At 40.7% G+C, this 57671-nt stretch carries 40 protein-coding genes (2 of these 40 running past the window's edge); 18 read left to right on the forward strand and 22 right to left on the reverse strand.

Annotated features, from left to right (window positions below):
• The 4 genes in view from HMPREF9009_RS04275 to HMPREF9009_RS04290 are tightly spaced (at most 25 nt apart) and all read left to right on the forward strand, a layout consistent with a single transcriptional unit that may run on beyond the window.
• Positions 1 to 1144, forward strand: partial view of a SusC/RagA family TonB-linked outer membrane protein gene (locus HMPREF9009_RS04275; RefSeq protein ID WP_049701541.1) — the 3' portion only. It extends 1928 nt beyond the left edge of the window; 1144 of the gene's 3072 nt are visible here — the last part of the coding sequence; its start codon lies beyond the left edge, outside the window; it ends in the stop codon at positions 1142 to 1144.
• A 14-nt stretch (positions 1145 to 1158) separates the two neighbouring features.
• Complete coding sequence (locus HMPREF9009_RS04280; protein WP_049701542.1) at positions 1159 to 3192, forward strand: RagB/SusD family nutrient uptake outer membrane protein; 2034 nt, start codon at positions 1159 to 1161, stop codon at positions 3190 to 3192.
• Between the two features lie 17 nt (positions 3193 to 3209).
• Entirely contained in the window at positions 3210 to 4214 is a 1005-nt protein-coding gene (locus tag HMPREF9009_RS04285) for a DUF4973 domain-containing protein (RefSeq protein ID WP_049701543.1), read from the forward strand.
• A 25-nt stretch (positions 4215 to 4239) separates the two neighbouring features.
• Complete coding sequence (locus tag HMPREF9009_RS04290; protein ID WP_049701544.1) at positions 4240 to 6732, forward strand: beta-glucosidase; 2493 nt, start codon at positions 4240 to 4242, stop codon at positions 6730 to 6732.
• Positions 6733 to 6863: 131 nt separating this feature from the next.
• On the opposite strand, the gene HMPREF9009_RS04295 is transcribed toward HMPREF9009_RS04290, so the two are convergent.
• The 7 genes from HMPREF9009_RS04295 to HMPREF9009_RS04325 all read right to left on the reverse strand — a co-directional run bounded on the left by HMPREF9009_RS04295 (position 6864) and on the right by HMPREF9009_RS04325 (position 17778).
• Positions 6864 to 10568 (reverse strand): hybrid sensor histidine kinase/response regulator transcription factor, encoded by a 3705-nt coding sequence (locus HMPREF9009_RS04295; protein ID WP_162487378.1) that lies wholly within the window; start codon positions 10566 to 10568, stop codon positions 6864 to 6866.
• 461 nt (positions 10569 to 11029) lie between these two features.
• Positions 11030 to 12499: a glycoside hydrolase family 125 protein gene (locus tag HMPREF9009_RS04300; RefSeq protein WP_049701546.1), complete on the reverse strand. Its 1470-nt coding sequence runs from the start codon at positions 12497 to 12499 to the stop codon at positions 11030 to 11032.
• A 35-nt stretch (positions 12500 to 12534) separates the two neighbouring features.
• Complete coding sequence (locus HMPREF9009_RS04305; RefSeq protein ID WP_049701547.1) at positions 12535 to 13698, reverse strand: glycoside hydrolase family 76 protein; 1164 nt, start codon at positions 13696 to 13698, stop codon at positions 12535 to 12537.
• A gap of 268 nt (positions 13699 to 13966) precedes the next feature.
• Positions 13967 to 15574, reverse strand: coding sequence for a DUF6377 domain-containing protein (locus HMPREF9009_RS04310; protein WP_049701548.1), 1608 nt, complete (start codon positions 15572 to 15574; stop codon positions 13967 to 13969).
• 152 nt (positions 15575 to 15726) lie between these two features.
• Entirely contained in the window at positions 15727 to 16647 is a 921-nt protein-coding gene (locus tag HMPREF9009_RS04315) for a carbohydrate kinase family protein (protein ID WP_004313811.1), read from the reverse strand.
• Entirely contained in the window at positions 16635 to 17240 is a 606-nt protein-coding gene (locus HMPREF9009_RS04320; protein WP_004313812.1) for an SIS domain-containing protein, read from the reverse strand. The genes HMPREF9009_RS04315 and HMPREF9009_RS04320 overlap by 13 nt, the downstream gene beginning before the upstream one ends.
• 4 nt (positions 17241 to 17244) lie before the next feature.
• Positions 17245 to 17778 (reverse strand): LOG family protein, encoded by a 534-nt coding sequence (locus HMPREF9009_RS04325; protein ID WP_004313813.1) that lies wholly within the window; start codon positions 17776 to 17778, stop codon positions 17245 to 17247.
• A 105-nt stretch (positions 17779 to 17883) separates the two neighbouring features.
• On the opposite strand from HMPREF9009_RS04325, the gene HMPREF9009_RS04330 reads away from it, so the two are divergent.
• On the forward strand, positions 17884 to 19104 hold the full coding sequence (locus tag HMPREF9009_RS04330) for a M16 family metallopeptidase (RefSeq protein ID WP_004313814.1): 1221 nt from the start codon (positions 17884 to 17886) through the stop codon (positions 19102 to 19104).
• Positions 19105 to 19162: 58 nt separating this feature from the next.
• Positions 19163 to 20257, forward strand: coding sequence for an SGNH/GDSL hydrolase family protein (locus HMPREF9009_RS04335; RefSeq protein WP_049701549.1), 1095 nt, complete (start codon positions 19163 to 19165; stop codon positions 20255 to 20257).
• Between the two features lie 133 nt (positions 20258 to 20390).
• Here HMPREF9009_RS04335 and HMPREF9009_RS04340 read toward each other — a convergent pair whose 3' ends face one another.
• The 8 genes from HMPREF9009_RS04340 to HMPREF9009_RS04375 all read right to left on the reverse strand — a co-directional run bounded on the left by HMPREF9009_RS04340 (position 20391) and on the right by HMPREF9009_RS04375 (position 31812).
• Positions 20391 to 21305, reverse strand: a complete 915-nt coding sequence (locus HMPREF9009_RS04340) for a glycerophosphodiester phosphodiesterase family protein (RefSeq protein ID WP_008023849.1) — start codon at positions 21303 to 21305, stop codon at positions 20391 to 20393.
• 63 nt (positions 21306 to 21368) lie between these two features.
• Entirely contained in the window at positions 21369 to 22628 is a 1260-nt protein-coding gene (locus HMPREF9009_RS04345) for an IPT/TIG domain-containing protein (protein WP_008023851.1), read from the reverse strand.
• A gap of 6 nt (positions 22629 to 22634) precedes the next feature.
• Positions 22635 to 24416, reverse strand: coding sequence for an IPT/TIG domain-containing protein (locus HMPREF9009_RS04350; protein ID WP_049701550.1), 1782 nt, complete (start codon positions 24414 to 24416; stop codon positions 22635 to 22637).
• Between the two features lie 12 nt (positions 24417 to 24428).
• Complete coding sequence (locus HMPREF9009_RS04355; RefSeq protein ID WP_225450118.1) at positions 24429 to 25370, reverse strand: phosphodiester glycosidase family protein; 942 nt, start codon at positions 25368 to 25370, stop codon at positions 24429 to 24431.
• A 10-nt stretch (positions 25371 to 25380) separates the two neighbouring features.
• Entirely contained in the window at positions 25381 to 26667 is a 1287-nt protein-coding gene (locus tag HMPREF9009_RS04360; RefSeq protein ID WP_004313820.1) for a RagB/SusD family nutrient uptake outer membrane protein, read from the reverse strand.
• A gap of 5 nt (positions 26668 to 26672) precedes the next feature.
• On the reverse strand, positions 26673 to 29927 hold the full coding sequence (locus HMPREF9009_RS04365; RefSeq protein ID WP_192918825.1) for a TonB-dependent receptor: 3255 nt from the start codon (positions 29925 to 29927) through the stop codon (positions 26673 to 26675).
• A gap of 222 nt (positions 29928 to 30149) precedes the next feature.
• Entirely contained in the window at positions 30150 to 31097 is a 948-nt protein-coding gene (locus tag HMPREF9009_RS04370; protein ID WP_049701552.1) for a FecR family protein, read from the reverse strand.
• 148 nt (positions 31098 to 31245) lie between these two features.
• Positions 31246 to 31812, reverse strand: coding sequence for an RNA polymerase sigma factor (locus tag HMPREF9009_RS04375; RefSeq protein WP_008023858.1), 567 nt, complete (start codon positions 31810 to 31812; stop codon positions 31246 to 31248).
• A gap of 394 nt (positions 31813 to 32206) precedes the next feature.
• Between HMPREF9009_RS04375 and HMPREF9009_RS04380 the strand changes: the two genes are divergently transcribed.
• Positions 32207 to 32830 (forward strand): HU family DNA-binding protein, encoded by a 624-nt coding sequence (locus HMPREF9009_RS04380; protein WP_049701553.1) that lies wholly within the window; start codon positions 32207 to 32209, stop codon positions 32828 to 32830.
• A gap of 171 nt (positions 32831 to 33001) precedes the next feature.
• Positions 33002 to 33886, forward strand: a complete 885-nt coding sequence (locus HMPREF9009_RS04385; protein ID WP_049701554.1) for an NAD(P)-dependent oxidoreductase — start codon at positions 33002 to 33004, stop codon at positions 33884 to 33886.
• Here the strand turns inward: HMPREF9009_RS04385 and HMPREF9009_RS04390 are convergent.
• Positions 33869 to 34657: an aspartate dehydrogenase domain-containing protein gene (locus HMPREF9009_RS04390; protein WP_049701555.1), complete on the reverse strand. Its 789-nt coding sequence runs from the start codon at positions 34655 to 34657 to the stop codon at positions 33869 to 33871. The two genes, HMPREF9009_RS04385 and HMPREF9009_RS04390, sit on opposite strands and share 18 nt — an antisense overlap.
• 263 nt (positions 34658 to 34920) lie before the next feature.
• Between HMPREF9009_RS04390 and HMPREF9009_RS04395 the strand changes: the two genes are divergently transcribed.
• From HMPREF9009_RS04395 to HMPREF9009_RS04430, 7 genes are all read left to right on the forward strand, one after another.
• Positions 34921 to 36564, forward strand: coding sequence for a DUF6377 domain-containing protein (locus HMPREF9009_RS04395; RefSeq protein ID WP_049701556.1), 1644 nt, complete (start codon positions 34921 to 34923; stop codon positions 36562 to 36564).
• A 210-nt stretch (positions 36565 to 36774) separates the two neighbouring features.
• Positions 36775 to 39780 carry a SusC/RagA family TonB-linked outer membrane protein gene (locus HMPREF9009_RS04400; RefSeq protein WP_049701557.1) on the forward strand — a complete coding sequence of 1002 codons (3006 nt, stop codon included), beginning with the start codon at positions 36775 to 36777 and terminating at the stop codon, positions 39778 to 39780.
• Positions 39780 to 41315, forward strand: a complete 1536-nt coding sequence (locus tag HMPREF9009_RS04405) for a RagB/SusD family nutrient uptake outer membrane protein (protein ID WP_008023874.1) — start codon at positions 39780 to 39782, stop codon at positions 41313 to 41315. The genes HMPREF9009_RS04400 and HMPREF9009_RS04405 overlap by 1 nt, the downstream gene beginning before the upstream one ends.
• A 30-nt stretch (positions 41316 to 41345) precedes the next feature.
• Positions 41346 to 42836: a glycoside hydrolase family 30 protein gene (locus HMPREF9009_RS04410; RefSeq protein ID WP_008023876.1), complete on the forward strand. Its 1491-nt coding sequence runs from the start codon at positions 41346 to 41348 to the stop codon at positions 42834 to 42836.
• A 22-nt stretch (positions 42837 to 42858) separates the two neighbouring features.
• On the forward strand, positions 42859 to 44856 hold the full coding sequence (locus HMPREF9009_RS04415) for a DUF5125 domain-containing protein (RefSeq protein WP_049701558.1): 1998 nt from the start codon (positions 42859 to 42861) through the stop codon (positions 44854 to 44856).
• A 191-nt stretch (positions 44857 to 45047) separates the two neighbouring features.
• The gene (locus tag HMPREF9009_RS04420; protein WP_049701559.1) at positions 45048 to 47294 is read left to right on the forward strand and encodes a glycoside hydrolase family 3 C-terminal domain-containing protein; all 2247 of its coding nucleotides are present in this window, start codon (positions 45048 to 45050) and stop codon (positions 47292 to 47294) included.
• A gap of 1272 nt (positions 47295 to 48566) precedes the next feature.
• Complete coding sequence (locus tag HMPREF9009_RS04430) at positions 48567 to 49055, forward strand: hypothetical protein (protein ID WP_008023881.1); 489 nt, start codon at positions 48567 to 48569, stop codon at positions 49053 to 49055.
• 165 nt (positions 49056 to 49220) lie between these two features.
• Here the strand turns inward: HMPREF9009_RS04430 and HMPREF9009_RS04435 are convergent, their stop codons facing one another.
• The 6 genes from HMPREF9009_RS04435 to dapB form a co-directional block, all read right to left on the reverse strand.
• On the reverse strand, positions 49221 to 49622 hold the full coding sequence (locus HMPREF9009_RS04435) for a putative toxin-antitoxin system toxin component, PIN family (RefSeq protein ID WP_008023883.1): 402 nt from the start codon (positions 49620 to 49622) through the stop codon (positions 49221 to 49223).
• Entirely contained in the window at positions 49619 to 49825 is a 207-nt protein-coding gene (locus HMPREF9009_RS04440; RefSeq protein WP_008023884.1) for a hypothetical protein, read from the reverse strand. Before HMPREF9009_RS04440 ends, HMPREF9009_RS04435 begins: the two co-directional genes overlap by 4 nt.
• 138 nt (positions 49826 to 49963) lie before the next feature.
• A complete protein-coding gene (locus HMPREF9009_RS04445) occupies positions 49964 to 50602 on the reverse strand; it encodes a WbqC family protein (protein ID WP_049701561.1) in 639 nt (212 codons plus the stop codon).
• 80 nt (positions 50603 to 50682) lie between these two features.
• Complete coding sequence (gene lepB / locus HMPREF9009_RS04450; protein ID WP_049701562.1) at positions 50683 to 51624, reverse strand: signal peptidase I; 942 nt, start codon at positions 51622 to 51624, stop codon at positions 50683 to 50685.
• A 42-nt stretch (positions 51625 to 51666) separates the two neighbouring features.
• Positions 51667 to 53151, reverse strand: a complete 1485-nt coding sequence (gene lepB, locus HMPREF9009_RS04455; protein ID WP_008023887.1) for a signal peptidase I — start codon at positions 53149 to 53151, stop codon at positions 51667 to 51669.
• 35 nt (positions 53152 to 53186) lie between these two features.
• The gene (gene dapB / locus HMPREF9009_RS04460; protein ID WP_004324268.1) at positions 53187 to 53951 is read right to left on the reverse strand and encodes a 4-hydroxy-tetrahydrodipicolinate reductase; all 765 of its coding nucleotides are present in this window, start codon (positions 53949 to 53951) and stop codon (positions 53187 to 53189) included.
• An 83-nt stretch (positions 53952 to 54034) separates the two neighbouring features.
• Here dapB and HMPREF9009_RS04465 point away from each other — a divergent pair, with 83 nt between their 5' ends.
• From HMPREF9009_RS04465 to HMPREF9009_RS04475, 3 genes are all read left to right on the forward strand, one after another.
• Positions 54035 to 55318 (forward strand): DUF2851 family protein, encoded by a 1284-nt coding sequence (locus HMPREF9009_RS04465; RefSeq protein ID WP_008023889.1) that lies wholly within the window; start codon positions 54035 to 54037, stop codon positions 55316 to 55318.
• Positions 55319 to 55783: 465 nt separating this feature from the next.
• Complete coding sequence (locus tag HMPREF9009_RS04470; protein ID WP_008023890.1) at positions 55784 to 57589, forward strand: transglutaminase domain-containing protein; 1806 nt, start codon at positions 55784 to 55786, stop codon at positions 57587 to 57589.
• Between the two features lie 34 nt (positions 57590 to 57623).
• Positions 57624 to 57671, forward strand: partial view of a hypothetical protein gene (locus HMPREF9009_RS04475; protein ID WP_008023892.1) — the 5' portion only. Its footprint extends 1005 nt past the window's final position; only the first 48 of its 1053 coding nucleotides appear in the window; it begins with the start codon at positions 57624 to 57626; its stop codon lies beyond the right edge, outside the window.

The following is a 57671-nucleotide window of genomic DNA, read 5'->3' on the forward strand; positions in this document are numbered from 1 at the left end:
TGATACAATGAACGATCGTTTTCCATATTTACCTAGTTTCGGAAATTCTTCTGGTAATGGTTTTAATTATTCCGACCTCGAAACTTCCTATTTCTATGATGGATTAACTTATACGAAATATGCAACGACAAATGTGACGTGGGAAATTGCTACCAAGCACGACATTGGTATAGACTTTTCTTTGTGGGATGATAGATTTACGGGTACGATTGATTATTTCTATGAGCGTCGTGATGGGATTTATCAATCACGCAGTTTTATACCTGTGAGTGTTGGGTTGAATTCTTCGTTATCGTATGCGACTAATGTAAGCGCTGTTTCTTCAAGAGGACTCGATGGAAATTTCGGATTTAAACAAAAGATAGGAAATGTAAACTTAACTTTGCGTGGAAATATTACATATAGTAAGAGTAAAATTCTGGAGTATGATGAGGAAGTTACCAACTATAAATATACTTTGGCCACAGGTTTTCAAGTGAGTCAGCCTCGCGGTTTGATTGCTGAAGGATTATTTAAAGATTATGATGATATCCGTAATAGTGCAAAGCAGACTTGGGGAGATGTTATGCCAGGAGATATCAAATATCGCGATGTGAATGGAGATGGCATCGTCAATGATAAAGATTATGTACCTATTGGAGCCACAAATCGTCCGAATTTGATTTATGGATTTGGCTTTTCTGCCCAATGGAAAGGATTTGATGTGAATGTTCTTTTTCAAGGTGCCGGAAAATCTACATTCTTTATTGACGGGTATACCGTATATCCATTTAAAGATGGTGACTGGGGGAATATTTTAACAGATGTAGTGAAATCCAATCGGTGGATATTAGGGGAAAATGAAGACCCTAATGCTAAATATCCTCGCTTAAGTTATGGTGGAAATAACAATAATTATCAGTCATCGACTTACTGGATGCGTAATGGATCATATTTGCGACTTAAAAATCTGGAGGTTGGATACACTATTCCTAAGAGTATAGTCAACAAAATACGTCTGAATAATATTCGTATTTACTTTATGGGGACTAATCTGGTCACTTTCTCCAGCTTTAAGTTGTGGGATCCTGAATTGGGAAGTAGCAACGGACAGGTTTATCCGTTATCTAAAGCATATACATTAGGATTAACAATAAACATCTAAATATAGAAAGACACATGAAAAAGAAATATATAATATGGGCTATGATTTGTAGCTTGGGAATAGGAGCTGTTTTTTCTTCTTGTTCTGATTACTTAAGTGTGGAGAAGTTCTTCGAAGATAGACAAAACGAAGACAAAATATTCAAAAGTAAAGATTATTCCGAGCAATGGCTTTCATATTGTTATAACCATTTGTTAGGTGCCAATATTGAGATTGGGACTATTTCTCAAATTGTAACTAACTATTCTGATGATATGATATTTAATGAAACAAACGGAAATATTAATTATCGTAAGTTTAAATTTGGAGAATATGATTATGGTTGGACATGGGCCACTTACGTGAAATGTTATGAAGGAATCCGGCAAGCATCCATATTGATTAATAATATTGATATAAACGAGGAACTTACGCAAACCGAAATTGCTGATATGAAAGCACAGGCTCGTTTCCTGCGTGGATATTTTTATTGGTTATTGTTGAGGAAATATGGACCTGTGCCTATTATGCCCGGTGAAACTGTAAGTATTGATGCTACTTATGATGAGATGTCATACCCCCGGAGTACTTATGATGAGGTAGTAGATTATATTGCTGACGAGATGGTGTTAGCGGCTAAAGATTTGCCGGAAAAACGAAATAATCGGAATATTGCTCGTGCAACAAAAGGAGCGGCATTAGCTACCCGCGCAAAGGCATTGTTGTTCACCGCAAGCCCTATTAATAATCCTCATCCGGATGATCCGGACAAGTTTTCAGATTTTGTGGATGATAAAGGGCGTATTTTAATGTCGCAGACTTATGATGAAAAGAAGTGGGCCAGAGCGGCGGCAGCGGCAAAAGACGTTGTAGATCTTGCTGATCGAGGAGTATATAAATTATATACAGCTCCCTATAAGAGCAGGGGAAGTGAGGCTTACCCTGCTACGGTAAAACCGCCCTATCATAAATTGTATTCAGAAAAGAATTTTCCGGAAGGGTGGGCGGATATTGATCCGTTTGAATCTTATCGTGCTATTTTTAATGGTGATTTGTATGCTGTAGAAAATCCGGAATTGATTTTTACTCGTGGAAATAATGGATTAGGAGATGGTGTTAACTCTATGGCCAATGATCAGATGCCTGGTTCGGCTGGGGGGAATAATTGCCATGGACTGACTGCTAAGCAATGTGATGCTTACGCTTTGGCAAATGGAGAACCATTTGATCTCAATAAATTCTTGTCGGAAACTCCGGTAGGAGAACGCTTTGTAACGGAACAGGAAGTGAATGAGGGTAAATATCCCCAAGTGCGCTCCGGAGTTTGGAAGGAGTATGCAAATCGTGAACCTCGTTTCTATGCTAGCGTTGCATTTAACGGAGCATTTTGGCCTTTTGCAAGTGCGAGGGATGGTAACTATCGGAATTTACAGATGTGGTATTATAGAGGAAATACGAATGGTAGAACGAATGCTTCTGATAAATGGCAGCCGACAGGTATCGGGATGATGAAATATATTAATCCGAAAGATTGCAACACGAATAATGGTAAAATCTATGATAAAGTGGATTGTGCGATCCGCTATGCTGACATCTTATTAATGTACGCCGAAGCTTTGAATGAATTGACTCCGGGAAGTAGTTTTGAGGTGGCCACTTGGGATGGTATACCATATACGATCTCCCGCGATAAGGAAGAAATGAGTAGAGCGATTTCGCAGATTCGTATTCGTGGAGGAGTGCCTGATTATGAAGAACAGGTATATGAAGATAGTGGTGAACTTCGTAAATATTTGAAACGTGAACGGCAGATTGAGCTGTTGGGTGAAAATCAACGTTATTATGATTTAAGGCGTTGGAAAGATGTGGAAAAGGAAGAAGCGGAACCTGTTTATGGGTGTAATGTACTGATGACCCAGGCTAAAGCTGAAGATTTCTATGACCGGGTTCGGGTAGAAAAATTACAAACCTCTTTTTCGCGTAAGATGTATTTCTGGCCTATAGATTATGGTGAACTGAAACACAATAAACGCATGACTCAGGCTCCGGGATGGAAAACTTATGATTAATCTATAAATTTACGAATATGAAAAGAATAAATACTTATATAATGATGTTATGCATGTTTTCTGTTTTTAGTGCATGTAATAATGAGTGGGTAGAGGAATTATATCCTCATATGGTCTCTTTGAAAGCACCGGTTGGTGGCGAAGGTGTGGCAGATATTTATTTGCGTTATCATCCTAGTGGAGAAGTCGTTTATGATCTTCCCGTTCTGCGAAGTGGCTTGACTTTATCTGACGAAGCTGTCGATGTGAATATTGTCGTAGATAATGACACATTAGGTATTTTGAACGAAGAGAAATTCCAGTATAGGACGGACTTATGGTATTCACAGTTACCGGAGAAGTATTATGAATTATTGTCACCTGTATGTCACATTCCCGGAGGATCAAATAAAGAATTATTCCAAATAAAATTTAAATTTGAAGATTTGGATTTGTCACAGGAATGGGTGTTGCCTTTGAAGATAGAGGATAACTCCTCTTATATAACAAATGTACGGAAAGGAATCCATAAAGCATTGCTCCATATTTTGCCATTTAATGACTATTCCGGTACTTATTCTGCCATGGCAATGAATATCTATTTTATTGATACAGAGGATGCTCCATTAGTTGTAGATAGGCGTAGGGCACATGTTGTAGATGAGAATACTGTATTTTTTTATGCGGGAACCAAAGAAGATAATGCAATAGATAGAGCTGATTATAAGATAAATGTAAAGTTTGAAGAAGGACAGGTCGATGAAAAAGGAAAGAAGAAAGGAAATTTATCTGTTAAGGCCGTGAATCCCCAAATTAATTTTGAGGTTGAAGGTCAACCGACTTATGAGATTTGGGAAGAAAAAGATGCTGTTTTGCCCTACTTGGTTCATCGTTATTATACTATTTATATGAGATATAGATATGATGATATAACCACTGTACCGGGTAAAGTAATATCTTATCGTGCAGAAGGTTCATTAAGTATGGAACGTAAGATCAATAGTTTGATACCGGATATGGACCAACAAATCCAATGGAATTAATGAAAATAAACTTAAAAGAGAAATTATGAGTACAAAAATCAGAAAAGCATTATTTATTTCTTTTCTACTTTGCAACGGTGGTTTTGCTTTTGCGCAAAAATGGTATACCTCCGATGTGGATAAAAAGGTGGACGAGATTCTTAATCAGATGACCATTCAAGAAAAACTGGATTACATAAGTGGAGACTTTCAGTTTCACACAAAACCGATCAAACGATTGGGGGTACCGGCAATTAGGATGTCTGATGGTCCTCAAGGAGTAGGACACCGTATTGAAACGAATGCCTACCCATGTGGTCTGGCACTTGCTGCCACTTGGAACGAAAAACTGGCTTATGAATACGGACAGTCATTGGGACGGGATTGCAGAGCTCGTGGAATACATATCATATTGGGACCGGCTGTAAATATTCATCGTGCTCCGATGTGTGGCCGTAACTTTGAGTATATGGGCGAAGATCCATATCTGACAGCCAGAACAACAGTAGGCTATATAAAAGGAGTTCAGAGTCAGAAGGTGATGGCTACTGTAAAGCATTTCTTGGCGAATAATTCAGATTATGATAGGGCTCGGATTAGTAATGATATAGATGAAAGGACTGCCCATGAAATTTACTTCCCAGCTTTTAAAGCTGCTGTTCAAGAAGCGGAGGTTGGAGCGGTAATGACCAGTTATAACTTGGTAAATGGCATTTATACGAATGAAAATCCTTGGCTATTGAAGGATGTGTTGAGAAAAACATGGGGGTTCAATGGTATGGTCGTTTCAGATTGGAGCGCGGCTCAATATTCGATTCCTACTTGTAATGCAGGAATGGACTTAGAAATGCCGGGAGCGGAAAAGAATAAACCACAGGAGATCGCTTATTACCTGCGTACCGGCTATGTGACAATGGACACCATTAATGAAAGAATACGCCATATTCTTCGTGTTATAATCGGATTTGGTTTTTTAGATGCACAGCAACAAGATAAAAACATACCTTTAGATAATCCGGCCTCTGTGGAGACTGCTCTTAAAGTGGCAAACGAAGCAATTGTATTATTGAAGAATGAGAAGAATATTCTTCCTGTCAATCCTAAAAAATACAAGAAAATTGCGGTTGTAGGAAAAAATGCCAATGGTTATGTCTGTGGTGGTGGCAGTGGTTCGGTAAATCCGTTTAGTTATGTCAGCGCATTTGAAGGGATTCGTAAGGCTGCCGAAAAATATGGAATAAAGGCGGAATATGTTGATGAGTATGATTGTTTTGATCCTATTATATTTACGGATGGTAGTTTGAAACAGAGAGGATTCAGAGCGTGCTATTATAATAATATGAATTTAGAAGGTAGTCCGGTTGTAGATCAATTTGAAAGTAGAATAAACTATAGTTGGAGTAGTGGTACTGGTTATAAGGGTATGCCGGCTGATCATTTTTCAGTTAGGTGGACAGGAACTATTTGTTCGGATAAGAATGCAGAGTATGAGTTTACTCTTGGCGGAGATGATGGTTATAATCTGTTTATTGATGGAAAAAAAGTAATTGATGAATTCAGACCATCTGGTTATAGGACTTCCAAGTATACTATGCAGTTGAAAGCTGGTCAGAAATATAATATTCAGATTGACTACTTCCAGGAAGGTGGAGGTGCAAGTGCTAATTTGTTGTGGCAGAATACAGCGGAAGCTGATAATAGTAAGAACATGTTCGTTGAGCGATTGAATGAATATGATATGATTATTGCATGTTTTGGATTTAACTCTGATACGGAGTCGGAAAATAGTGATAGAACTTTTGAATTACCGGAAGCGAGTAGAACGATGATTGAGACGGTCATAAAGAGTAAAAAACCGATAATTGGAGTTGTCAATGCTGGTGGCAATGTTGAAATGCAGTCATGGGAGCCTTCTCTCAAAGGTTTGCTTTGGAGTTGGTATACAGGTCAGGAGTCGGGAAATGCACTTGCCAATATCTTGTTCGGTGAAGTAAGTCCGTCGGGTAAACTACCTATTACTTTTGAAAAGAAATGGGAAGATAATCCTACATACAATAGTTATTACGATCCTGACCATGATTTCCATGTGCCTTATACGGAAGGAATCTTTGTGGGTTATCGTGGTTATGATAAATTTAACCGTGAAGTGCAATATCCGTTTGGATTCGGTTTGTCATATACTACTTTCAAACTGTCTGATATGAGAGTTTTTCAGGATCCTGTGGATGATAGAAAGGCAAAGATAACTTGCAAATTGACTAATACCGGCAAGAAGGGCGGATCAGAAGTGGTTCAGCTTTATATCGGTAAACCGAGTAATAATGGTGTTGAACAACCTCTAAAAGAGTTGAAGTCCTTTAAAAAGGTATATCTTGAACCAGGGCAGTCAGCTGAAGTTGAGATGGACCTGACAAAAGACTCATTCTCTTATTATAGTGTGGATAAACATGATTTTGTAGTTGATCCGGGTGTATTTAAGTTGATGTTGGGAGTTTCATCAAGAAACATTGTCAGCCAACAAAATATTACGTTGAAATAAAAAGAGTTATTGAAAACTCAATAACTGACGAAACCCTATAAGATCTCCCGGATGCCGGATTTAATCCTTTATAATGGGATTTGAGGCATTCGGGAGATTTTGTATATAGTAGCGATAAGATAGTGGTAATCTTATTCTTGTTGTTTGCGAAATTCTTTGGGAGTAATGTGATATTTTTCCGTAAAACTTCTGAAGAAAGTACTTCGAGCGGTGAAACCTGATTTATAGGCAATTTCGTCAATCGAAAGCTTTGTATTGATGAGAAGGTCTTTTGCTACTTGCAACTTGCAATCCTTAATCATATTGGCTATAGACCTCACTTCTCCGATTTCGCTTAATTTACGATAGAGATGTCTCATACTAATGTGGAGTTCATTGGCAATGAAAGCTGCTGACAAGTCTTTATTATCTAGATTAGCATTAATGATATCAAGTATTGTTTCAATGAACTTTTTGTCCTCTTTGTGTATTAACTTTGCATTAGATAGATCGTAAGCACTTTTGGGAGAGTTGAAATAACTCTTTAAAGTTTCCTTTCTATTTAATATCTTGTTGACCGATATTTTCAGGTAGTCACTGTAGAAGGGTTTAAAGATATACATTTCGGCTCCTGCATTGATTCCTTTTATTTGTTCTTCTATATTTCGTTCACCAGATAATAGAATAACGGGAATATGTGCGTGATTCTTGCTACTTTTCAATTGTTGAGTAAATTCAATTCCTTCCACAAAGTTACCAGTAATGTCGTAAATTATTAAGTCTGGTTGGTAAGTCTCTAGTTTTTGCGTTGCCAGTGTGTAGTCTTGGATAGGGATGATGTTAAAATCTTCATGGAAAGTGTCTATAAGGAACCATGACATCTCTTTGTTTGGCTCAATTAAAAAGAGAGTCTGTCGGAGAATGTTAAATTCGGGAACCATATCCTTGATTTCCGGATTGTTTTCCATTTTTAGATGAGCGGAATGTATCGGATCGATATCGCTTACCTTCATCTCTTGAGGATCCGATTCAAGTTGGGGAAGTTTTATTGTAAACTGTACTTTTTCTTCTGTTGTGTCTACTATTAGTTCTCCTTGTAGTAGTTTCACCATATTATGTGACATCGTGAGCCCGAGTTCATGGCGTAGAAGTTTGGTGTCATACGTATCCTTTATATTTTTCAAAAGATGATACTCGCCTGTTATTACCTGGATTTCTTTTTTCGTGATCTTTCCTAGGAACGTGATGTTGATTGATAAATTATCTTCTTGTATATTGATTTGAACAACTATCTTGCCAGACTTGCCTGTATGGTGAAAAGCGTTTGATAATAAGTTGATGATAATTGTTCTTAAAAAGAAACGATCACTATTCCATATAAGTGCAGAATCTATTTCTTTTTCGAAAAGTATTTGATTTGAATATGCTTGATCGACGAAGGTGATAAGGTCTTTTGAGATAATTTCGCCCACTGGCAGTTGCTCTATATATGGTTTTCGTTCTTTGGACTCGATGCTGCGGAATGTGACTATCTCTTGGGTCAGATCATTTAGTATTTCCGCATTACGTTGAATGACTTTGGCATATTTTACTGTATTTTTATCTGAACAATTATCAATGATACGGTTACAAGGACCGAAGATCAGTGTTAGCGGAGTCGAAAACTCATATGCTATATTGGTGAAGAACTCTAATTTGGATTCATACACTTCCTTTTGATGAACTTGTTCCAATTCTTTAAGTTCCCGTGCTTTCTTTAAACGGTTTCGGCGGAGAATTGAGTGTATGATAAAGAATATGCAGGTCAGGCCGATTAAATAGTACACGATATAAGCCCAAGCAGAGGTATACCAAGGAGGAGTAATGTGAATGTGGATAGAGAACACATTACTTTCTTTGTTAATGGCTTGATTAATATATTTGATTTCGAGTGTATATTCTCCCGGAACCATGTTGGTAAAGTTAAGTGTATTACTTGAAATCTTAGTCCAGTTTTCATCTGTTTCTTTGATTCGGTAATATAGAAGAATACTGCTACTGTAAATATAGTCGGGAACGGAAATCTTTAGTGTGAATGAGTGTTGTTGATAGTTTAATGATAGTTTGTTTTTATCTTTTTCTTGTGATAAGAAGTCTGCTAACATAACATTTTCCCCCAGGACATTTAAATTAGATATTAAAATGGGGAATATGGATTCCTCTGTCTTCAACTTTTCCTTGTGGATGGTGACAAAACCATTGATGCCTCCAAAGTACAATGTCTGGCTTTGTTGGTCCACAAAAGATGCGCCATCACAATATTCAATGACATCAATCCCTTCTTCTTGACCATACAGCTGGAAGGTCTCATCATTAGGGTTATATCTTATGATACCTTTGTTGGTGCTTAACCACAGATTACCATCGTTGTCAGACTGTATGGCGTGGACTATACTGTTTATGAATTCATTGAGTTCTTTATATGTTTTGATTTGATTATCTTTTGTGTATTCCACAAGTCCCATACTAGTTCCTAGCCAAAAATTACCTTTTGGGTCTTTTTCCATGCTAAAGATGTCATTGGCAGCTTGTTCGGCTGGATTGTTATTGAAATATATATTTGACAAAACGTCTTGTTTTTGAGGGATGGAGAAGATGCCATATCCTCTATTTCCAAATAATAAAGAATCAGAACTCTGCAAAGATGTGAAGAAATAGTTGTAAATTAGGTTTTCTTCTTTGTGTATATACGTCTTAATCTTTTTTACAGTAGGAATAACTTGTTTTGTATCAAGGATTAGCTTAAGTACTCCGGTTCCTCCTGTCGTAACCCATAAGGTAGAATCATTTATTTCATGTATGGAGTGAACGTAATTGATTGATTCGATCTTAGGAGGGAGGATTACTTTCTGAATTTTCTTCTTTGTGTACGAATAGTAATTCAAACCTCCATCGTTTCCTATCCATAGGATATTTTTTCTACTGGGTGCAAATGCGTATACGGAATTTTCATTTAATTGGCTGTTGCCGGAAGAAAAATGAATGGGGGATTCTTGGGCTGAAAGGAAAGAGGGTAACAATATGATTCCGTCTCCTCTTGTTCCTAGCCACAAATTATCCAGATCATCTTTGAAAATAGCTCTGACCGGTTTTTGGACTTTGGTAGATATTTGAGAAAATAGGTAAGAATTTAAGGTGTATTCTTCCTCTGTGTATTTATAAACTCCTTGTCCGTCTGTACCTATCCAAACGATATTTTGTGATTTGTCTTTCATCATTGAAAGCACACCACAGTGAATCTGTAAATCAATAATAGAATAGGGTTCTTTTTTTTCGGGAGTAAGAGTTAACTTTACAACACCTTCTGTCTGGAAACTAATAAAAAGATCTTCTTTATATTTAATGATAGAGCTAATATCTCCTTTCTGGTGAGTAAGCCAACTGATGTCTGCAATGTGTGTTATCTGTGGAGCTTCGGAACTGATCATATATAATATATCATCTTGGTCCACAATAAATTCATAATCTCCATCCGCAAAAGCTTTTGTTATATTTTTATTAAAATGTTTTACTTCATGTAATTCAATATAAGGTTGATTTGTGTTCTTATTGTATAAGGAGAAACAGTAATACATTTCGTTTTTTACATATACCCAAAGTCTGTTTTGGGAGTCGAACTTAATATCGAGTATGTCTGAAAGAGGAATTGGCTCGGATTTATGGATTAGGACAGATTGAAATTGCTTGGTCTTTTCATTGAATATCTGTAAATTTCCGATTCCATCATATATGAAAAGGTCATGCTGACAATCTGTGAAAATGAAGTTGTGGCCGGCAAACTCTGGGAAAAACAAGAATTCTCCTTTTTGAGAATTCATTTTGTTTAGTCCGGAATTCGTTCTAATCCAATAAGTTCCAGGTTGAGTCGTGATAATTTTCTCTATAAAGTTTCCCTTGATAGCTTGATTGGAGGGTGTAGACCTGAAAATTTGGATATCTTTTCCATCAAAGATATTCAAACCATCGCATGTGCCGAATAACATCAGATGATTCTCGTCTTGTCCAACTGACAGGATTGAACTGTTGGATAGCCCGTCTTTATTATTGATTTGGCGGAGGTTATAGGCATTGCTGTTTAAGGTATAGCAAAGCAGACTGAATAACAATATAATGAACTTATACGTAAGTGTTTTCATGGTTATAGAATGAAGCATTGCACTTTATTCTTGCAATAATACAAATAATATCTGACTTTACTTTCTTGAGGACTTTTAAAAACGATTCTTCTTATTAAAAAAGCCTCCCTTGATAGGGAAGCTTTTATAAAATAGTTGTTTTTTTACTGTATGCTATTCAGTAAGTCGGTCTTTCCTTCATTGACAAGTTTTAAAATTAACTCGCCAAATAAAGTGTTTTGCCAGGCAAACCAGGCGCGGGTAAAGTTGTTTGGATCGTCTTTATGAAAAGATTCGTGCATGAAGCCTGTTCCTGCATCTGTATTCATGAGCATTTTTACGCAAGTCTTTATCTCCTGATCGTCCTGACTGGTGAAAGCTTTCATCATGATGCTCATAGGCCATACCATGTCATAACCGATGTGAGGTCCCCCAATACCTTCTCCTGCTTTTCCTTTGAAGAAATAAGGATTATCCTTGCTCCATACAAAGCGGCGTGTGTTTTGATAGATAGGGTCGTTGATGTCCACATCACCCAAATACGGCATCGCTAACAAGCTGGGCACGTTGGCATCATCCATTAAGAAATGATTTCCGAAGCCGTCTACTTCAAAAGCGTAAATCGTGCCATATTCAGGATGGTTATAGGTCGCATATTTTTTTAATGCAGCTTCTACTTCCTTTGCCAGGTCTGTACATTGCTTTGCCAGGTCGGTATTTTTATTGACTGTATTCAAAATCTCGGCAGCTTTCTTTAGAGAGGAAACCGCGAAGAAATTTGAAGGCACAAGGAATTGCAGGGTTGTTGCATCGTCCGACGGACGGAAAGCTGAAACAATGAGTCCGACAGGATTCACGGGAGCGCCTAGTCCGTTATTGTTTAAAGTGTCGAGTGCGCGTTCCGTTTTACGTTGAAATTTATAAGGACCTACACCCTCTTTACGTTGTTGCTCTTTGAAAGTAGTCAGCACGTTGGTGATGGCCTGTATCCATTCACTATCAAAAATGCTGGCATCACCCGTTTCCTTCCAGTATTGGTAAGCCAGACGTAACGGATAGCAAAGCGAATCTATTTCCCATTTTCTTTCATGCAATTCCGGTTTCATGTCGGTGAGGTCGGACATCCATTCCCCTCCGACAGCACCGTCGTTGAAAGCATTGGCATAAGGATCGATATTGATGCATTTAAATTGCCTGCGGATCACTCCTTCAAGCATTTTTTTCAGTTCCGGATCTTTATTTGCCAACTGTATGTAAGGCCAGACTTGTGCTCCGGAATCACGCAGCCACATGGCATGAATATCGCCTGTGTAAACAAAAGTGTCGGGCTTGCCATCTGTTGTGCGGTAATGAACGGTTGTTTCCAGGGTATTGGGGAAACAATTTTCGAACATCCATGCCAGTTTCTGATTGGTAAGCAGCTTTTTTACCCTGATGATTTCTGCTTCCACAGCTTTTGATTTAAAAAGTCGCTGGTTTACAGGTGGGCGGTTGCTTTTGTAAGCTGCAATTTCAGCCGCCTGATTGACTACATTGGTATGATCTTTGGCTAAAACAAGTTCGGTTGCTTGGGCATGGCTTCCCATGAATAAAGTAGTTGCAACAACGCATAATCCGATATTCCTTTTCTTCATATTTCCAGTGTTTTTGAGTGGATGATTAAGAGTGTTTATTGTAAATTGATTCCGGCTAGTCTGCCATACATTTCGACAAAAGCAGCTTGTGTCAGCAGCCATTTTTTATCGCTTTTATCTGTTCCGCTCCAATCTGTTTGGAAGAGTCCCCGTTCGTCCCTGGCATGTTGCCATGCATAATCGAGACTTTTTTGGAAATCAGTCAGATAGGTTTTGTTGTGATCTATCTTATACAGCTCTATAAACCCTCTTAACATAACTGCCGTGAACCAGATATTGCCTTTTCTCAATAATTGGAAAGTTTGACCGTCAGGAGAATTGAAAGGAGCGAAAAAGTATTTGTGGCATGCTTCAGCTATATTTTGAGCATCTTCCAGATAATTCTTCTGTTTGGTAATCTGATAGAGTAGGGCGGCGGCCTGCATCATTTGCCCGCTATTATAAGCAAATTTGGCACGACCGATTTTCTTGTTAAGTGCGATATTGTCAAAGTATAAATGATCTTTGGGATCTTCCAGGTTCGCTTTGGTCCATTCGTATAATTCTTTTCCTTGCTTCAGATAGATACTGTCTTGAGTGGCTTGGAACAGCTTGAGTGCGAATACGGTTCCGGGAGCATTTGAACAGGTGTTTTTTGACTCTTTTTTCTGTTCACACCAGTAAATACCTCCTCCGAGTACATCGTCTTTTCCGCTAAGAATAAACTCCCATATCAGTTTGGCTTTTTTCAGATAAGCTTGTTTTTTGGTCATGTGGTAAGAATCGGTAAAATCAATGCCTAGCCAAACGTTGTCATCATAAAAACGATCAGAGAGAGGTTGATTACTGATATAGGATGAGTAAGCGAATGGTTCTCTTCGTGTGTCGAAATACTCTTCCAATCCGGGTAGTACTTTATTTTCCAGAAGTTTCTTGTATTTTTTGTTTCCAGTGCTCTCCAACAGTGCGTTTACTGCAGAGAATGTACCCGAGTACGGCCAAAGATAAGAATATTCATTATGTCTTTTTGCTTGTTCTTCTGACGCTAGATAAGTTGCTTTGTTGTTCTGGTCAGAAGGATAATTTTCGCGCAGCAAACAAGTATTGGGTGCTGCATAGTTTTTGTAAAGGGCATCCAAGCTTTGCTGGGCTCTTTCTGCGTTAGGATTTGTGTTCGCAATGGCGAAAGCACAAATAACATTGAGCAATAGGCTATTCATAGTTTCCTTTCATTAATTGATATTTATAAAATAGTCCAATTTTGTTTTTCAATTTATTGGGGAATTAATCATTGGAGATCAAGTCCCAGGTATCACTGCTACTGTGACTCTACAAAAATACCTTATTCCGACTACTTATAAAATGGGTAGTAAGCGAATTGTAAATGCTTGTAAGATGTACCTGTTTGATAATTAGGTGTATACGTGTTGATGGATATCACATAAATGTAAATGCTATTGTGTGGCTGATAGACTATTATTCTTGAATTTATTGCCCGATTCGAGCCACTTTTTCTTCAAATTCATTCCGATCTCCATTTGCTTTGATTCGCATTTTTGAACGGTAATTATAGATAGTCGACAATGAATATTGCAGGAAGTGGGCTATTTTTACGCTATCTGTAATTCCCAGGCGGATTAGTGCGAAGATACGTAATTCAGGTGTTAAAAGTTTACCCGGACCTGGAATAATTACATTTTCCGGTAAGAGCAATGCATTAAAATCCTCAACGAAATTAGGAAAAAGATTTAGAATTGCTTTATCAAAGTTATTATAAAATTCAGTCAGATCTTCTTCTGTGTTGAGTGAAGAGTGAAGGAATGACGTCACTTTTTTAATATCTTCGCTTTTGGCTATTTTAAGCGCCCTCTTTTTAAAATTGGCTATTTTGTTAATATAACTGGTATATTGTTCCATATATAGTCCTACATATTCTTCTTTGATTTTATTATTATCTGCTAATATTGAGTTCATTTGTTGTATCTCATAAAGATGATAGGATAAACTTTCATTGGCTTGCTCCACTTTTCTTTTTTGTTTTTTTAGTTGTATGAACAAAGCACACAATAAGATACAGACAAAACACAATGCTACAAGCAATATGGTTATGGTGATAAATTTATTTTTTTCCTTTTCCTGAAATGCCTTATCTATAAAAAGGTACATGTCTGAAGCTTCAATAGTATTGATTCTCGCATTACATAGGATAGCATCCTCCATTGCATTTTTCATATATTTATATGCCCGGTCTATGTCTCCGCTTTCAAAGATCAATTTGGCGAGTATTTTTAGAGAGAGATTCTCTCTGGCTCCATTTAATACGTCGGAGATAGCGGATATCGCGAAATATTTAATCATATTTTCAGAGTCATTTTTGCCTTGATAGGCAGAAGCTAAAGAATATGCAATTATTCCGGCATCTCGTGAATAAGGTGCATAACTTTTGTAGACGCTGTCTAATATGTGAATAGCATTATCGTATTTTTTATGGAAGAGAAGTGTCGGTGCTGACATGAATGCTCGTACGTTTGAGGGGACTTCCTTGCATTGAAGAAGTGAATCGCGATAAATTTGTGCAATCAGATCGTTCTCTTGTGCATCATTCTCATTTGAGGCAAAAGTTTTCTGATGATTATAAATTGTGACTTGTCCGAGAAAATATTCAGCTTTCAGCCGCGGAGATAATTGCTCTTGTTGTGTTGAGTTGACAATCGCTAAGGCTTCTTTGAAAAAGCCCATAGAAGATAGTATTCTTGAATAATCTAATTTCGCCTCAATTAGTAGTTCTTTGTCATTACTTTTTTGAGCAAGGTTATTCATGTGGATGGCATAAACTAAAGCAGAATCTTTCTGAAAAGATGAATATTCAAAACAAAGGGACTGGGCAATTCCTATTTTTTCTTGAATATTGTCGGATTGCCTTAATACTATTTTTAAACTGTCTATTTGCCTTTGTTTTTGTTTAGTATAGACAGATTTGTGTTGTAGAGATTTATCTAATGTTTTTAATAATGATTCGATCTCATTATTTGCTTTTGTAGGCAAACTGGTAAGAATAAGGATTATTATTAATAGAGGCAGAATAAATCTTTTCATGTGTATTAAGTAAGATTGCGTATTAATTGTGGTGTTTGCAAAGATAAGAAAATCCATATTAAGTTAAGGCTTACTGATTAACTTAATATGGATTATATAATATAAATTCTTTGTAGGATAGGCTGTTGGTTTATAAATCTTAATCTGTAGTTTTACCTGTATTTCTTAGCAAACTCCACGGATACCGAATTACTGAAACTTCCGCAAACCTCCGCTGCGAAGTCTTTTCCGCATTGGATTATTTTATCCCATATTTCTTCATTCAAGTTATTTAGATCGCGGTATCGAACATCATATTTGAGTAATCCATAAATGAGTCCTGCATTAAAATTGTCGCCGGCTCCGATGGTGCTGACTGCCTGTAACGGTTCTACCGGATAATCTTTGTTGACCAGATTGGTGCGCAACGCTACCTTTTCCCCGCCTGCAGTACAGATGAATCGTGGGCAATAGAACTTGATTTTATCCTTGTATATCTTGTCTATATCCTGCATATTATACATATAGAGGAAATCCTCTAATGAACCACGTACGATATCTGCATATTCAAGATTCTCAATAATGGTTGGAGCCAGTTTCATGGCTTCGTTCTTATGAGAAGAGCGGAAATTCGGGTCATAATAGATGATGGCTTTCTTTTCTCGTGCCTGATCGAGTAATTCGAGAACCTTTTCCCGCAGTACCGGATTCAATGCATAATACGAACCGACCATCACAATGTCATCTTCCTCTAATTTAGGGAATAGGACGTCCAAGCGTTGTTTGGGATAATCCTTGTAAAATATATATTCTGCATCGCTTTGCTCGTTGAGAAAAGCCAGAGATACCGGTGATTTTCCGTCCGGGAATACGTTGACATGATCGGTTGGGATATTATTCTCACGCATAAACTGCAGGATAATATTGCCTACACGGTCATTCCCGGTTTCACTGATGAAGCCGACGTTTATTCCCATTCGTCCCAATGAGACGATGCCGTTGAATACAGAGCCTCCCGGTACGGCTGCGGAAGGCTGGTCGCCTCGAAAGATGATATCGAGGATTGTCTCTCCGATACCGATTACTTTTCGCATAGTGATCTTGATTTTTCTCCCAGATAACCACCATGATGGCGTTTTGAATATTCGGCGATCGTAAATCCTGTTTCTTTCATGGTTTGTACCACCAATATATCTCCGATCACTGTCATGGCAGTGGTAGAGGTGGTAGGAGTCATGCCTAACACACAGACTTCAGCCGGCTTACCGGTACTAAGACAAACATCCGACTCTTTTGCCAACGGACTGTCCGGATTACCAGTAATAACAATAAACTTCAAATCCGGATCCAGATTATGAGCCAGACGGGTTAATTCCACAATTTCCCGTGTCTTGCCCGAGTTGGAGATCAACAGGAGTAAATCATTTTTTTGTAAAATACCCAAATCACCGTGTTGCGCCTCGCTGGGATGCAGAAAGACAGATGGAATACCGGTGGAACAAAAAGTTGTAGCAATGTTCATGGCAATCTGTCCGGCTTTTCCCATACCGGAAGTTACCAGTTTTCCCTTTTTCTGATGTATTTGTTCTACAATCAGTTTTACTGCTTTTTCATAAGCGTCTGTTATTGGGATGTTGAGCACAGCTTGTGCTTCCTGTTGCAAAAGTTGTTTGATGGAGTCTATCATATAATCAGTTTATTTTTTCTTTTAATTCGTTCAATGTGTTTGCTACTTCGTAATAGGTTGAGAATGGTTGCCGTGCAAAACCTTTATCCTCCAACGTGTGGAGTGCTTTCAATAGTTCGTCATAGAAACCATATTCATTGTAGAAGATGACCTTTTTCCGGTGATAACCGATAGAAGCAGCGGCTATTACATGGAAGATCTCATCGAGCGTACCAACGCCTCCGGGTAGTGCGACTAGCACCTCCGACTTCTCCGTTATGATATCTTTGCGGTCACTCAAATTGCGGGTGTGAATTTCTTCGTCTAACAGAGTGCTTACTTTGCCGTTCTCCTCCAGTTTGGCGGGAACAACTCCGATGACCTTGCCGCCGTTTTCTTTCACGGCGCGGGCGATACATTCCATCAGTCCGAGGCTGGCACCTCCATATATCAAGGTTTTTCCTTTCTGCCCCATCCATTCTCCTATTTGGCGGGCACTTTCGAAGTACACTTTGTCAATGTTTTCGGAAGCGGAACAGAATATTCCTATCTTTTCCATATACGTTGTTGCTGTTATAGTCCACAAATATCTGCAATTTTCTATAAACAGCAATAAGTTTTATTGTATTTTTGCGGCATTAATTCAATAAGGAAGTAGAAAACAATGCATTGCAACGAATATACATTGCCAAATGGCTTACGTATTATCCATGAACCGACCCTCTCAAAAGTAGCTTATTGTGGTTTTGCGATCGATGCCGGAACGCGCGATGAGGCGGAGAATGAGCAGGGAATGGCCCATTTTGTAGAACACCTGATTTTTAAGGGAACGGAGAAGCGGAAAGCCTGGCATATCCTCAACCGGATGGAGAATGTGGGGGGCGACCTGAATGCTTACACTAATAAGGAAGAAACGGTGGTCTATGCCGCTTTCCTGAAAGAACATCTGGAACGGGCGCTTGAACTGTTGGGGGATATTGTATTTCATTCAACTTTTCCGCAGCATGAAATAGAAAAAGAAACGGAGGTCATTATCGATGAAATCCAGTCGTATGAAGATACTCCGTCGGAACTGATCTTCGATGATTTTGAAGATATGATCTTCCGCAATCATCCATTGGGAAGAAACATTCTTGGTAAACCGGAACTGCTGCGGAGTTTTCGCACAGAGGATGTTCTATCGTTTACCCGCCGGTTTTACCAACCGGGGAATATGGTGTTTTTTGTTCAGGGACAATATGATTTCAAGAAAATCATCCGCTTGGTAGAAAAATACCTTTCGGATATTCCTGATGTAAGAGTAGAGAATCGTCGCACACCTCCGCCTCTTTATATGCCGGAACATTTAACGGTTCCCAGAGACACACACCAGGCACATGTAATGATTGGTAGCCGTGGCTATAATGCGTATGACGACAAACGCACAGCTCTCTATTTATTGAACAATGTCCTCGGAGGTCCCGGGATGAATAGCAAACTCAATGTGTCCCTTCGTGAGCGTAGAGGACTGGTTTATAATGTCGAATCCAATCTGACCTCCTACACGGATACAGGGGCTTTTTGTATTTATTTCGGGACGGATGTGGATGATATGGACACCTGTTTGAAACTGACCTATAAGGAACTGAAGCGGATGCGTGATGTGAAAATGACTTCCTCCCAGTTGGCAGCAGCGAAAAAGCAGTTGATCGGACAAATTGGAGTGGCATCTGATAACTTTGAGAATAATGCACTGGGAATGGCGAAAACATATCTTCATTATCATAAATATGAATCATCCGAGCTTGTTTTTAAGCGTATTGAAGAGTTAACGGCACAGCAACTACTGGAGGTTGCCAATGAAATGTTTGCAGAAGAGTATTTATCAACGCTGATTTATAAGTAGCTTTTTGATACAGCTACGATATACTGACAATTAATAAACTGTTAATATTAAACTAACCATGAGAAACTTAACACGAAATGTTTGGATTTGCCTGGGTCTGATAATGTTTCCCCTTACAACATTCGGACAGCAGAAGAGCAATTTTACCTATGTGCCGGCCCAGGAGCTTTTATTGGTAGGAAAAGCGACTACCGAAGGTGAATATTTCCATCGGGTAGATACAGCAAAGTATTGTACGATGCCTCCTGCAGTAAAGAAGTTATTCACCAACTCTGCAGGTTTGGCTATTTCCTTCACAACGAACAGTCCGGTGATAAAAGCTAAATGGACTGTTCCTGACAATTACCAATTGCCAAACTTGACCAGACTAGCCCAGAAAGGCTTGGATTTGTATATCAAACGGGATGGGAAATGGCAATTTGCCGGAGTAGGGATGCCGGGTGGCGTGACTACGGAAAGAGTGATTGTCGATAATATGGGAACCGAAGAGAAAGAATGTTTGTTGTATCTGCCCTTATACGATGAGTTGAAGAGTCTGGAGATAGGCGTCTCTTCTGATGCTCACATATATAAAGGAGAAAATCCGTTCAAAAAGAAAATAGTAGTCTACGGATCCAGCATTTTGCAGGGAGCTTCTGCCAGCCGTCCGGGTATGGCCTATCCGGCCCGCTTATCCCGTAGCAGTGGATATAATTTCATTAATTTGGGATTGAGTGGTAATGGAAAAATGGAGAAAGAAGTTGCCGGGATGTTAGCGGATATTGATGCAGACGCTTTTATCTTGGATTGTATTCCCAATCCTTCTCCAAAAGAGATTACCGAACGGGCTGTTGACTTTGTAATGACCTTGCGGGAAAAACATCCGGATACACCTATTATTATCATACAGACATTGATACGCGAAACGGGAAACTTTAATCAGAAAGCCCGTGAGAATGTAAAGCAACAGAATGAGGCTATCGCCGAGCAAGTAGAAGTACTGCGTAAAAAAGGCGTAAAGAACTTGTATTTCATCAAAGAAGACCGTTTCTTGGGAACAGATCACGAGGGAACCATCGACGGAACTCACCCGAACGATTTGGGATTCGACCGGATGCTGAAGAAGTATAAACCTGCTATCAGCAAGATTCTGAAAATTAAGTTTAGAGACTAATAACGGAAAGAAATAAGAAGAAATAAAGGTCAATTCATGGGGGTGAATTGACCTTTTTTTTGCAAATGTGTTAAGTTGTTCCTGAAAACAAGAAGCTCGCTACTTCTTTAATAAATAAGATGTTTCGAATGACTTATAGAGAAGATTGTTCCAGATCTCTCAATCCTTTTTCCTCCAAATAATGAATAAGTTCTTGTGGACGGTCTGTTTGTATCATTGTTGCTTTATGCTTTAACATCCAGCCCCAATGTTTATCTTTACTTTCCAATAGAGCATTTTCATCATCATGTCCGCCACATAGACTATCCCATAAAGTATTCATCCATATCCGACTACCTGATTTAGCGATTTCATCTATTATTTTTAGATTCGGATTTGCATCATCTTTGAAGCATAATTCGTAAGCAATTGGGGTAAAGTTTTTGATAAAAGTTTGTATAGTGGCAACTGCTTCTTTATCCCATAAATTAACGATAGGCATATAAAGCATGCTTTCATTGGAGCCATACTCTTTTTTCACTTTCTCTACAGGATAGTATCCTTTGATGATGACCTGTTTCTCCATTCCACATTCCTGGATGATAGGCATAATTTCTTTTATGTAAGTACCTCCTTTGTCTATATTGACAAGAATACGGCCTTTACAGACATTTAATGCTTCTTTCAGTGTGGGGATTGGTTGGCGGGTCTTGATTCCGTTGCCGCTGCGTAGGACGAACTTTTTCAGTTCCTCGGTCGTATAATCTTTTATCGGTCCCTTTCCCGTAGAAGTACGGTCGAGAGTTTCGTCGTGCATACAAATAAAGTTGCCATCTTTAGTCGGTTGTATGTCAAGTTCTATCATATCAACTTTCATTGCAATTGCTTTTTCGATACTTTGCAGGGAGTTTTCCGGCGCATTGCGCCAGTCTCCTCTATGAGCGATAACAAAGATATACTTCGATTCATTATCATGTAGATTTTTCAAAAGTTTATCAGTCCTTGTTTGTGCGCTGATGGAAAATGCGGTTAGCAGAATAGGTAGTAAGAAAAAAAGTTTTTTCGTCATAACTTAATAGAATTCATTAATGATGGTAAAAGTCACCCGGGGCATCGCCCCGGGTGCTCGCTATTATTTGACAGTAATGCGGCGAATCAGGTAATTGACGGCGCCTGCCACATACATTGTTTTACAGTCCTCCGTAATTATGATTTCATACGGTTGGTTGAAGGTAGCCTTCAGTCCTTTTCCGTCGGAGAAACCTGCTTTCCCAGAACCAGCGATGGTTTCCAGCGTTCCTTTCGAGTAGTCTCCATTTGCGTCAGGAGTTAGTTTGCGGATGCAGTTGTACGTGTTATCCGAAAGATACAGGCATCCATCTGAACCGGCGGCTACCCCGAAAGTAGCACCCACTTTTGCACTAAGCGGATTACCGGGTTCTCCGTCATAATACTCTTGTCCTTTTACTCCGTCTCCTGCAATTGTTTTTTGCGTGCCATCTGGACTGATTTGAATCAACACATACCCATTAGAAGTACCAACAATCATATTCTTGTTTTTGTCGAACACAATATAGTTGGGAGATACGTTAAGAGTGGCGAAAGTTGTTTTTGTACCTGAAGGTGTGAATTTATAAATCGCCTTATTGTCGCGTGCCGATACATATATGTTATCTTCATCATCGAATGTAACATTCATTGGACTCTTCATTTCGGATGCTATGGTTGAAACAGACATACTGCCGGTTTCTATTTTCCGTAACATTCCTTTTCCTTTGTCGATGAAATAATAGTTTCCTTTCGAATCGAATCCACCTTGCCAGATAGCACTGCTACCGTCTACTGCCACATCGAGGAGTGAAGTGACCAGGAAGTCTGGAGAGATACGTCGTATATAGTTGTATCCTCGTTCTGTAAACCATAAACTGCCATCCGGAGCAAAAGCGATACCAGTGGGAAGCTTGGTTGTGGCTTCCGTACCGACTCCGTCTGTCATTTCGAATACTCCCTTCTGTCCAACGATTGTTTGAACGATATATTCCTGATCCGGTGTTTTCAGATAATTGAGCTCGAGGCCTGTCAATTCACCCGAGGGGGATTTGACGCGGATGGAATATTTTCCCGGAGCCATTTCAGGTAATATTATTTTCAGTTCGTCCTTGAAGGCTTCTATAACGGTTGCCTGCTGGTCGTTGATGAAAACAGCATTTTCTTCCGGCACCGTGCTGAAATTACGTCCCAGTATTGTAGCTATTTCACCGGAATAAACATTGGTGGGTTTCACGAGGACCAGCCTAAGCTCTGTCACTGACGCTTTGTAGTCATTATCATTGCAGGCTACAAACAATGATAAGAGTGAGCAGGCGAGCAGTAATATGTATATCTTTCTCATAGTCTTTTATTTATTTACTGTTATGGTACGAATCAAATGGTTTTGCTCATCAGCGATATATACTTTATCCGAAACCAGTACGCTTGCAGGGCAATTGAATGTAGCTGTCAGGGCAGAACCATCAATTTTACCTTTCGTTCCCGGAATACCGGCTATTGTTTTTAATGTTCCTTTCGTATAGTCGCCTTCTGCATCCGGTGTTAGCGTACGTATGGTATGCATTGTATAATCGGTGATATAAAGTACCTCATCCGGGCCGAATGCAATGCCGAATGTTGCCCCCATGGTTGCTTTTGCCAGGTCGTTCTGTTCACCATCAGAATAAGTCGCGGCAGTGGGTACTACGCCAGTTCCGAATACAGTTTTTAGTGTACCGTCCGTATCGAACATATGCAGCTGATAAGTACCGCCGGTACCTACAAAAATTCTTCCCTTCTTATCTACCGCCATACAATTGGGACCGGCTTTGAGTGAAGACATATCGTAGTTAGTTACAGTACCCCCGGATGTTATTTTCTTTACTGCCTTATTATCGCGGTCCGCGATATACATATTACCGTTACTATCAAAAGTGACGCTCATCGGACTTTTAAAGGTTGTTTCGGTGGAGAACACAGAGCAAGTGCCTTCCTGTGTAATCTTAATAATATTATTCAAAGCTTTATTGGCTACATAATATATACCCGAGAGATCGAAACCACCTTGCCAGGGAGCATTAAATGTAACGGTGCCACTTTTGGCAACAGTTGAAACATTATATTCCTGATCCATTTTTCTGATGACGTTATTTCCTCTTTCGGCAATCCATATGTCACCATTGGGTGCGAGAGCTAGTCCCTGCGGGAATTTGAAAGAGGCAGCCGTTCCCTTACCGTCAGTAGAGGTAGTTGCGGAGTTACCTGCTACTGTTGCAACTGTGTAAGATAAATCTTCGTAGGTGAAACTTAGATTCTCTACCGTTTTATCTGCGACAGTAACTTTGACTGGATAGGTACCGGAAGGATTCTCCGGAGCAATAATGGTTAGCGTTGTTGCGGTTACAACTTTTACGGTTGCCTGCTTTCCGTTTATGGAAACCATGTTCTCTTCGACCGTTGTTCCAAATCCTTCTCCTGAAATCACCACTTCCTCTCCGGCTTTTCCACGTGCGGGGGTTAGAGAAGAGGTCGTTAATGTCACTGTGTGAAGGTAAGTAAACAGGGGGCTTTCAGCTTCTTTAGTACCAATTCTCACACGGATAGGGTAACTGCCTTCCTCGGTGTCGGGAATGATAATTTTGAGTTGGCTGGAAGTCGCCTCTTTAACTTCAGCAGTCACTCCGTTGATTGTCACCTGATTTTCTGATACCACTGTGCTGAAACACTGACCGATCAGTGTCACTAAATCTCCTGCATAGGCAGAGGAGGGCATAACCTGTAATACAGCAAGTTCAGGTGGGTCTTGAGGTGTTGCATAAGTAAATTTGAGTCCTTCTACAACTTCCCCTTTTACACTAACTTTGATTGAATAAGTACCTTCCGGATTATTGGGAAGAGCAATCACTAAACGATTCTGGGTTGCATCGATAATTTCCGCTTGTACTCCGTTAATAAATACCTCATTATCAATTGCTGTTTCAGAAAAATGAACTCCTGAAATAATTGCGGTACCTCCTGTCGATCCAGCTTTCGGAATAATGGAAATGAGTTTCGGAGGAAATTGTCGGGAATCGGATTCGTCCGATTCCGAACATCCACAGAACAAGTTACAACAAAATAGGATAGATAAAATAAATATTGAGTTCTTCATATTTTCTGTTTTTTAAGGTTCATTGACTGTTACCATCCACGTATTTACCACAGGCCGCTCCTGTCCATCAGAAGGCCGGTTCCGTATTTGGAATATATCCGCTATCGGATGTCGTATAAGCATTTGGGCAGAACCGCCACTGTCCAGGTTCACAGCCCACGAGCACCCTAATGCTTTCATTATTGAACCCATTTCCGGATAAGTAAGTCCGTATGAATAGAACTCTACACGTCCGTCAGCCACCATGAAGTAGACATGACCATCATCTGAATATCCAAGACAAGCACGCGGATCAATACCTGGATAAGTTGCGCCGGATATTTCTCCATCCCGTAGCACGATAACTCCGCTCCCGGTCACTTCTTTGAGGTTGTACTGCATCCCACGATACTCCACAGAGTCGGCAATTACCATTTTGTTGTCTTTCGTCAGCGCGATAAAACTCAAAGCTTGTTGGGGAAGTGTTTCTTTAAAGATGAATGAGTTTTTTAAGATCACTCCATTGCGATGAATGGGCCCCCTGATATCCATTGTACTGACATCCCAAAAATCAGCATTAATCATGGCAGCTACCCGGTGCCACGGACGGTCGGCGTAATCTGCCATTTCTGTTAGTGTCTGCCGCTGGAAGTTGTTGCGTACATCCGCATCATACGGCATACCTACTTCTAATGAAACCCCCGGTTCATTCAAATCAATGTCGATTATAAATATATGAGTAGAGCGGCTGTCTGCCTTTTGAAAGTGGACATCTGTTTCCGTAACTCCCAATGCAACAACAAAGCTGGTATCGGTATATACACGTGCCACTGTTTCACTACCCGCTAATAGTTTTTGACCGATTTTTGTTTGCGGGGTATAATGTACGTCTTCAATTGTATCGTTTGAGCAACTTAAGAAAGCCACTGGTAATACAAATGACAGAATCTGCATGTATTTTAATAAGTTCATCATTTTCATTGTTTTAGTTAGCCCAATATGAATTTTGATTTAAAAGTTTATTGAGAGACCTTTCTTTGGCAGGAATAGGTAATTTGTTATACTTGCGCTCAAAGCCGAGATCACTTTCCAGGCGGTTGAGGCGGACAAGGTCGAACCAACGAAAACCTTCCGCCAGTAGTTCCGTATGTCTCTCATTGAGAATTGCATCTATGAAGTCTTCTTCAGTGGCAGGGTGTACAGAAGGAAGACCACGGAAGTTCCGAAGCTCATTCAAACGGGTAAGCCCTTTGGAAAGTCCTTGTGCTTCAGCACTAATCAGGTACATTTCCCCCAAACGGGTAATAATGATCGGATCGGTAGTCACCTCTCCACCGGGATATTTATTAATGACTTCATTTGTTTCCTGCATATCAATTGATATGGCGGTTCGTTTATCATCCGGTTCGAACATATTCATCACTTTTGTCGTCGGCGCATATGTATAGCTACCTCCATTGGCAGAAGCACGTGAATAGAGGGAAGCACTCAAGTTTACGCTTGATTCATTGAGCAGATTGACAAACGAGAATATTTCTTCTCGGTTTGCTTTTCCACGGAAGATCTGGTCGAAGTCGGCAAGTGAGAAATTGGCATCACCTATCACTTCTTCAGCAAGTTTGGCAGCTTCAGTCATTTTGCCTTGTGCAAGTTTGGTTCTTGCCATTAAAGCCTTTGCCGCTTGTTTTGAGACGTAATACTTGTCGGAAAAAGTAGGAGCATAATCTATTGCTACCTGAAAATTCTTTTCTACAAAACTCCATCCTTCTGTTTCGGTAGATGCTGCGATGTCTCCTGAAAAAGGAGCTTCGAGAATGGGAACTTCTCCATAGCGGGTAACCAAGTGATAATAAATCAGACCACGGAAGAAACTGGCTACTCCCAGTATCTCGTTTCGTGACTGGCTGGCTGCTAATTTGTCAACTGCGACAATCAGTGAATTTACTTGGTAGAGAGCAGTATAAAATCCATCCCACGGTCCGCTGACGAAACCGCTTTCAGGGGTAACCAGGTCTTTTACCAATAATACCGGATCTTTCAGTCCTGTCGCTCCGCCGCGGACAAGATCTCCGCCAACAATGTCTTGTGTAAGATAACCATTGACTGTTGGTTTGTTTTGTATATAAAAGTAGAGTCCGGTAAGCAGTAATTGAGCATCCTCCTCGGTGAGGTTATCACTGGATACGGCATTATGCGGATATTGGTCCATTTCGTTGCAACTAGTGGCAAACACCAATAATACTGTTAATAACGATATAATAAAATTCTTCATATCTGTTAGAATTTAAGATTGACACCTATTGTAAACGTACGCGGTTGGGATGGGTAGAGATAATCATATCCCATATTGGTTGCAGAGAGGCTTACATTTACTTCCGGATCTAGATACGGCCACTTCGTTAATATGAAGAGGTTATCTGCCTGGAAATATATGCGTAGATTATCGATATGTATCCGGTTAATCCAACTTTTTGGGAGGGTATATCCAATAGAAGCTGTACGGCAACGGATATAAGATGCATCGTGTAACATTCGGGTATTGACAAACTTGGTTGAGTTCCACGTATAACCATAAATGGCACGCGGATTTTCGTTAGTACTGCCCGGTCCCGTCCAACGGGATTCTGCAGCTGATTTCAGTATCGGCCATGTACCGTTACCCATTCGTAAACCTCCGGTCCACAGTTCATAGAGCTTGTTGCCTGACGAAAATGTAAAGAACAGGCTCAAGTCAACGCCTTTGTACTTGAATGTGTTATTGAAACCACCGGTGAACTTTGGATTAGCCGAGCCGACAAACTGTTTGTCGTTTTCGTCTATGACATCGTTACCATCCACATCTTCGTAAATACAGTCTCCTGCTCTTACGCCCTGATCGTAAATCTTGGCAGGAATTTCATCATCCGACTGGTAAATACCTTTCCACTTAATCATATAGAAGGACCCTATCGGTTCGCCGACTTTAAGGGCGTGCATCGAGCTGGTTGTCAATATCTCATTATTGTCGAGAAGCGCAGTCAGTTTATTTCTGATAAAGGAGATATTGAAATCCGAATGCCATGAGAATGAACCTTTGCTAAGGTTGGCTCCTAAGGTAAATTCAAGTCCTTTATTACGCATTGATCCGATATTACATACCTGGCTGGTATAACCCGATGTAGCAGGAGTTGGCTTTTGGTAAAGCAAGTCCTTGGTATCTTTGATAAATGCATCTGCTGTGAATGTGATCGCACCTCTGAAAAAAGAAAGGTCTACTCCGATGTCAGCTTGTTGGGCTTTTTCCCATTTAAGATCGCGGTTGCCTGCAGTAGTCAGTCCTAAACCGTTCTCACCGTTATAGTTGTATCCTCCACCGGCTAATGCTTGATAAGCATAAGAGCCGATACCTCCCTGATTACCGGTGCAACCCCAGCTTGCGCGGAACTTTACATCGGTTTGTGGATATTTCCACCAAGATTCTTCTCCCAAATTCCAACCAGCACTGACAGACGGGAAATATCCGTAGCGATTGCTGGATATGAATTTGGAAGAACCGTCAGCACGCATGGTTCCCGTTAGTAAATAGCGGTTCTTGTAGTTCAGACTTAAACGGCCGAAGAATGATTGGAGCAGGAATGAAGAAAGTCCTGTACTTATATCCGAGTATTCGGCAGCAACAGAGTTGACGTCAAAAGAAGGAGAGGGGAATCCGATACCCGTTTGTGCGGCTGAGGAAGTTACATCCTTTTGTATAGAATGCCCCAGCATGACGTCCAGAGAGAAATCTTCTTCAAAGGAGTGTTTATAAGTGAGCACGTTTTCCCATAAAGTACTCGCATAAGATTTTCGTCCGTCAATAAGCTTTCCTACTTTATTGCCATAGGGGTGATCGGCTGTGTAATAAATGTGTTCTTCCGTATAGTTGAAATCCTCTCCGAGTGTAGTTTTGAAGTTCAAGTCTTTCGTTATGTTAAACAGCATATAGAGTGAACCGAGGGCACGGTAATTATCGATATATACATCTTCTTCGTTAAGAGCCTGTATCGGGTTATGGTTGGCCAACTCCTGTCCTCCGACAGCATATTCTCCGTCGGGACGATAAGGGGAATCCCATGGACGTTGTTCGATGGCGCGGGTAATGACACTGGTTCCTATATTATAGCCGGTGGGAACGCGGTTATTACGCGAGTAACTTAAATTCAGGGCGGTTCCTACCTTGAGCCACTTTTTGATTTCCGTGTCCAGATTAACCTTCAAATTGTAACGTTTGAGCTGATTGTTGATAATTACACCTTCGTTGTGTTTGTAATTGGCGGACAAGTAATAATTCGTTTTATCTGTTCCGCCTGACACAGACGCGGTAGTCGTGTAGGTAACAGCCGTACGAAGTACCAGATCGAGCCAGTTTGTCTGTGCTTTTCCCGGTGCAGGGTTATCAATACGTGCCTGCGTACTGTTGGTTTGCAGATTATAGTTGTCGATAGCTTCGTTCAGAACTTCCAGAAACAGATCAGTGTCGGTCATATCCAGTTTGTCTGTTCTGGTCAGGTTGGAGAAACTAACATTCGTGTCAATGTTTACTTTGGCCTGTCCCTTGCTTCCTTTTTTAGTTGTTATCAGGATAACACCATTTGTTGCACGTGAGCCGTAAATAGCAGCGGAAGCTGCATCCTTCAAGATCTGTATAGATTCTACGTCGGAGGGATTGAAATCATTTAGACCGTTCATTGATTGTGCTCCCCAGGCACCAGTATCTCCTGACGTATTGTTGATAGGTACTCCGTCAATTACATATAGTGGTTCGTTACCTGCGGTAATTGAACCGATTCCACGGATACTGACCCGATTTTTACTTCCCGGTACACCGGATGCTGACGTTATATTCACTCCGGATACGCGTCCCTGCAGCAGTTCGTCAACACCTAATACCTGGCGGACATTGACTTCTCCCGGTTTATAAGTTCCAATGGAAGAGGTAACATCCCGCTTGGTTTTGGAGCCATATCCGATGACGATAACTTCATCCATGACGTGTGCATCTTCTTCCAGCGCTATGTTGATTGTCGGTGAAGCACCGATGCGGATAGATTTCTTTTTGTATCCGATGTAGGATATTTCCAACGGCTTGGATAGGTCTGCTGTGACGGTGAAATTTCCTTCAACATCTGTAATTGTCCCGATGCCACCTTCCTGTATTACATTGGCTCCGATAATCGGTTCGCCTTTTCCATCTGTCACAGTACCTTTGATGGTTTTCTTTTCGTTTTTTTTCTGTTGTTGCACTTCTTGCTTCACTAATACTATGGTATTGTTATTAAGCGAATAAGAAACATTTAATGGAGTGAATACTTGTGACAGTACTTGATCGAGAGGCTTATTTTTACAGTTGACGGTCACTTTCGCTTGGTCGTTGAGGACATTGTTCCGATAAACGAATGTATACCGGGTTTGTTTCTCGATCTCCTTTATGAATGTTTTCACCGTACCATTATTGATGTTTACCGACACATTTCCTTTTTGTGCCAGTGCTCCTGTTGTGGATAGTAAAATCATTCCAGTGAGCAAAATGGTAAAGTTTCTAAAAATAAGGAGATTATGTCTCCTCTTTTTAAAGGAAAAAATTAACTTTGTGTAATTCATAGTTGATACTATTTTTTCATGTTTTAATGGATTAATTTTATCGACTTTCATACAACCAAAGGATTGGGCGATTCTTTGGTTGTTTTTCTTTAAATAGCTTATATTATATCTTTCATAGGCTCCTTTCTTTTGAGGTTAATAAATAATGATTTTATCTTTATGTATCTCATATTTGAATTTATACTGAAGGCTCAATGAATGGATAACATTCTGTATATTTTCATGGCGGAAAGAACCGGACAGTAAATCTTGTGCAATCTGTGGATATTTTAGTTCTATATCTACTCCATACCACCGTTCTATTTGCTCTATAACATCAATTAAAGGCTCGGAGTCGAAAATTAGATAATCATTACACCAGCCTGTTTCTACATGCACATCAGCTTTTGTAATTTTGAGGGCTTTGTCTACACTGGAGTAGGTTGCTTTTTCACCGGGAGTAAGCGTATATTCGTGCGGGAGAGAGCCGCCGGATATTTTAATTTTTCCGGTAAGCAGAGAGGTTTCGATGACATCTTTCTTATATGTATTCACATTGAAAGAAGTTCCCAATACTTCGATCTGGAAGTCATTTACCATGACTCTGAAAGGACAGTCCGGGCTTTTGGCTACATCGAAGAAAGCTTCTCCTGATAGATGTACGAGTCGTTGTTCTGTATCATTGACGTCATATCTGATGGTAGTGGCACCATTCAGTTGCACTTTTGTTCCGTCCGGCAATATGATCTCTGATTTGCTGCCGGGTTTTACATTGGCAGTTATCATTTGTTGCGAACTTGGAGTATCGAATAAGGAATATATGCCGAAGGAAGAGGTGACGAGTAGAGCGATGACAGCGGCATATTTCGCAAATTGATACCAGCGTCTTCTCCAGATGATTTGATGAAGTTCCTTACGTATCTGCTTTTTCATCATGGGGGGCATCCCGATTTCCGGTGCAGAATCTTTTTCCATGTTTATCATGGTATTCCAAAGTTCTTCATCCGGTATGTGGTCAAGTTCTTTTTTGAACTCTCTCAAGTCAGAAGAAGGTAGTCCCTTCTCCATATATCGGCGGTATAAATCTTTAAAATGTGTAGCCATATTATAGGTGTTTCTATTGGTTATACGTGAATGGAATAAGAGAGTACTATGATTTCTTTGTGTTTTATAACATAAAAATCAGATAGAGATATTTTTTGTGGGAGAAGATATTATTGCCTTCCCCTTGTGATGTGTTGCAGTGACGATATTATAAGAAGAAAATAAAGAGAATATTATATTTCATTATTTCGCTGCGAAGGATCTTCAGAGCGGAAGTCAGATAGTTCTTTACTGTTTGCTCGGAAAGCTCCAGTTGCTCGGCAATCTGTTTGACTGGAATATGTTTTTCTCTGCTTAGTTCATAAATCTCTCGTTCCCGTTGTGACAGAATATTCTTTGATTTCTTCAGTTGTTGCAGGAATTCATCATACAATAATAGGTCTTCTGGAGATACATCGCTCTCTTGGTTCTCGCAATACTCCATAAAGTCTTCGAATTGTAGTTCGTTGACTTGTTTGCGGAAATAATCGATTACCTGATGTTTGGCAATAGTGAAAATAAAGGCTTGCAGGTTGCCAAAGCTATTCAGTTGGCTACGGTTGTCCCATAGGCGTAAAAAGGTATCCTGAACAATATCTTGTGCCAGGGAACGATTTTTTAGTTGTTTAAGAACAAAGCTGTAAAGTCGGTCGGCGTAGGCTTCATAAATCTGGGTAAAAGCCTGGTAAGAGCCGTTGCGTAGTTCTTTTATGCACTGTATTTCGTCTATTTTCATCCTTTCTGTAATAGAAGTAGGTCAGGCAAATGTACTGAAATAATTTAGAAATAAACAAATCTATGTGAATAAATAAAGAGAAACCGATGTCCGGTAGTTGGCAGATGAATTTTATTTTGCAATCATATTACAATCATATATTGAGCTTTATTGTACCGTCTCTTGCTTTCCGCTAATTAATTTTGTATCTTTACTGTTTTTTACCCTTGCAAAGACAAGTGGTCATCTTATGCAGTGATAAATATCACTTTATAAGGTGATATTTGTTTTTCTATAAGGTGACTATTGTCCCGTTACAATTGGACAACTACCCGAGTGCATAAACTATGATAAATCTCTGCACTGAAAATCTTTATTCTCTGCACTGAAAAGTCTTAAATATAACAATAAGATTATGGCCTTTTACAATTTAAAGAAAAAGCCTGCCTTGACTACTAAGGAAGGAGAAACGGAAACAATGTATGCCGACATTGTCTACAGTGGAACGATTCCGGCAGAACGATTGAACCGTGGCGTTGCTAAGAGAACCGGATTTAAGGAAGGAGTGATAGAAGGTATCCTTATGGAACTGAAAGAGGATGTATTGCAATATCTGGGTGAAGGATACCGCGTCGAATTGGGAGAGTTCGGTTTCTTTTCAGCCAAAGTGAAAGCTTCCCGATTGGTAGCAAATAAGAATGATATTCGTTCTGATTCCGTAGCTTTCAACGGGGTGAATTTCCGTGCTTCCAAGAGTATGCGTGTAGGTATTCGCGGAGATTTGGAGCGCAGAAAGTGTGTCGATTTCAATACTTCGCGTAAGTGGGACAGGGAGAACCTGAAGAAACTCGTCCTGCAATATATCGGAGAGCATGGCTTCATCACAAGAACCACTTATACAGAACTTACCGGGCGTTTGAAGAATACTGCATTGGATGATCTTAAATCTTTTGCAGCCGAAGGCATTATCAAGCGGGAGGGACGGGGTAATCAGATGCATTTTATAGCACCGCCACGAAAGGAACCGGATGGCGAGTAGTGAACTCTGATTGGATATGTTTAACTTGCGCTCGTATGTCTAAAACATACTGTTATCGTCCATCATTAAATGATATTATGGCTAGAAATTTGTATCTTAGCGCCCATGTTGGATTGCTAATCCGGTAACCGTGTATGTTTGTTTTTATAATACTTCTAAAATAAGAAAACGATGTTTCAGAAACTTGTAGCTATAGAGCCGGTCAGTCTGGTTTCGTCGGCCGAAAAAACGTTGTATTCATTTGCCGGTCAGGTGGTGATGTATACTGATATACCCGCAAATGATGATGAAATCATTGCCCGTATCGGAGATGCCGATGCGGTGCTTTTGAGTTATACCTCCCGTATCAACCGGTATGTACTTGAATGTTGTCCGAATGTGAAATACATTGGAATGTGTTGCTCGCTCTATTCTCCCGAAAGTGCGAATGTCGATATTCGCTATGCCAATGAACGGGGTATCACGGTGACAGGTATCCGGGACTATGGTGATGAGGGAGTGGTAGAATATGTAGTCAGTGAGTTAGTGCGCTGTTTGCATGGCTTCGGGCAGGAATCGTGGGAGGAGTTACCTCGTGAGATCACCGGCTTAAAAGTCGGAATAGTCGGATTGGGTAAGTCGGGCGGCATGATAGCGGACGCTTTGAAGTTCTTTGGTGCTGATATTTCATATTATGCCCGCAGTGAGAAAGAAGCGGCTACTGCCAAAGGATATTGCTTTTTGCCGTTGGAGAAACTCCTTGCAGAGAGTGAAGTCATTTGCTGTTGCCTTAATAAAAATACGGTTCTGCTGCATGAAGAGGAATTCAGGCAGATGGGTAACCGGAAGATCTTATTCAATACCGGTTTGTCACCGGCATGGGATGAGGCTGCTTTCACTGAATGGCTGGAAGGTGATAACCTTTGCTTTTGTGATACGATAGGCGCATTGGGGAGTGAGCAACTGCTCAATCATCCGCATGTACGTTGTATGCAGGTGTCTACTGGCCGTACGCGTCAGGCGTTTGACCGCCTGAGCGCAAAAGTATTGGCCAATCTGTCAGAATACAATGGGTGATGCGATATTAATCAGGGTGCTCACTACTGACCACCCTGCAATATCTGATGTAGCGCTATAAATGTCTACTACGGCATGCACCTGGTCATTTTTGATTTCTACCTTTTGCGTATCTCCCACAAATCCGGGGGTAGATTGTATGGATACCTGCATGTTCTCCGGACCGACAGAAGCTCGTGAGGCGGCAACTGTAACATTCACTTTGGTTGGAAAGAGGCGAATAGCTTCCGCAGCACTTCCGGAGAAAACGGTACGTTGCTCCGTTTGCAAAGAATCATCATAAACGGGAGTCCCTTTGAGTCCATTAGGACCTTTTTCATTGAAGAAGCGAGCCGTCGTATTTCCCATCAGAGAGGCAGTTCTTAAAACATCGAATCCACCGGTAGCTCCGGATGCAATATAGATTCGTGTACCATTTGCCTTGGCTGTTTCTGCCACTTCCTGATAGAATGTCTCGTCTGCCAAAGCACCGATAGACAAGGTAATGACAGAGGTTCCGTTTCTCAATGCTGGCAAAGCCAATTCCCGCATAGCGGCAGGAGAGGCCGATTCCACCAAATAATCTGGTTTTAATGCTAATAACTCTTCCAATGTGGCGCAAGCAATGCAAGGCTTGCCATGTTGCTGCATTTTATGAACGATGTGCGCTGCTTTTGAAGCCGTACGCGAATAGACACCTACCAAGTCATAATCTGGTAATAAGCCTTTGACAACTGCATCCGCAACGATTCCTGCAAGTCGTCCACATCCTACAATGACTAATTTTTTCATGCAACAAAGATAATACTTTTATTGGTAAGAGCTTGGGTTGGTAATATGGTATTTATTTTCATCAGGTATGTATCCAGTAATGGTATTGTCTGATAGAGTAAAGCTGGTTTTTATTGATGATAATATAACATATACTCTATATAGCTTTTAAGATAGGCTGTTTGTTCCTTTAATTTATGAGCCATTTGTAATCAGATTACGAAGATTTTCTCTACATTTGTCTTTATTAGTCTTGTAATCTTCTATTAAAGTTTAATACTCCGATGAAAAAAAAGTACCTGATATTTCTTTTGCTTCTCTCTTTTCCACTATATACCTGGGCCGATAAGACCTTGGACTCACTGTTGAATGTGCTTGATTTGACGATTCAAGAACATGAGACTTATGTCGCTCAACGTGAATCACGTATCAAGCACCTTAAAGAACTGACACACGGAATAGAACCTAATTCCGCGGAACAGTACAATCTGAACAGTCAGATATACAAAGAATATAAAGCCTTTATCTGCGACTCTGCAATTCACTATTTGAATGAAAATATCCGGATTGCAGAGCGCTTGCGTGATACGGACCGGAAGATAGAAAGTCAGTTGCAGCTTTCGCTATTATTATCATCAACTGGAATGTATAAAGAGTCTCTTGATGTGCTGGAATCGGTAGACCGTCGGAAAATCATTCCTCGTTTAATAGCCGATTATTACACCTGCTTTGACCATGTGTATGGCGAGTTGGGCGTTTATACACAGGATAAAACCCTTTCGGGACGTTATTGGAGTATTTCACAGGCATATAGAGATTCATTATATGCTATATTGCCTCCGGAATCGGAAGAATACCTGCTGATGCGTGAAGCATCATTTCGCGATCAACACCAGTATGAGGATGCCCTGAAAGTGAATGATCTCCGGTTGACGAAAATAGAACCATATACTCCCCAATATGCGATGGCTACTTATCATCGTTCTTTGATTTACAAGTACAGTAATGATAGTCTGGGAGAGAAACGGAATCTTTGTCTTTCTGCTATATCGGATATTCGTTCTGCCATTAAGGACCATGCTTCGTTGTGGATGCTTGCCCAGCTACTTTACGAAGATGGTGATATGGAACGTGCGTACCAATATATGCGCTTTTCGTGGAATGCGACCAAGTTCTACAATGCCCGTCTGCGTAGTTGGCAGAGTGCTGACGTGCTTTCATTGATTGATAAAACCTATCAGGCAATGATTGAAAAGCAGAACGACCGTCTTCAACAGAACCTGCTGCTTATCACTGCACTGTTGGTGTTGTTGATTGTAGCTTTGGGATATATCTACCGTCAGATGAAAAAGCTGGCAGATGCAAGAAATCATCTTCAGGTAGCTAATAAGCAGTTAAACGGATTGAATGAGGAGTTGAGGCAGATGAATAGTTGCTTGTCTTCCACCAATATCGAACTCTCGGAGTCCAATCAGATCAAGGAAGAGTATATTGCCCGTTTCATCAAGTTGTGTTCTACTTATATCAACCGTTTAGACGCTTACCGGCGGATGGTGAATAAGAAAGTGTCTGCCGGACAAATTGCGGAGTTATTAAAGATAACGCGTTCCCAAGATGCTCTTGACGAAGAACTGGAAGAATTGTATGCTAACTTTGATACAGCCTTTTTGCATCTCTTCCCTAACTTTGTGGGAAAATTCAATGACTTATTACAGGAAAATGAACAGATTTTACCGAAGAAAGGCGAGTTATTGAATACTGAACTGCGCATCTTTGCTTTGATACGTCTGGGTATTGAAGATAGTTCACAAATTGCGGAGTTTCTTCGTTATTCAGTGAATACAATTTATAATTATCGGGCGAAAGTAAGGAATAAAGCCCGTGGATCGAGAGAGGATTTTGACGATTTAGTGCGAAAAATTCGCTAATTCGGACTGTAAATCAACCACTTTTTTAGGTATATGTTCTGAATGTAAATAGATGAAAATGAGTGGATTGTCGTTTTGTGTGATCCACTTATTGCCCCCTCCTTGTTAGCTCACTTTAATTTCTTTATACTTTTGACCTGTGCTTCGAAAGTAATGAGAATAGCCCATTGCTGACGAGCGTCTTATTATTAACTTTAAAACTTAGTACGCATGAAAAAAAACAGGCGAAAAATCCTTTCGGGGAGTCGCAAGATTTTCTTTGCTATCTTGGCAATGTTTTTATCTTTGAGTGCATCCGCACAGCAAATTACTGCATCCGGTCAGGTCCTGGATGCTCAAAAAGAACCGCTAATCGGTGTTAGTGTACAAGAGAAAGGTACGTCTAACGGAGCAATTACCGATTTAGATGGCAACTTCACATTAAACGTTAAGCAAAACGCCATTTTGATATTCTCTTATGTGGGTTATAAGTCGCAGGAGGTAAAGGCAGCCCACCAGATGAAGATCACACTTCAGGAAGATAATGAAGTGCTTGATGAAGTGGTGGTCATCGGTTATGGTTCGGTGAAACGGAAAGATGTGACTACCGCTATCTCTTCCGTATCTACCAAGGATTTGGATATGCGGCCTATTGTTTCGGCAGGACAGGCCATTCAAGGTAAGGCAGCCGGTGTCTCGGTGATTCAGCCTAACGGTACGCCGGGCGGTGAAATGTCTATCCGTGTTCGTGGTACTACTTCAATGAATGGTAGTAATGATCCGTTGTATGTAGTAGATGGAGTGCCTGTAGACAATATCAAGTTCCTTTCTCCGAATGATATTGAGAGTATGCAGATATTGAAAGATGCTTCATCGGCATCTATCTACGGTTCGCGTGCTGCTAACGGAGTCATTCTAATTACTACGAAGGCCGGTGCAGCCGGTAATGCCAAAGTTTCTTTGACAGCCCAGTTCGGTTTGAACAAAGTGGCCGATAAAGTAGAATCCCTGAATGCAGCACAATATAAAGAATTGCAGGATGAAATCGGACTAGTGTCTTTGCCGGACGGATTACCCGATCGCACCGACTGGTTTGATGAAACGTATACGACCGGAAAGACTCAAAATTATCAGGTAGCTGTATCCAATGGTAATGAGAAAATGAAATATTACCTTTCTGCGGGTTACCTCAAAGAACAGGGAGTGTTGGACATCTCTTATTACAAGCGTTACAATTTCCGGGTAAATCTGGAAAATCAGGTTCGTAAATGGCTGACAGTAAGTGCTAATATCTCTTATTCAGATTATACAAGCAATGGAGGCGGAGCAATGGGAACAGGCTCGAATCGGGGTGGTGTTATTCTGGCTGTTATCAATACACCGACTTATGCGCCGGTGTGGGATGCTTTGAACCCTAATCAGTATTACAATAACTTCTATGGAGTGGGTAATATCACCAATCCATTAGAAAATATGGCCCGCGCGAAAAATAACAAAGACAAAGAAAACCGCTTGTTGGCATCGGGTAATATATTGCTGACTCCATTTCCGGAACTGAAGTTTAAATCTACTCTTACTCTTGACCGTCGCAACGCCGTTAATACCACTTTTCTTGATCCGATTTCTACTGCTTGGGGCCGCAATCAGTATGGTGAGGCTTCGGACAATCGGAATATGAACACAGTGCTGACATTTGATAATGTATTGACTTATAATAAAAACTTCAAGAAACATGGCTTGGAAGTAATGGCCGGTTCGTCATGGACGGATTCAGACTATTCAAATAGCTGGATCAACGGTTCACACTATCGTAGCGATCAGATTCAAACATTGAATGCTGCCAATAAAATATCTTGGGATAATACAGGTACAGGTGCATCTCAATGGGGAATTATGTCATTCTTCGGACGTGTAGCTTATAACTTCGACAGTAAATACCTGGTAACGGCTAATCTTCGTGCCGATGGTTCTTCTAAATTGCATCCCGATCATCGTTGGGGCGTATTTCCTTCATTCTCTGCAGCCTGGCGTATTTCTTCGGAAAAGTTCATGGAGAACCTGACATGGATTGACGATTTAAAATTGCGCGGTGGCTGGGGACAAACCGGTAACCAGTCGGGTATTGGTGACTATGCATATTTGCAGCGTTACAATATCGGTCGTATCGAATGGTTTAAGAAAGGCGGCGAAGGTGATTCTACTGATTATGCAAATGCTGTTCCTACCATTAGCCAGGCCAACTTGCGTACATCTGATTTAACATGGGAAACCACGACACAGACCAATATAGGTCTGGATCTGACCATATTGAATGGACGGTTGACGTTTAATGCCGACTATTATTATAAGAAGACCAAAAACATGTTGATGAATGTATCATTACCTGCCGGTGCCGCAGCCGCTACGTCTATTGCCCGTAACGAGGGTGAAATGGTAAATAAGGGTTTTGAGCTTTCTATTAGTTCGAAAAATCTTCGTGGAGGAGCATTTACATGGGATACAGACTTCAATATCTCTTTTAACCGGAATAAATTGACAAAACTGGAATTACAGAAAGTTTATTACGATGCTAAAACTGCGGATGTGGTGAATGACTATGTGGTACGTAATGAGCCGGGCCGTGCTTTGGGAGGTTTCTACGGTTATATAAGTGATGGGGTAGATCCTGAAACCGGTGAATTGATGTATCGTGATTTGAACAATGACGGTAAAATATCATCTTCCGACCGTACCTATATCGGTGATCCGAATCCGGATTTCACCTATGGTATGACTAATACCTTTTCATGGAAAGGCTTTAACTTGAGTATCTTTATCCAAGGTTCTTATGGAAACGATATTTATAATGCTTCACGTATTGAAACGGAAGGTATGTATGATGGTAAGAATCAGTCGGCCCGTGTATTGAATCGTTGGAAAATACCCGGACAGATAACAGACGTGCCTAAGGCTAATTTCAAATTGCTCAATTCTACCTATTTTGTAGAAGATGGCAGTTATCTAAGATTGAAGGATGTTTCCTTGTCCTACAACGTTAAAGGTAAACTATTGAAGAAATGGGGAATTACCCGTTTGCAACCTTACTTCACGGCTACTAACCTGCTGACATGGACCAGCTATTCGGGAATGGACCCGGAAGTAAACCAATGGGGTAACAGCGGTACGGTACAAGGTATCGATTGGGGTACTTACCCTCATTGCAGATCATACGTGTTTGGTATTAATGTTGAATTCTAATGAAAGGAAAGATTATGAAACTAAGAACTATATTTTACGGATTAACCTCCGGCTTGCTATTGGGACTTTCTTCCTGCTCGCTGAATTATGAGCCATTAGACACCTATTCGGATGTGACGGAAGGAGTGACAAGTGATGGTACAAAAATCGTATTCAAGGATAAAGCTGCAGTTGAAAGTCATCTGACAACACTTTATAATCAAATGCGTGACCGTCAGGAACATTGGTATGTGGATTTACTTTTGATTTCAGACTCCCATTCGGATAATGCTTATGCCGGTACTACCGGAGCGGAAGTTGTTCCGTTTGAGAATAACTCTATTGAAGGTTCCAATTCTGTGTTGGAACGTGACTGGAACCGTTATTTGGAGGATGTGGCCCGTGCCAATAAACTCATTTGTAACATTGACCTGGTGACAGATAATTCGTTGACTACTGCCGAACGGGCGCAATACAAAGCAGAAGCGAAGATATTCCGTGCCATGGTAATGTTCGACATGGTACGTCTGTGGGGCGATTTTCCGGTGATTACAACGGTGGCTGATGATATTACTTCTGAAAACATTGATGAGGTATATCCACAATATTTCCCCAAACAAAATACGGAACTTGAAGCTTATCAGCAGATTGAAAAGGATTTGTTGGATGCAGTATTGTATGCTCCGGACAATACGCCGGGGAATAAAACGTTGTTTTCCAAATCTGTAGCTCGTACCTTATTGGCTAAAATATATGCCGAGAAACCTTTGCGTGATTATACGAAAGTTATCCAATATTGTGATGAGGTGAAAGCAGACGGTTTTGATCTGGTAGATGATTTCAGTGATTTGTTTGGAATGAATGCTGCGGGAACAGATGCAAAGATGCGCAATACAAAAGAATCGATTCTTGAAGCACAATTTACATCCGGAGCAGGTAACTGGTGTACATGGATGTTCGGACGTGATCTCGTGAACTGGAATAACAATTTCACGTGGGCGAAATGGGTGACTCCGTCACGTGACCTGATTAGTGCTTTCAAACAGGAAGGGGATGAAGTCCGTTTCAAAGAATCAATAGTCTATTACGATTGTAATTGGAGCAACTATTATCCGTCTGATAATTATCCGTTCATGTATAAATGCCGCTCTGCCAACAGCAGTATCATCAAGTATCGTTATGCCGATGTCCTGTTGCTGAAAGCAGAAGCGCTGATTATGCAGGATACGCCGGATTTGGAAGGAGCCGCCGATATAATAGATGAAGTGCGCGACCGTGCCAAATTGGGAGCACTTCCCACCTCTGTCCGTTCAAACAAAAACGTCCTGCTGAATGCTTTGCTTAAAGAACGTCGGTTAGAACTGGCTTTTGAGGGACAACGATGGTTTGATCTGGTCCGTCTGGACAAGGTAGAAGAGGTGATGAATGCAGTGTATGCTAAGGATTCAGGTCGCAAAGCGCAGATTTACACTTTTGATAAGAACTCTTATCGTTTGCCAATTCCGCAGTCGGTAATCGACGCGAATGATAAGATTCACCAGAATCCGGGTTATTAATTCAACTAAAAACATAGAAAACTTAAGATTATGATAGACATGAGAAATATAGCATTGACCTTTTTAGGATGCTTCACCATATTAGCTGCATGCAGCAACAGTGACGATGCGGAGAAACCGGTTACACCTGTTGCGACCGGAGATGTGACTATTTATGCGACCACTAGCAGCCTGACTCGCGATTTGACCCGTGATGCCGTTAATTTCAGCTCGAAAGATAATTTGGCACCTACTTCAATCACATTGAACCCAACTGAACAATATCAGACAATGGATGGCTTCGGAGCTGCTATCACAGGCGCCACTTGTTTTAATCTTCTGCAAATGAAACCGGAAGATCGTCACGCCTTCCTTACGGAAACATTCTCTGACGACAAAGGCTTCGGATTTAGCTATATCCGTATCTCTATCGGCTGCTCGGACTTTTCATTGAGCGAATATACCTGCTGTGATACGAAAGGTATTGAGCATTTTGCTTTGCAAAGTGAAGAGAAAGACTATATCCTTCCGATTCTGAAAGAGATTTTGAGCATCAATCCTTCTATTAAAGTCATTGCCGCCCCTTGGACTTGTCCAAAATGGATGAAAGTAAAGAGTCTCACAGATCTTACTCCGCTGGATTCATGGACAAACGGTCAGCTGAATCCAGCCTATTATCAGGACTATGCCACTTATTTTGTGAAGTGGGTACAAGCCTTCAACGCCGAAGGCATTGATATTTATGCTGTAACTCCCCAGAACGAACCGTTGAACCGTGGTAATTCCGCTTCACTTTATATGAGTTGGGAAGAACAGAGGGACTTTGTGAAAACAGCACTCGGACCTAAATTCAAAACAGCCGGACTGGCTACGAAAATTTATGCATACGATCATAACTATGATTATAGTGATATTGCAACGGAAAAGAACTACCCCGGTAAGATGTATGAAGACGCAGCTGCTTCCCAATACCTGGCCGGAGCTGCTTATCACAACTATGGCGGGAATCGCGAAGAGCTTTTAAATATACATAAAGCTTATCCTGAAAAGGAACTTCTTTTCACGGAGACTTCTATCGGAACATGGAATAGCGGACGTGATTTGTCGAAACGATTGCTGGAAGATATGAAAGAAGTAGCATTGGGTACGATCAACAACTGGTGTAGGGGAGTTATAGTGTGGAACCTGATGCTTGATAATGACCGTGCTCCTAACCGTGAAGGCGGTTGCCAGACTTGCTACGGAGCGGTGGATATCAGTAATAGCGACTATAAGACAATTATCCGCAACTCACATTATTATATCATCGCCCATCTCTCAAGTGTGGTGAAACCGGGAGCGGTACGTATCGGTGCATCCGGCTATGCTGATAGCAATATCATGTATTCTGCTTTCGAGAATCCGGATGGAACGTACGCTTTTGTACTGATGAATAATAATGAAAAGACTAAAAAGATAACCTTAAGTGATGGTAAGCGTCATTTTGCTTATGATGTTCCGGGCAAATCTGTGACTTCCTATCGTTGGGCAAAGTCGGAATAAGAACTTTAAAACGATCAAGACAATGAAAAAAAACAGTTATATTATATTGGCTTTGGCAGGAATGTTATCCATGAATTCCTGTAATGATGACGAATTCTTGCCCGGTAATCCGAGTATGGAAATCAAAGCAGAGAATGCAGATGCTCTTTTTGGTGACAGTCTTCCGTTTACGATTAAAGCCTCGGATGTGGATGTGCCTCTTTCTACGTTGAAAGCACAGCTTTTTTATGGAGAAGAACAAGTGTCTGAAACGGTCATCCGTACAAAGACAAGCGGAAATGACTATACTGGTAAAATCTTTGTTCCTTATTATGCTAATATTCCTAATGGAAAGGCAACTTTGAAATATATTCTTCAGAACATTCATTTTACTACCACAGAAATGACGAAAGAACTCGCTCTGGCACGACCGGACTTCCCCTATCTGACATTAGTGGATGAGGAAGGAAAAGAGTACCGGATGGAACGTCAATCCATGTACAAGTATAGTGTGACAGGAGACTTCTCGCAAAAGATGAAAGCGTATATCAAGACTCCGAAAGTGGGAGAGAATGGGAACGAATTGACCTTCGGCTGGGAGAATGGAACGATTGAAGCCGGTTCTACTAATGCTATCTCATTTTCTAATACGGAACCGGGAAATTATGCTATCAAGTTTAATACGTTGACTTACGAGGCAGAACCATTTGCCAAGTTAAAGGTGAACGGTGAAGATATGGAATTGGTAGAGAATGATATTTATGCAATCAAGTTGACTTTGAAGAAAAATGACATTCTAGCGTTTGAAGGGGTGCCTGATTATGATAATTGGTGGATAGACCAGGATTATTTTGAAAAGCAGGAAGATGGAACATTGAAATTCCTGCCGATTGACGGAAGTTACCAAATAACAGCCAATGGTAAAATGAAGTATTTCTCTGTCATTGCTTTGAAGAATGGTGAGGCTGCCAAGTTGCAGGATGATGGAACAGGTGCTATCTGGGCTATTGGAACAGGAATCGGTAAACCGTCGGTGGCACTTTCTGAAGTAGGGTGGACTCCGGAAAACGGTCTGTGTATGCCACAGCTTACTGCGAAGAAGTATCAACTGACATTTATAGCTGGCGTTACCATGAAAGTGGATGATATTAACTTTAAGTTCTTCCATATCAATAAATGGGACAACGGCGAGTTTAAGGGTGATGCTATTTCTACAACGAGTGAATTGGTTAAAATCTCATCGGACGGAAACTTGGGACTGGAAGAAGGTCAGAAGTTCGAAAGAGGAGGTATTTACAGGTTTACAGTTGATGTGACGAAAGGCAATACCAAGGCTGTGTTGACAGTGGAGAAAGTAGGGAAGGTAGATTTACCTGCACCGGATATTTTCTTTGGTAATGATAAGATGGAGGTGACAGATACTGATATATATAAGTCGGATCAGGCGTTTACACAAGGACAAATGATAACTGTCACGGGCATTGATAATTTGAATGAATGGTGGATCGATCCTGATTTCTTTGAGAAACAAAGTGATGGTGCATTGAAGTTCCTGCCGATTAACGGAGATTATCGGGTGACAGCTAATGCTGTTTTGAAGTATTTTTCTGTAATGGCTTTGAAAGATGGTAAACCGGCCAAATTGCAAGATGACGGAACGGGTGCAATCTGGGCTATCGGGAAAGGAATCGGTAAGCCTTCTGTTGCGTCTTCCGAAGTAGGTTGGGAGCCAGGTAAAGCGCTCTGTCTGGCGCAAGTTGCTCCTAAAAAGTATCAGCTAACCTTGAAAGCCGGGGAAACGTTGAAGACTAGTGGTGACCCGGAAGTGATTAGTTTTAAGTTCTTCCATCAAAATGATTGGGGAGGAGAATTCGGCAATTATGCAAACTCTATTTTAGTGGAACAGCTTAAACTTGCAGATTCCGGAAATTTGGAAATGCAGGATAATAAAGCATTTGAAGAAGGAGCTGTCTATCGATTTACCATTGATGTAACGAATGGTAATGCAAATGCTGATTTGAAGGTTGAGAAAATAAATTGATCTGAAGATTGATGCCGGATTTTTATTGAACCTATCCTGAAAGGGTATGATGAATTGTACCCTTTCAGGATTCATCTTTGGTCGGAATAATGTAAAAAACATTAATAAACCCGTCCGGCACTAGGAAATATCCCCTGTTTGGGAGTCTATATAAATAAAGTATTAACTCATTTCTTATATCATCAATAAACATGAAACTCAAAACAATGTTACTTGGCTTGTCTGTGATGACTGCGTTGTCTGCCTTTGCGCAGAAGCCCGTGTATCTGGATACTGGTAAGCCTATCGAAGAGCGAGTGAAAGATGCATTGAACCGGATGACCCTTGAAGAAAAGGTGAAGATGATTCATGCGCAGTCTAAATTTAGTTCGGCAGGCGTTCCCCGCCTCGGAATCCCCGAAGTATGGGCTACCGACGGTCCTCACGGTATCCGTCCGGAAGTGTTGTGGGATGAATGGGATCAGGCGGGATGGACAAACGACTCCTGTATTGCCTATCCGGCACTGACGTGTCTTGCTGCTACATGGAATCCCGAAATGTCGCATCTTTATGGGAAAAGTATCGGTGAAGAGGCGCGTTATCGCAAGAAAGACATCTTGTTGGGTCCCGGTGTGAATATCTACCGTACTCCCTTGAACGGACGTAACTTCGAGTATATGGGAGAAGACCCGTATCTATCCGCCACTATGGTAGTTCCTTACATCAAAGGTGTACAAGAGAACGGGGTAGCTGCCTGTGTGAAGCATTATGCATTGAACAATCAGGAGTTCAACCGTCATACCACCAATGTGCAATTGAGTGATCGTGCTCTTTATGAAATATACCTGCCTGCTTTTAAAGCGGCTGTTCAGGAAGGTGGAACATGGTCGATTATGGGCTCTTATAATCTTTATCAGGGACAGCACGCTTGTCACAACAAGCGTCTGCTTAAAGATATTCTTCGTGATGAATGGGGCTTTGATGGTGTTGTAGTGTCCGACTGGGGTGGTGTGCACAACACCGAACAGGCTATTCACAACGGCATGGACTTGGAATTTGGTTCCTGGACGAACGGACTGTCTGCCGGAACGAGAAATGCGTATGATAATTACTATCTTGCTTTCCCTTACCTGAAACTGATAAAAGAGGGTAAAGTAGGAACAAAGGAACTGGACGAAAAGGTTAGCAATGTCCTTCGTCTGATATTCCGTACTTCAATGGATCCGCACAAACCGTTCGGCTCTTTAGGCTCCCCCGAACATGGACAAGCCGGACGTGAGATAGCTGAAGAAGGAATTGTATTGTTGCAGAACAACGGTAACGTATTGCCTATTGATTTGAATAAAGCGAAGAAAATAGCAGTGATCGGTGAAAATGCGATAAAGATGATGACTGTGGGCGGTGGTAGTTCTTCTTTGAAAGTGAAATATGAGATTTCTCCGTTGGATGGACTGAAAAGCCGTGTGGGCTCAAAAGCGGAAGTGGTATATGCCCGTGGGTATGTAGGCGATCCGACAGGAGAGTATAACGGTGTGAAAACCGGTCAGGATTTAAAGGACAACCGTTCGGAAGATGAACTGCTCGCTGAGGCTTTGCAAGTGGCTAAAGATGCCGACTATGTTATCTTCTTCGGTGGCTTGAACAAGAGCAATCATCAGGATTGTGAAGATTCGGACCGTGCTTCTTTAGGTTTGCCTTACGCGCAGGATAGAGTGATAAGCGAACTGGCAAAGGTGAATAAAAACCTGATTGTTGTCAATATCTCCGGCAATGCAGTGGCTATGCCTTGGGTGAATGAAGTGCCTGCTATTGTTCAAGGTTGGTTCCTGGGTTCGGAAGCCGGAACAGCTCTTGCTTCCGTATTGGTGGGAGACGCTAATCCTTCAGGAAAACTTCCTTTCACTTTCCCTGCAAAACTGGAAGATGTAGGTGCTCATAAACTGGGAGAATATCCGGGTAATAAAGAAGAACTGGCACAGTCTAAACATAGAGGAGACACCATTAATGAAATCTATCGGGAAGATATTTTCGTAGGTTATCGCTGGGCGGATAAAGAGAAAATCAAACCGTTGTTCCCGTTCGGACACGGATTGAGCTACACTACTTTTGCCTATGGAAAACCTTCGGCCGACAAGAAGACAATGACAGCAGATGATACCATTTCTTTCACAGTCAATGTGAAGAATACAGGCACTCGTGAAGGTCAGGAGGTTGTTCAGCTTTATATCAGTGATAAGAAATCCTCTCTCCCTCGTCCGGTAAAAGAGTTGAAAGGTTTCCAAAAAGTGAAACTGGCTCCGGGAGAAGAGAAAGCGGTAACGCTGACGATTGATAAGAAAGCATTGAGCTTCTTTGATGATGCCAAACACGAATGGGTGGCCGAACCGGGCAAGTTTGAGGCAATCATCGGTAGTTCATCCAGAGATATTAAAGGTATTGTACCATTTGAGTTGAAATAGGTAGATGTTTGGTTAGAGATCTTTTTTAGGAGATGAAGGCGGTTCCGGGTACAGGAGCCGCCTTCTTTGTTTATAGTCAGGATAGAACTTACTACCATTCACCCTTAATTTGTATTATCTTCCCATATAGGAAAAAGTAGCTTTAAGTTCGATGAGAAAAGGATAAAATCGAATTTGTCCACAAAATGTGGACGATTTGCCTGTTCCGTACAGAATCGAATAATTTTTTCCACTGGATATTTATTTCCCACCTTTTCAACTCCCCTTTCACCTTTTCTCTGTTTCCTCGATGAATAAGGAGTTTACGGGTGAAGGGCAACAACTTCACTATCTCTTCACCAGTAGCGATTAGTTTCAAGAATTGTTTCAAGGCTTGAAACAATCCGTTTCTCGGTGCGAAACACTTCGTTTCCCTGCTTGAAACAAAGTGTTTCAAGCAGGGAAACGAAGTGTTTCAAATAGGGTTGAAACTAATTGCGAAATAGCTTTATAAATCTTGCTCAATGGTCTACGAGTTTGAGGCAGTCATCGGTAGTGCATCCAGAGATGTGAAAGGTACTGTGCCGTTGTTTTAAGTATTAATACTTGAGTTATAGGCTATTAATACTTTGTATCTAGGTTATTAATACTTGAGTTGTTGGATGTATATACCCAAGACGCAGGATATATATATCCAACGTGTAGGATATATATGCCCAATACATTGGATATATATACCCAACAAATTGGATGTATACACTCATTAATTTATATGATGTAAGCATTTCCACAGTGCTATCTTGTCATTTATCCCTCGGCTTTTTATCTTTGTGAAGGAGGTGAAGGATGGTTCTTTCTGTATTTTGCATCCTCTTTCACCATAAGATTTTGATTTATAGTCATTCAGCTAAAGGTGAAACCGGTGAACCTTCAAAATGAATCTTATAGTTGTAAGTAGGCTTTAGAAAGTTCTGTCTTAAGCTTATTGCTGTAAACTTCAATTAATACTGATTTTCTTTTCTCTTTTCTGATTTTATATTCTATCTTTGTAGTGCATTCCATTTTAAACCACGGCGGAGAACCTGCCGTATCAGTGTGGCGGGCTTTTTTATGTCCGTCTCATTAATCCTATATGGCGGTTTCGTACCCCCATGTAGGATGTTAGTGCACCTACTGCTGTCGTGGATAGTGGAATGCAATGGGACAGGCGGAACCGCTTCTTTTATTCCTTAAAACTACCTTTCTGTATCGCCCCATTAAACTTAATTTATTCACCATTTAATTAAAATTCTTATGGAAGAAGTTTTAAGCAACCAGGAGGCCCGTCCGGGGGACGCGACGCAACTCATGCACGCTATCTTTTCATCCGATGATGAAATGATGTCTTTTTATCTGACCCTCAATTGTTTTATGAATCCTGAAAGCTATCTAGTGGAACGAACAGATCGAAAGAGACTGGAGGATTTAGCTAATACGCTTTATAGTAATGTGGCGGCCTTTGAAGCCATCCGTACTTATAAGTCGATAAGTGTGAAAGAGGTGATTAGAGGATTCGGCGCGCACATGATGAATACGCAAATCTCCAATACCAATCGTTTCCAGAGTGCCGATGCAGTGGGAACGTTAATGAATTGTATACTGAATACCACTAAAAACAGTTGGCAGTTTAAGAAAATGGATCGGAATAACAATATACATCTTCAGAATGTACGATACTTATTGAATCGGTTGGATGTGGCAGAATCTAATGAAGAAAAGAATCGTGAAGAAGTAGCGGTATAAACAGCTTTATAGAGCTCATTTAGTGATTATGGTTTAGTTGAGAGTATGATATGAGATACATCACATGTGACGCTATCGCTAAACCCTAATCATTTTGTCAATGATAGAAATATTTATAGATAATGACAGTTTGAAGCGGTAAACATCTTCCTCCAGATGGGAGGGCTACAATAACTTCATGAACTCTGTTATAGTTACAATTTTTGTCCGGTTATGTTTTTCTAGGACTAATAAATCTTTGTCTCCAGTAACAATGTAGTTAGCTTTGATCGTATCGGCTAGAGAGAGTAAATAAAGATCTTTTTTGTCTCTAATCTCTGATTTGCTTTTTGTTTGGATGACGACATATTTTCCGTATAAATGGATAAGTTTAAGTGTATCGTCTAGATCTTCCGGACGAATATATTTTCGTATTTTCTCCCGCGAAGAAACATCATAGAATTCATCTAGCAGCTCACGGCATACATATATTTCTAACGAGGGATGGGTAAGTAATGTGCGCATAGTCGCAATCTTGCGTCCTAGCATGAATGAAATCCATAGATTTGTATCAATAATTATTCTCATTTCTCGTATCTTATAGCATTTAATTCTGCAAGAATTTCTTCTTCAGAAAGATTCACTCTTTTTGGACGTGATGCTATATAGTCTTTTAAAAAGTCTTCTCTGATATCAATGTCCCAACCCATTTTCTTTGCAAGCTCTTTGAAGAATTTTATATCAGACTTTGGTATACTCAAGAAAATACCTTGATTCATAGTTGTATCCATAACTATTTCCCTTTCATTATTAAGTATCTAACGAATACAAAGATAAGAAAGTTCTCTTGTTTCTCAAATCATTTATCATATCTTTATTTCACTTTAGCAAAAATGAAGGATAACATACTGGGCACAAACAATGTGAGGTTATCGCTTGCCCAGTACCAACAGACTTTCCGGTCCCATATTGAACAACAGGTCTATGATACTCAAATTAGGCAGGAAACCCAGTTTGGACTCGAAAACCTGATAGTAAGGTTGCGGAACAAACTCTGTATCCACTTCCCTGAAATCCTTTTTCGGATGAATTACTTCCCGAAAATCGGATTCTCCGGGAGCAAACTCCATCTTATATTCGGAAGTGCGCTCAATGGTGGGGTGAATATCAATCAGTTCACAGACCATCCGGCAGAGTTCTTCGTTGAAATCGATTAAAAACTCGTATTTCTTTTCATAGAAGGGGCGGAAGTCGTCCTTGTAGTACTCAAAGAAAGGAGTATTGTTGTAGGCCGATTCGATGGCGTTCCAATGTAGATGTCTCCAATTGCCGTGGTCGGAGATGCGGATATCCTTCATTGGGCACTTCAATGTATCGGGCTTTACGGTTGGGATGGAAAGAGCTAACTCACCCGATGGGCCGGCAATGGTGCACCGGTTGCGGTAGGTTTGTTTTATATAGTGGTCGTATTGTTCTACAAATACCTTGTCATAAGCCAGTAGTTTGGTATAATATTCAACGGGAGCGAGATAGGCTGAAGATAAATAAGCGATGTTCATTTCTTTCATTTTAATTCGTTTAGGAGGCTCTGTTATTAAGGATATTATGAGATATTATGAAGGGGTTGTTTCTTTTATGATCCGGAAGATTATTTCACTGTTCTGAAGAAACGGTTCCATCGATATCCGTCAAACACCCCTGTTTCTTTTTCTTTAGAGAACCAAATAATGGAGGCTTTTCCGATGATATGGTCTTGCGGGACAAATCCGAAGAGCCGTGAATCGGAGAAGTTGACGGTATTGTTAGACCCCATCCAATAGTAATCTTTGGTGAAATAACAGTGTTGTGTGGGTTTTCCGTCCACGTAGAGAGTGTCGTTCTTTATTTCTGCCTGTTTGCCTTCGTGCATCACGAGGGTATTCCGCAGCAAGGTCATGTTCCAGGGATAGACCCGGATAAATTTCCCTTTTCCGGGGACAATCAGCGGATTTGGTTCGGCATCTTCTTTGTTTGACAAAGGTTGAACGAAGCTCTCTTTCCCATTCATGGCCTGTTCCAACAGATAATATTCGTAACGGCTGAAACTGCGCACATGGGTGCTGTCATTACTTCCCATCAATCCGTCGTTGGTGATGGAAAGAGTATGCATGAGTGACGTAATCAGATTTTCTTTTGAAGCGGGATACGAATAAAGTCTTTTCTTATCCGGATTAAACTGTGCCTCCGGAGAAATAACGGAGAAAAGAGAATCGACCAATAACGTATCTCCCGGAACTCCGAGACAGCGGCTGATATAGATTTCCCGACGGTCGATGACAGGTTGCCGGATTCCGGCAGGATTATTGAATACTACGATGTCTTGCCGACGCACAGGACTCTCGCACCAGCGGTGATAAGAAAAAAGCGACATGAAAGGAACCCGCAGCCCGTAACTCCATTTGTTGACCAGGATACGTTCACCCTGAAAAATGGAATTCTCCATGCCGGTGGAAGGGATAAGGCAGGATGTGAAAGCAAATCCCCGGAGCAGAAGCACTACGGCTACTGCTCCGGCAAATGCTAGTATCCATTTGAATTTACGAATGTTCATCAACTTTTATCACCTTATCACTCTATTCTATCCGTACACTTATCAGTCTACCCACTTGAAGAGGCGGTTCCAGCGAATCTTGCCGTCGAACCATCCACGGTCTTTGTCAAGCGATAGCCATACAACAATCGGTTTGCCCACTACGTGATCTTCGGGTACAAAACCCCAATAACGGGAGTCGGCAGAGTTGTGACGGTTGTCACCCATCATCCAGTAATAATCCATTTTGAAGGTATACTCGTTGGTCTTTTCACCGTTGATGTAGATACCGTCCGGTTTCACTTCCAGCTTATTGCCTTCGTAGGCTACGATGCAACGCTCATAGATAGGCAGGTTGTCTTCTGTGAGGGTAATGGTAGCTCCTTTGGCAGGAATCCAGATCGGACCGTAATTGTTGCGGTTCCATTTGGTATAAAGATTGAGCGGATACATCTGTCCGGCATAATCTTCGGGTTCCATTACTATTTTGCTGATTAGCTTTTTGTTGCCCAAAAGCGTTTCATACATCTTCTTGGTTAGCGGGAAATGATATACCGGATTCAGTTTGCCTTGTGCATTCCGGCTGTCCAGTCCCATTTCCAGCAGTCCGCTTTCCCAGCCGGAGTCTTCTATCAGCATGGTGTCGTCCTTGCTGATACCCAGTTCACGAAGCATATCTTCGGGAATGTACGGACCAGTGGTCTGTACGAAATAGTTGAATTGCAGGTTTTCGGGGTTCTCAATCGCTTTACCGTCAATCATAACCTGTCCGTCTACAATCTGAAGGGTATCACCGGGCAGGCCGACACAACGCTTCACATAATTCTCGCGACGGTCTACCGGACGCCAGAGGACTTCACCGTAAGTGCGCGGGTTGTTCATTATCTGTTTACGTCCGGCAGCATAGTACAAATCATAGATGGCACGTTGCTGGGCGCGTGTCAGACTATCCATTTCAATCTGTTTGGAATAGATACGTTGTCCCTCGCCGTAAGCCAGCGTATAGAAGTCCGTTGTCTGTTGGTAGTTCACTGCTACCGTATCTCCTGCGGGGAAATTGAAAACAACAATGTCATTCAGTTTCACTTTGCCGAAGCCCGGTACCCGTTTGTACTTCCATTGTGGCCACTCGATATATGATTTAGTATTGAAGACAGGTAGTGTATGCTGCGCCAACGGCATGGAAAGGGGAGTGTTCGGTACGCGGGGACCGTAACTCATCTTGCTCACATACAGGAAGTCGCCCACCAGCAATGATTTTTCCAGCGAAGAAGAAGGAATCTGATAATTCTGGAAGATGTAGATATTGACGAAGTAGACAGCAACCAACGCAAACACGATGGCGTCTACCCAGCTCATGACACTGCGGACAGCCGGATTCTTCGACTTCTTCCAAAAAGACCAGGGAATTTTCTTTGTGATATAAATATCGAAAATGAAAGGAACAACAATTAATCCCCACCAACTCCGTACCCAGATAAGGAAGATGAGGTAAAGTAGAATAGCAGTGGCACATTTGATCCATTGTGCGCGTGTGGCTTGTCTCATAATGTTATATTTGTTTAGAACTAGCTTCTGATATTTTAGTCATTTAAGAACGGGAATAAATCACTCATACCCAAAAAACCTTCGTGTGTGGCAGTATATTCGGCTGCCAATACGGCTCCCAATACAAACCCACCGCGGCTCTTGGCATCGTGGGTGATAGAAATGGTGTCTACATCGGACTCATAACGGATGGTATGAAGTCCGAAAACTTCACCCTCACGGATCGAGCTGATAGGAAGTTCGTTAGGAGCACAATCGTTGGTTCCGCTAATGGTTCCGTCCGGCGCAAGGAAAGTTCCTTTCACCCATTTGTCTTTACGGTCTATCTTTTCCAGAATACCTTCCGCCAGTGTAATGGCTGTTCCGCTGGGGGCATCCAGCTTGTGGATATGATGTGTCTCGCTCATGGTGACATCGTATGCAGGGAACTGATTCATGATTTTAGCCAGATACTTGTTGAGAGCGGAGAAGATGCTGACTCCCAGGCTGAAGTTGGACGACCAGAAGAGTGTTTTACCCCCTTCCGTGCAGAGCTTCTTGATTTCTTCGCCGTGCTCGGCCATCCATCCGGTACTGCCCGATACCAGTTTCACACCGGCTTTGAACGCTTTCATATAATTGCTGTAAGCTACCATCGGATTGGTAAACTCAATGGCCACATCGGCCGATTTGAATGCTTCCGATTCGAAGTCATCCTGATTATTGATGTCAATGATGCAGACGATTTCATGTCCGCGACTACGGGCAACCTTTTCTATCTCTTTGCCCATCTTTCCGTAACCGATCAGTGCTATTTTCATTGTTTTCTGACTTATATTCAAAATAATAGTCGCAAAGATAAGATTTTTATTACATTTGCAGCGCACATTAACGTCTTGTTAACATGGAACATCTTCTCCACTACGTGTGGAAGCATAAATTATTTCCCCTGAAAGTACTGCAAACCACCAACGGCTTACCGGTAGAAGTGATTGACCCCGGTCTGCAAAACCCCAACGCCGGTCCCGACTTTTTCAACGCGAAACTAAAGATTGACGGCGCCTTATGGGTGGGAAACATCGAAATACATACACATTCTTCCGACTGGTTCCGCCACGGACATCATTCTGACAAAACATACGATTCTGTGATTCTTCATGTAGTAAGCGAAGCAGATACGGAAATAACCCGTTCCAACGGTGAACAGATACCGCAACTGTTACTTACCTGTCCGGAAAATGTGCAATTGCATTACCACGAACTTTGTGTCGCGGATCATTATCCGGCTTGTTATTCCATCCTTGCCTCTCTTCCCAAACTTACGATTCATTCCTGGCTGACCGCTTTGCAAACGGAACGTTTGGAGCAGAAAGCGCAATTAATCACACAGCGTCTCAAACATTGTAACAGTAATTGGGAAGATGCGTTCTTTATCACCCTTGCCCGTAATTTCGGTTTTGGCTTGAATGGAGATGCTTTTGAAACGTGGGCGGGATTATTACCGTTTCGTGCGATGGACAAGCACCGGAATGATTTGTTTCAGATAGAGGCTTTTTTCTATGGTTTGGCTGGATTGTTGGAAGAAACGTTTCTGAAAAAAGAACAGGAAGACGAGTATAGTCTCCGTCTTTGCAAGGAGTTTCGTTATTTGCAGCGGAAGTTTGAAATCGGGCAGGGGATGGACGCTACGTTATGGCGTTTTCTACGGCTTCGTCCGGAAAACTTTCCGCATATTCGTCTGGCGCAGTTGGCTTATCTCTATCAGAAAGGGGATAAGTTGTTTTCACGTTTGCTGGAAGCGGAAACTCTGGCGGATGTGAGAACCTTGCTGGATGCCCGTACGTCTCCTTATTGGGAAAATCATTATTTATTCGGACGACTTTCTTCACAAAAGGAGAAGGCGATGGGAGAGCGTTCCAAGGATTTGATAATCATAAATACAGTGGTTCCTTTTCTTTATACATACGGCTTGCATAAGGCAGATGAACGAATGTGTGAACGTGTCGGACGTTTTCTGGAAGAATTGAAGGCGGAGAGTAATCATATTATTCGTTCGTGGAGTGATGCCGGGCTTCCGGTTGTCAGTGCGGCGGATAGTCAGGCGTTGATACAGTTGCAAAAAGAGTATTGTGATAAACGCAAGTGTCTGTACTGTCGCTTCGGTTATGAATATTTGAGGAAAAAGTAATCAATTATTTCTTTTGGGCTTTATAGACGTTTTTTAGATGCAGGTAGCTTGTCACTGGGCAGGGAATATCATGGTTTACACTATTTCTTTCTTTCTTTGAGAATCCTTAGTTGTAGTACTATCCATAATTTTAGTGTTGCAAATCATATTGTAATGAATGTGCAACTGTGAATCTTTTTTGTATATCGGATGAGGGCATAGTTATGTGTAGACATTGACTAAACAATCTTTATAAACTTTCAATAATTCCGCTGTGATACTTAATATTTCATATAAATTGTGTCGATTTTAGGGCTAATAGAACATATAAATTAAAGAGATATAATGTAGCCCTGAGAAAAGATGTAATTAGTAAAAATGGATGATTTTATCCTATTAATGTATTTTTTAGACGTATACTTTTTCATTTTATCACCATCTTTGTATTACGCAATAAACAAAACATTTTATAGAAAGAACAATATTATGAAAACATTTTTTGCAATAATTCTAGTTTTTCTCTTATTGAGTTGTACTTCTTCAAGTGAGAGGATTGCTTGGATAGTAGCCAATCAGTCTGCAAATAAATCAGAACTAACTCATTTCTTAGACTATTACAAAACAAAGAATAATAGGGATAAGTATAAAGCAGCTTGTTTTATAATAGAAAATATACCTAATAAATATTCTCTTAATAGAGAAGGAGAGAAAATATACGATATAGATATTGTAAAAGCAGACTCTCTCATACAGTCATTGGAATATTCTTTCTTGTTAAAAGAAAAAAGTCCTTATTTAAAGAAATATACATTTGAGCAGTTTTGTGAATACATTCTACCTTACCGAGTTGCAAATGAACCATTACAGTACTATTGGAAATGGGACTGTGTGAGGTGGCTGAAAGGTGGAAATAGCGATGATATTGTTAAGACTGCACAAAACATAAATGCGCAAATTAGAATAGAGTTATCGCCAGATTTTTATAAAGATACATTGAAGACTTATACTTCTATTATCCAGTCAGGGTGTGGTAAATGTGATGATAGAAGTACATTGGTTGTAATGGCTTTGCGCTCAGTAGGCATTCCTGCTGCGTTTGAATTAATCCCCTATTGGGGTAGTAGCAATAATGGACATTCTTTTGCTTCAATGATATTGCCCGATGATAAGATTGTATCCTTTCAAAATGATAATGGAAACGAAAATAATGCATTACCTATTCGTAAGATGCCTAAAATATATCGAAAAATTTATACTATAACTCCTGCGGAAACTTTTGACCGTTATCAAAAAATATATCCTGAATTGTTTGCGAATTGCGATGTGCTTGATGTAACGAAAATGCATAAAATAGGTTTCAGAACTATTCCTATTCCCTGTCCTAGAAGAAAAGAACCAATTTATTTATCTGTTTTTTCTCCTAATTCATGGATTCCAATCGCTATTAGTGCCGATGATAACTTTTACGATATAGGTACTGGAACTCAAAATGGTGAGAAAGAATCTGAAGAAGCATTAGATCTAGGAAACGGTATTTTGTATTTGCCTTCCAGTTACATTAATGGTGACATAATTCCTCTATCAGATCCTATAATAGTTTCGGATAACAATATTTATTCATTACATCCAGATACTCTTCATAAAGAAACAGTTATATTGAATCGCAAGTACCCATTAAATAAAAGAATTATAAGATTTGCCCGTGATATGGTTGGTGGTATATTTGAAGGAGCCAACCATGCAGATTTCTCAGATGCAGAAGAAATATACAAAATAACAGAGACTCCAAAGAGCCAAATGCAAAAAGTGTATATATCAACGGGCAAAAAATATCGGTATATTCGATATAGGAAACCAAAGGGAATATTCAGTATTGCAGAATTTTCTTTATATCAGTCAAATGGAAAGCCTTTACTGTTTCATCCAATATCATGTGAGGCTATCCGAAAAGATAATAATATGGGAAATGTCTTTGATGAAAAAATACTTACCTATTATCAAATCAATGGAGGGGTCGATATGTGGATTGGCGGAGATTTAAATGGAGGGGTAAACATTGATGCAATAGGGTTTGCTCCCCGTAACGATGATAACTCTATAGTTCCCACAGATATATACGAACTTTTTTATTGGGATGAACAATGGAATAGTTTAGGAGTAAAAAAGCCTGATGGAGATAGTGCTGTTTATAGGAATGTTCCTCAAAAAGCTTTATTATGGCTTCGTAACTTGACTAAAGGTAGAGAAGAACGACCATTTACATATGAAAACGGGCGACAGATATGGTGGTAGAATGAAAATATACAAACCTTTAAAATATAAGCTTATGAAAAAAATTATTTTATCTTTAACTCTACTTTTGGTAGGGAGTATA

This window comes from Bacteroides sp. 3_1_13 (assembly GCF_001185845.1).
GTDB lineage: Bacteria > Bacteroidota > Bacteroidia > Bacteroidales > Bacteroidaceae > Bacteroides > Bacteroides xylanisolvens.

Excerpts from the sequence above, each read along its gene's own strand:
- HMPREF9009_RS04310 (WP_049701548.1), bottom strand. The coding sequence starts at position 15,574 with ATGAAAAGATTTATTCTGCCTCTATTAATAATAATCCTTATTCTTACC.
- HMPREF9009_RS04420 (WP_049701559.1), top strand. The coding sequence starts at position 45,048 with ATGAAACTCAAAACAATGTTACTTGGCTTGTCTGTGATGACTGCGTTG.
- HMPREF9009_RS04385 (WP_049701554.1), top strand. The coding sequence starts at position 33,002 with ATGTTTCAGAAACTTGTAGCTATAGAGCCGGTCAGTCTGGTTTCGTCG.
- HMPREF9009_RS04395 (WP_049701556.1), top strand. The coding sequence starts at position 34,921 with ATGAAAAAAAAGTACCTGATATTTCTTTTGCTTCTCTCTTTTCCACTA.
- HMPREF9009_RS04440 (WP_008023884.1), bottom strand. The coding sequence starts at position 49,825 with ATGGATACAACTATGAATCAAGGTATTTTCTTGAGTATACCAAAGTCT.
- HMPREF9009_RS04375 (WP_008023858.1), bottom strand. The coding sequence starts at position 31,812 with ATGAAAATAGACGAAATACAGTGCATAAAAGAACTACGCAACGGCTCT.
- HMPREF9009_RS04315 (WP_004313811.1), bottom strand. The coding sequence starts at position 16,647 with ATGCGAAAAGTAATCGGTATCGGAGAGACAATCCTCGATATCATCTTT.
- HMPREF9009_RS04380 (WP_049701553.1), top strand. The coding sequence starts at position 32,207 with ATGGCCTTTTACAATTTAAAGAAAAAGCCTGCCTTGACTACTAAGGAA.
- HMPREF9009_RS04365 (WP_192918825.1), bottom strand. The coding sequence starts at position 29,927 with ATGATTTTACTATCCACAACAGGAGCACTGGCACAAAAAGGAAATGTG.
- HMPREF9009_RS04340 (WP_008023849.1), bottom strand. The coding sequence starts at position 21,305 with ATGACGAAAAAACTTTTTTTCTTACTACCTATTCTGCTAACCGCATTT.
- HMPREF9009_RS04320 (WP_004313812.1), bottom strand. The coding sequence starts at position 17,240 with ATGATAGACTCCATCAAACAACTTTTGCAACAGGAAGCACAAGCTGTG.
- HMPREF9009_RS04350 (WP_049701550.1), bottom strand. The coding sequence starts at position 24,416 with ATGAAGAACTCAATATTTATTTTATCTATCCTATTTTGTTGTAACTTG.
- HMPREF9009_RS04410 (WP_008023876.1), top strand. The coding sequence starts at position 41,346 with ATGATAGACATGAGAAATATAGCATTGACCTTTTTAGGATGCTTCACC.
- HMPREF9009_RS04295 (WP_162487378.1), bottom strand. The coding sequence starts at position 10,568 with ATGAATTCTCAAAAAGGAGAATTCTTGTTTTTCCCAGAGTTTGCCGGC.
- HMPREF9009_RS04325 (WP_004313813.1), bottom strand. The coding sequence starts at position 17,778 with ATGGAAAAGATAGGAATATTCTGTTCCGCTTCCGAAAACATTGACAAA.
- HMPREF9009_RS04355 (WP_225450118.1), bottom strand. The coding sequence starts at position 25,370 with ATGATGAACTTATTAAAATACATGCAGATTCTGTCATTTGTATTACCA.
- HMPREF9009_RS04405 (WP_008023874.1), top strand. The coding sequence starts at position 39,780 with ATGAAAGGAAAGATTATGAAACTAAGAACTATATTTTACGGATTAACC.
- HMPREF9009_RS04330 (WP_004313814.1), top strand. The coding sequence starts at position 17,884 with ATGCATTGCAACGAATATACATTGCCAAATGGCTTACGTATTATCCAT.
- HMPREF9009_RS04335 (WP_049701549.1), top strand. The coding sequence starts at position 19,163 with ATGAGAAACTTAACACGAAATGTTTGGATTTGCCTGGGTCTGATAATG.
- HMPREF9009_RS04415 (WP_049701558.1), top strand. The coding sequence starts at position 42,859 with ATGAAAAAAAACAGTTATATTATATTGGCTTTGGCAGGAATGTTATCC.
- HMPREF9009_RS04465 (WP_008023889.1), top strand. The coding sequence starts at position 54,035 with ATGGAACATCTTCTCCACTACGTGTGGAAGCATAAATTATTTCCCCTG.
- HMPREF9009_RS04400 (WP_049701557.1), top strand. The coding sequence starts at position 36,775 with ATGAAAAAAAACAGGCGAAAAATCCTTTCGGGGAGTCGCAAGATTTTC.
- HMPREF9009_RS04300 (WP_049701546.1), bottom strand. The coding sequence starts at position 12,499 with ATGAAGAAAAGGAATATCGGATTATGCGTTGTTGCAACTACTTTATTC.
- HMPREF9009_RS04285 (WP_049701543.1), top strand. The coding sequence starts at position 3,210 with ATGAAAAGAATAAATACTTATATAATGATGTTATGCATGTTTTCTGTT.
- HMPREF9009_RS04345 (WP_008023851.1), bottom strand. The coding sequence starts at position 22,628 with ATGAGAAAGATATACATATTACTGCTCGCCTGCTCACTCTTATCATTG.
- HMPREF9009_RS04435 (WP_008023883.1), bottom strand. The coding sequence starts at position 49,622 with ATGAGAATAATTATTGATACAAATCTATGGATTTCATTCATGCTAGGA.
- lepB (WP_008023887.1), bottom strand. The coding sequence starts at position 53,151 with ATGAGACAAGCCACACGCGCACAATGGATCAAATGTGCCACTGCTATT.
- HMPREF9009_RS04370 (WP_049701552.1), bottom strand. The coding sequence starts at position 31,097 with ATGGCTACACATTTTAAAGATTTATACCGCCGATATATGGAGAAGGGA.
- lepB (WP_049701562.1), bottom strand. The coding sequence starts at position 51,624 with ATGAACATTCGTAAATTCAAATGGATACTAGCATTTGCCGGAGCAGTA.
- HMPREF9009_RS04470 (WP_008023890.1), top strand. The coding sequence starts at position 55,784 with ATGAAAACATTTTTTGCAATAATTCTAGTTTTTCTCTTATTGAGTTGT.
- HMPREF9009_RS04305 (WP_049701547.1), bottom strand. The coding sequence starts at position 13,698 with ATGAATAGCCTATTGCTCAATGTTATTTGTGCTTTCGCCATTGCGAAC.
- HMPREF9009_RS04430 (WP_008023881.1), top strand. The coding sequence starts at position 48,567 with ATGGAAGAAGTTTTAAGCAACCAGGAGGCCCGTCCGGGGGACGCGACG.
- HMPREF9009_RS04290 (WP_049701544.1), top strand. The coding sequence starts at position 4,240 with ATGAGTACAAAAATCAGAAAAGCATTATTTATTTCTTTTCTACTTTGC.
- HMPREF9009_RS04390 (WP_049701555.1), bottom strand. The coding sequence starts at position 34,657 with ATGAAAAAATTAGTCATTGTAGGATGTGGACGACTTGCAGGAATCGTT.
- HMPREF9009_RS04280 (WP_049701542.1), top strand. The coding sequence starts at position 1,159 with ATGAAAAAGAAATATATAATATGGGCTATGATTTGTAGCTTGGGAATA.
- HMPREF9009_RS04360 (WP_004313820.1), bottom strand. The coding sequence starts at position 26,667 with ATGAAGAATTTTATTATATCGTTATTAACAGTATTATTGGTGTTTGCC.
- HMPREF9009_RS04445 (WP_049701561.1), bottom strand. The coding sequence starts at position 50,602 with ATGAAAGAAATGAACATCGCTTATTTATCTTCAGCCTATCTCGCTCCC.
- dapB (WP_004324268.1), bottom strand. The coding sequence starts at position 53,951 with ATGAAAATAGCACTGATCGGTTACGGAAAGATGGGCAAAGAGATAGAA.